Raw genomic sequence first — 49,337 nt, 5'->3', positions numbered from 1 at the left:
TAAGGAAAGGAGAGAAATAACACAATGACTGATACTGCAATGATGGAACCTGTACAAGAAGTATTAAATAAATTACGCCCATTCCTACTACGTGATGGCGGAGACTGTGAACTGGTCGATATTGAGGACGGTATTGTTAAGCTTCGCCTTTTAGGTGCTTGCGGCACGTGCCCAAGCTCGACGATCACATTAAAAGCTGGTATTGAACGCGCATTACTTGAAGAAGTACCTGGCGTAGTGGAAGTAGAACAAGTATTTTAATTCAAATTAAAAACCGCATGTAGACCAATCTCGGGTCCATGCGGTTTTATCATTTAAAAAGCAGTTTGACGCTCCGTTTAGCCACTTTGTTTTTTGACCTCACGAATTTCATGCCATCTCTCTTTTGCCATCTCCACGATTTTCGGTTCAATTGATGTCCGTTGATTTTCAATGACACGGGAAAAATTCCGAGTGGCCGCGTCCCGATCCCCAATTGCATGGGAAAGCTCGGCCATTAAATACAAAACTCTTGTTTCAGACATTTGTGTCCCGACGTAATCCCCTTCAGTATAAGCTTCCGTATACAAATCACGTGCAATGGAACGAAAACGTTTTTCCATTGTCACATCTTGCCGCTCCTTATAGAGCCACGCGATTCGAAGGATAATCCCCGCCATCGTCAACGCCTTTTCTTTTTTAATGCTTGCACTCAAATAGGCAAGTTTGTAGGTTTCAATTGCTTCGTCAATCGTCCGTTCTTCGCCGAAAGACCTACCGCTCCATAACGAAGTAATGGTCTTCGTAATCTCATTTTTCACACCAGGAGCAAAGTACGTCGAAAAATCTTCGGTAAAAGAAAATCCACAATGTGGACAAACGGCAACATGATAAAATAATGGGTTATTTGAAGGATCCGCATAAATGGGTTTAAAATCTTGTTCGTGTTCGACAACTCGGACGAACCGAGACCGAATCTTTGTTGTAGTAAATTTATCCTTGCAATTTAAGCATTCCATTTTCTTTATATATACAGGACTTATTTCCATGCGTCATCATCCTTTCGCACTATAAATTCATTATACATCATTTCCGTCTAGATGGAGTAATTTTGATTGCGAAACTTACAGAATCATTGTTATGATAAAGAAAAGCGGGAAGGTGAATGGATATGAAACAATACGTTGAAGTTACAGAAGCTGCTGCTTATCACGTAAAACAGATGATGGTACACAACGAAGAAGAAGGATCGTTTCTACGTGTTGCTGTGAATGGTGGAGGATGCAGTGGGTTAACATACGGATTAGGCTTCGAACAAGAACAAACAGAGGATGATTTCCTTTTAGAACAACATGGGATTCAAATTGTCGTGTCAAAAGAGGATGCAGCCATTCTCGATGGTACAAAAGTCGATTATAAAGAATCTCTTATGGGTGGCGGTTTTACGATCGAAAACCCGAATGCCATCGCATCATGTGGTTGCGGAACTTCATTCAGAACAGCTACCGCTAAGGGTACGCCGAAGAATTGTTGACCGTAAACTCTGCGGTATGTCTATCGCTAGGATGACGTATTCAACTTCGCAGGGTTTTGTAGTCAACCACTCGCTTAATCGCATAACAGAACTGTAATTACGCTCTCTGACCGTATTCATACGCGGTTAGGGGGCGTTTTTTGTTATGTCGGAAGAACGAACGTTTAAAAGGCGAAGGGTTGCTTATTCACGTCCACGCGTAGAGACGCCGGCTTTTACGAAGGTAGGTATAGACGACGCATGGCGGTTGTTTCTTGCCGCTAAAAGAGGCGAGAACCTGCGTCCGCGCACAATAGAGGACTACTCGAATACATGGCGCTACTTTACGACATGGTTATACGAGGTCGGTTATAACGTTGAGTACATCAGCGATATTACGGGCGAGATGATCCGCGAATACATCGACTACATCACGAACGAAGCGCCGCGCTATAAGGGGCACTTCAATATGACCGCTAAAGCCGGTACGTACGGAAAGGGACTAGCTACTGCTACGGTAAATATGCGGATAAGGGCGCTCAAGGTCGCGTTCAACTATTGGCTAGGCGAGGGTTACATACCTATAACGCCAATGCGGACGATTAAGACGCAGCGAGACGATGAGGACGCGATAGAGGCGTTTAGTGACGAGCAGGTGGACGCCTTGCTAGCCGCTTGTAATCAACGCACTTACGTAGGTTTCCGCGATTATGTGTTCCAGCTACTGCTATTAGATACCGGTATGCGCATGAATGAGGCGCTTAGCGTAACGCCTGACGTTATCGACATAAAGGCGCGCGTAATTTCGCTAGAGGCGAAGTTTAACAAGAACCGACGCTATCGTATTATACCAATCTCACCCGAGACGCTAAAGCTATTGCTCGAACTCATAGACGAGAACCGGCAGCACTTTGGAGAGGGCAGACGCGTTTTCTTATCCGTCTACGGAGAGGATGTGCGCGATACACAGATGAACAAGCGTTTGAAGTATTACGGAGATGTAACGGGCGTAGGTAAGGTCATACGAAGCACGGCCCATACGTGGCGGCATACGTTCGCCAAGAACTACATTCTCGAAGGTGGCGACCCTTATACGCTTATGCGGATTCTCGGCCATAGCAATATCGCGATGGTGCGCCGTTATATTCAAATGACGGATGTAGACGTTCGCACAAAGCATACAGTGCACTCGCCGATCAATCGAATACGAAAGAAGTTACGTTAACAAAAAAAGAACGCCCAGCGACGGCAATCGCTAGACGTTCCCCACAACTTAATAAGAAGTTGCGCTATACCACTACGTATAGCCATTCTAACGGATTTCGCGAAAAATTACAAGTAGCGAGGTTTATTTGAGTATGCGCAATTTCCGACGTGGAATCGCCTAGTAATACGTCGTTAATCTAACCTTGACCGGTCACGCCGAGCCAACGCAATAAATTCGGCTATATCGCCTGCTAATACGTTCCTTGTTGCGTTGGGCGACGAATGGGCGAGGACGGCCCTTAACGGTCTGGTGGTTTACTGGCGAGTTACGGCTCGGGTAAATACATTCTGCTATCGACGTGGACGGTAAAACGGCGGGAATGTGTCGGTCGAAAGATCGCGATTCAACAAGGGCATACGAGCAACCTCGGACGTCATCCATGACGCTGAATAATGCAATCGTTACTTTACTCTATCTACGAAACTAGCTGCGCTTTCGTTTTTAGAAGTAAGGTAACAATTTTTGCGCCGATTTCCTGGAGCGTGCAAGCCATTCTGCTGATTTGAGGTCGCGGAAGTCAAGCAATATATAAGAGTTTTTCGGTAGGCGGACGCGATAACATCGACAGTATTGCGCGCGCGGTCATACGATCGACTACGCAGCTTAAATGGCGCAAAAAAAATTACGCAACAAAATTTTTCATTTTGGGGGGTTAACCTCACGCACGGTCATTTCGTCAACCGTCTTAGTCGCGCCTGTGGACGGTATTGTGTGCGGTTGCTCGCGTTGTTCTTGCGGTAGAGTTGCGATTTCGTAGAGTGCACGCAATCCTAAATGTCCGAACGTGCGGACATCCTTGCCGCTGTATTCCTCGAATACCTTTACAAACTCCGCCGCTCTCCGCCTGTCCATCCCGACAGTTTCGAGCCATTCGCAATACTCACCGTGCGCAAGATCGTTCTCCTTAACGTGTTTTAAGCGCTTGCCTATTTCGAATATTGCTTCAAATATAGGGATTGACTATTCAGTAAACTATGCTATGGTACTATTATACAATTACGTAAATTAAAGTTACAAAGAGAATGGGGGATATGTAAAGTTGAAGGAGAATAAGCAAAAGAAGCCGTTATACAAGCGCTGGTGGATTTATCCTATTGCCTTTTTTGTATTCATAACAATAATAGGCGCAATCAGTTCGATATTTATTTCAGATGAACAGCTGGCGGCATGGGACGAGGAAGTACGCGCAGAAGAAGCCGCTAAAGAGGCGGAGAAACAGAAAGTTGCCGCAGAAAAGTCCGCTAAGAAAGCCGCAGAAGAACAAAGCGCTAAGGAAGAAAAACGCAAGGAAGAGGAACGTAAGGACGCAATCATAGAGAAATTTAACGAAAAATCAGCTCAATGGATTGCGGAATCTAACGAAATTATTCTTGCGGCGGAAATAGAAGCGTTGTCTGCGCACTTTAAAGCTAAGATATACGTAGATGAACTGACCTGGGCGCAAAGTAGTGAGAGTGAAAAGTTAAGTTTTGCGACGTCCATCGGTAACATGATGCAAGACGTAGTAGGATCGTCGGAAAACGTATTGACCGACATAGTAAGCGCAGTTAATGGCGACGTGGTTGCGGATCAAAGTATACTCGGCAAGTGGAAGATTAAACGTTAATACTAGAATGACACGCCTTACGTTTGCAGCGTAAGGTTTTTTTGCGCCAAAAATAAAGACTCCGCGATTATTCCGCAGAGTCGTCTTTGTCCGGTACATATTCGATAATATCGCCAACTTTACAATTTAATGCCTTGCATAGCTTGTCGATCGTTTCGTATTCAATTCCACTATTCTTTTCGTTTAATATTTTTGAAATTCCGTTACGGTGCATGCCGGTAGCCTCCGCAAGTTTCCCGATGTTGAAATCCTTTTTCTTCATAGTTTCCCGCAATTTAATAATAATCATAATTATTTCCTCCTTTTAGTATCTACTCCTATTATAAACCAGTAAACACTATGGTGTGTAACTTATTTTAAAAATATGCTAGAAAGTTGTTGACAATGCACACTAAGGTGTTTATAGTTAGAATTAACAAATGCACACTAAGGTGTTCAAAAGTGAAAGGGGATTTATATTATGCTAAAAACTGTAAACGAAATCATTCCGGGGGTTGAGCTATTAATCTACAACGAGGTGGACGAAGCGGTACTCCGCATTAACGAGGAAGATGTAATCGAGTTCCACTATACGCCGGAAGCTGCGGCCATGTTCGCGCAAATAGACACGGCAGAACCGATCGAACTACTCGAATTACTGGCGCGCCTTAATAAGTCACTCGACGCGAAACTAGAGGCTGAACGTTTGGCACGAAAGGCGGTCGTTTAAGATGACGGCAGTTAAAGTCGGCGCATGGACGCTAGTACCAAGTAAGTCAACCGCAGACCCGGCGCAACTCGAGCAGGCTAAGGCGTATCTTGCGCAAGTAGTGGAGGCAATCGAAGCAAAGGAGGGCGCGCAACATGGCGAAACCGCATGAAAAGTATATCGACCAACTCAACGCGTTAAACGAACTTATTACGGCTGACTTTGATTTTTACCGCGAACTTAACTCGCAAATAGACCGGCGGCTGAACGAACTAGGCAAGCGCGGCGACATCGAAGCTACGGCGGACGAAATGCGCCAATTGCTCGCAGACCGTGCGCGCATTAAAGATACGGCGTTAAAGTTGTTGCCGCTGCGTGACTTCTTTCGCAATCATTACGGCGAAGTAGGCGAGCGGCTGGCGCGACTAGCTGCCTATGACCGCGACAAAGGGGCGGTATAATGGGGCGGCTAGAACGCGCGCTAGACTTCTTAAAGGCGGAGTTTTACGCGGCTGGCGAAGAATTTAAGGCTACGCAAGACAAGGCGTTGCTGCGCGACTTACACGCGTTGACTGGCGCAATAAACGAGATCGAGTTATTTCTTTTTGACCGTCGCATAACGGTTATAACCGATTGTCTAGGGTGAGGGGCGCTTGCGGGCGTCCTTTTTTGCATTTAGGGCATAGGTCTTTAAGTTCATTAATTAGCGAAAGTGTGCGAAACACCTCGCGCTTTGTATATAAGACGGTAAGAGCGTAAAAAGAATTTCGCGTATAACTCCGCACTTGGCGTTTAATTTCGATATAACTAGTAAGGGAGTAAAAAACTTGCTTGAAAATGTCCCAAAAGTGAGCATGCGCGTCCCCTTCCGTAGTATAAGCACAAAAAGAATTTTGCGAATAACTCCGCACTTGGCGATTTCAAACGGTATAGCTAGTAAGAGGTAATTCCGCAGGCGACTGCGTTGATATACAGTGGCAAACAATAAACCAACGAAAGGAGTCGTTCAAATGACCACGCAAAAGTGCATCCGTTCTTTACGCGTTGCCCGTGCGTTAATGCGTCGTGGTTTTCTTCCGCTCGACGTAGAGCAGGCGCGCAAGACACCAGGCTATCTAGTATTTGTTTTCCGCAATACACCAGCACTAAATACGGCATTAGACGAAATTATGGGAGGTAATGACAAATGACTGAACGCAACCAACGGCAACAAACGCAGCTAACGCCAGTAAATAAGACGAAGCCGGGCGAAAATGATCGTAAATTTATCCCGTTTCCGGCAAACGCACTGCATTATATCCACCATGATCGTATGAGCGCAAGTCGTCTGCACCTATATACAATCTTAATCGACCATTACAACGTCAAAGAGGGTGCCGCGTGGCCATCACATGAAACATTATCTGTGAAATCCGGCATTTCTTCGCGATCAATAGGAGGACATTTACGAGATTTAGTTGAGGCGGGACTGCTCGCAATACCCCAAAAAGGGCAATACGTGCCACTCGAACCTTTGGACGTTGATGCATTTTACGCAAAATATCCGAAAGCGTGGCGCAATTATCAGGATGCTCTAAAGAGTTCGGAGGAACGGAAGGAAGCGAGCCACGAAAGGTGGGCGGAATATAGAGATAAAAAACGCAGTACATGAAGTTAATGCAAGTACCGTACATGCAATTAGTGGTATATGGTACACGAAGCTACTTCATGTTAACTAGACTTACTTAACTAGACTTATTTAACGAGATTTAGAAACATAGCGTGCGGGAATAAATTCCCTTACGCAACGTAGCGCATATACACATAGATATTATTGCGCCAAAGAACTTTAAAGAGAATAAAGAGATAGATTCGGTACATGAAATTAGTTCCGTACCACCAAGCAGCAGCCAATTCCGAAAGGGGAGCAGCCGAATGTTGACAGAAGCAGAAATCGCAGTACAGCGCGCACTTTATAAATTGTGGTACGAATATTATACGCAACATATGCCGCAAGAGAAACGGAATCAACTCGCCGCAGACTTTGCGGAGAAGTGGCTCGATCCATCGCTTATAAAAGTGGACAAGCCGTTCATACGGCATCCAGCGACAAGGCGGAAAGTAATACAGCCAACGATCACCGTCGCGGAAGTGCTCGCTGATTTCATTTTGCGCGCCAAGCAGGAAGAAGAGAAGTTTGCCGACTATCCCATACTAAATCCCGATACGGAACTGCGAAGGGAATTTGGCCGTAAGGAAAAAGAGCGTTCAATCTTCTTTGAGTCCGAGCACGATACAGGCGCGGCAGACTCTGCGGAATCAATTACGCCCACCAAGCAGCCATATTCAGTGTCCGAACGCGAATTGCCGTTAGTCGAATCGGTGGAGGATGAACTATTCGCGGAAATTACGCCGACAGTCGACGCTTTCCGGCGACAACTCGAAAAAGTTAAGATGAATGCCCGCAAATACGCACGGAAATACGAGTCAAAGGGCTATCAATACGCCGATACATTACGCCGAATTAGGCGGCTAGACATCACGCGAGTACGAGAATGCCTAGAGTGTCAAGGTGCCTTTTATGCTCACGACTTTCGGCGGTATGTATGCGATTTACAGCATGGTAGGACGGAAAAAGGGGAGCAGTCTAAGCTATCTACGTGCGAATTAAGCGCAGATCGTCGGAGAAGTGAAAGAAATCGAAACAATTCTGATAAATCGGCGTAGTTAGCGGACGGAAACGCCATTTTACAGTAGTAGGGCTATTAAAGCCCGCATGATTTTTAACCATTAACGCATAAAAAGGAGGGTTAGGAGTGGAAAAAAACATATTTAAAGACATGCGTTTGCAGAAAAGAATGACGCAAAAGGAGTTTGCGGACGCGCTTGGCCTATCGCAGTCCACAGTTGCACACATTGAAGCAGGACGCAGAGAAATTTCATACAACACGCGCACTAGGCTTGCTCAAATTGTCGATGTTCAAGGAGAATTTGCTTCTTTTTTTGAACGTTTAAAAGAAATTGAACGTGTGTTTTCCCAATTAAAGCATAACACGTCAAACGTCGAAGGTCAAGAACAATACGAATCTAAAGGAGATATATACACATGACGAACGAAATAAGGCGATCAGTAGCTCGTAAAGTCACAGAACACACATTATTAGCGGCCACAATCACGCTGGATTGTTACGGCGGCCGTAAGTGCGCTATTCCGTTTTTGCAAGAGGATTTACACGAACTAAAACAATTAGAACCTTCGCCGTTAGTCGCAGCAGCAATCGAAATGACGGAAATAGGGCTAGTGCACGCACATGAGCCAACGGAGGCAACCTACGACAAGGCGCGCATAGCACGCGATAAATTAGGTGCCTTAATGATTCGTGTTAAGGAAATCGCAGGATAAAAAAGATGAAGGGGGACGGGATGAATGGGAAGAGTAGAAATCGAAATTAATATCGAAAGAATCGACAGTGACGACGCTTACGAGGTTACGGGATCGATCACTGTCGCGGGCGAAACAACCGAAATACACCGCTATTTTTCGGGAGGGAACAGTATCTTTCCGATATATTTAGTCTTGCGTGATGAAATATCCACAATAAAGGAAAGTGAAATATACGTACAAACGAATAGCCGAAACTTTCACCGCGAACTTAATACTCTTGATAAGCAATGCGGAACGCTTGCCGTGCGTTTAAAAGAAGTTTTGCAAGCGAACTGCAATACATTACACGTAAAATAAATCCGAAAAAGGGGACGGGACGAAGATGATAAAAACAAATAAAGAATTACGTATATGCCGTAATTGCCAAGAGGAAAAGCCGCTTGATTTATTCGAGGTTGACGCGAGAGCAAAAGGTGGCCGAACTAACCGCTGTCGTGTGTGTAAGTTTGAATCAAACAACAAGTCGCTCAAAGCATTTCGTAGATTGTATGAACGTCAAACTAAATATCCGGTGCCTATTGAAACGGACGAGCAAGAGTTCACGGCACTATTCGATATTATGGGGCGCGCGTGTACTTATTGCGGGTCTAAATACGAAAGCACGCCGACGATCGAGCATATAACGCCACTCGACATGGAAAACTCACGCCATCATATCAGTAATTTAACGCTAATTTGCAAGTCTTGTAATAGCGCAAAGAGAGATAAGCCGCTACTTGTGTATTACGAACAAAACTTTTTTGACTTCCCTGTCGGAAATCTTTCGAACGTAGTCCGACATATCGCGTATTTTTCTGAACGCACCTTTGACGAGGTTGTCGAAGAACTTGAAGAACAGAAACGGGAATATTGCGAGGCGAGAGGGTGGGATTACTATGCAACTTTTTTCATCGGAAGAAGAGACGTACCTAAACGCAGTCGAACCGGGCGACGTCACGACGTATCACTTGCCTAGCATGAGCTCGGAAAGTATCGCTAAATACGGGTTAATGCGATACATCCCAGTAGTAGGCGGTGAAAACCGATAAGTAACGATGTTTGGCGCTTTGGAACCGGCTTCCTCGCGGCTTATACCGAGGATAAGGAGCTAATGCGCCGTATTAAACGCTATAAAGAAAAAAACGATTGGACGATTATTGCCGAGTATCGCGACGCAAATGATCGCGGGCGACTTGTGGGCGTGCAGTATCGCATACCCATCGAGCAAAGACGGCAGGCAATGCGTATGTTTGGTGTGACCGATTTACAAAGCTAATAGGCGATTTAAACCGTTTTAACTTCCGGGTGAACATTTATACCCGAAAGAGATTAGAACGGCTATTTTGACGTGTTTTATAACGTAAATCAGTCATATGCACGTACTTTTTACGACTATGTGTACGGAATAATGAAGGGAGTCGAACAGGTAATGAGAGTAGGCAAAAAGGTAACTCCACGCAGAAAGCGTATGAACCAGCTAAACAAAAACGGCATCCGCATGATGAGCGATAGGCCGCAACGCACGAAGAAAAGTAAAAACGAAATGGAGGCGTGAAAATGGACTACACAGAAAAGATTGCGGAATTAGACGCAAGGTTAGAGGAAATGAGGACGGACAAGGTGACGCAGGCAAAGCGGCAGGCAATGGCGGCGCGAAATTATAACGACGATCAAATCGAACGTTACTTGTCGCACATCGAAGGCGCAACCGCTGACGAAATCAGCGCATCCATTACGCAACTGGCGGAGTCAATACCGCCGCAAGTTACGTACGTTGATCCGCCGTTAGGCAATACAGCGCGTCAGACAACGACATCTAGCACGCCCGAACGCAGGGCGCAGGCAGGCAAGCGGGCATTTGAGCGCATTAAAGACAAAATTGGACGGCCATTATTTTAACGGAGGTGTACGGATATGACAAAAGATGAATATTTAGCAAAATTAAAGACTGTCAAACTGGCGGAGGCAGGCATCGACATTGACCGCGCAGCTGATTATACAAAGTTTATTGCGGCAGAGGACGAGGACGAAATCGAGCGGGCAGCGTGGACTATTGCGGCGGACGTAACACGTAAAGCAAACTACGTAGACGCGCCAATCGACAAAAATACATGGACACCGTTCAAATAAAAAGGAGCAGATAAAATGACGAGAATCTTTACTTATCAAACTGACGGCGACATTGCAAAACATGCCGTAATTACCGTTGACGACCAAAAAGCAGAGTCGCTAATTGCGGACGGAAAGGCAGTAAAGCTCGATTTGCCGGAATTTGACCGGCTGGAAAGAGAGGCAAGCGACTTACACGATCAATACAAGGCGGACATTGCGGCAATCAAAAATACTGACAATCCGCTACTTAAATTGCCGGACGTACAAGCCTACGAACTCGACAAGGTTGAGCGTGAATATCGGGAAAAGTCGGCGCAATTACAAGCGGACTGGACAGCATATCGCGCCAAGCAACTGGATGAAGCAAAGCTAAAAGCAGCGCGCGCCGTCGTCAAAGTAACGCAAGGCGACCGGCTAGTCGCGGAGCAGTTTATTGACCGCGCGAGCCTACAACTGGCAACAGCACACGACAAAGGCGAAGTATTATTCGACGTGGCGCAGAAAATCCGCTTATTAAGTGACGAGCAAAAGACGGCATTACAAGGTAAGGTAGCCGGTTTATTGTCGGGCATTGAAGGAAGTACGCGCGAAAAGACTGCGGTAGTAAACGCCGTACAGGACGTGCGAAATTCCGACTTATTAGCGGTTAAGGTAGCGGAACAGTTACCTAAGTCGGTGCTAGAGAAACAGCGCATTAGCGACATTGTAAAAAAAGTAGTGGGAGGTAATTAACGGTGACAAAACGATTAAACGATAGACAACTGGCGGCTATTGCGTTACTTGCACAGCCTAAACGCGCCGGCCTAACATACGATCAAGTGGCAGAAAGGGTCGGTGTATCGCGACAAGCATTATACGACTGGCGCAAAGATGATGCATTTAACGCGGTACTTAAACGCGAAATTGTGGCGAACACAATCGACGATTTGCCGGACATTATGGCGTCATTTAAAGAGCATATTGTCCGCGACGGCAATGCGGCACTAGCTCGCGTACTGTTCCAAGCGCACGGCATGCTTACGGACAAGCTAGAAATTGACAATAAACCGCAACAGTCAGGCGACGATCATATCGCCGACATGAAAGCAAGAATTGAACAAATGCGCGGGCAGTAAAGAAGGCACTCTTAACGGGGTGCTTTTTTTATTTACTCATAAAGCTCAAAAGGAGGAAAAACATGAACACACACGCAGACATTTTAACGATCATTGAAGAATATTACACGCAAACGGGCTTACAAATACTCACAACTAAGCGCGATGATGACGTAAAACAAGCCGCGAAAGAAGCAGAAGCGCGCTTTATGGAAGGATTGGAGAAACTAGAGGGCTTAAAGTTGTCGGCGTACAATCGTCGCCATTTCAATTTATTGCGTGAAGCATTTTGCGACATTATCAAATCGATGCGAGAGATTAGACGGGATAATGGCGCGAAAGCCGAAATGTACTCACAGTCCGCCGGGCGTAAATTTATGCGTTATACGCGAGCTTGGGGCGGTGCGTGATGAATAACGACATTCTTGTAAAAGTAGGCGCAGACATTAGCGGGCTGGCGAGAGGAATGAAGGAAGCTACGTCCAAAATGTCGGAATTTGCGAATAAGAATCAACAGACATTTGATGCGTTTAAGCAGGTTGGTGCGGGCTTTACTGCGGTTGGTGCAGGTATCGCAGCAGGACTCGGCGGTACAGTCAAGGTTGCGGCACAATTTGACACGACCATGCGGAAGGCGGGCGCAATCGCCGGCGCAACGTCCGAGGAATTTAACGCCATGAAAGCCGCAGCCATTGAGTTAGGCGCAAGTACGAGTAAAAGTGCGGGCGAAGTCGCGGAAGCAATGACGGATATGGCGTCAAAAGGTTATAACGCAACGCAAATTATCGCAGCTATGCCAGGCGTAATCGCGGCATCGGAAGCGAGCGGAGAAGCGTTAGCACTTACGGCTGACACCGTGTCATCGGCACTTAACGTATGGGGCATTGAGGCAGGCGAAGCTGGACGAGTTGCTGATGTACTAGCGCAATCTGCTAACAACTCGGCGGCGGGGATTGATTCATTGTCATACGTCATTAAGTATGCAGGGGCGCCGGCAGCAGCGTTAGGCGTATCGTTGGAAGAGTTAGCGTCCGCAGCGGGCATCATGGCAGACGCGGGGCTAGACGGATCAAATGCGGGTACTTCCTTGCGTGCTTCGTTGCTTGCGCTAAACAATCCGGCAAAGGCGCAGGAAAAAATCATGGAAAGACTCGGATTCAGTATGCGCGATAGTGAAGGTAATGCTAAGACACTCGCGCTAATGGTCGATGATTTGGCAAAGGCGACCGAGCATATGACCGAAGCGGATAAAGTAGCAACGTTAGGCAAGCTAGTCGGAACAGAAGCGGTTTCCGGCTTTTTGGCGTTGATGAAAGCAGGGCCGGATGTAATTAACGCAAATACGACAGCATTAGAAAATAGTGCGGGCGCGTCAGCAGAAGCAGCAGAGAAGATGATGGGCGGTATCGGCGGTGCGCTTGAAGAAATGAGTGGTGCGTTTGAGTCTGCGGCAATACTCATTGGCGACCAATTAGTACCGTTTGTTATGTCATTCGCCCAAACAATCGCAGGCTTAACCGAGAAGTTTAACCAAGCGAGTCCGGCGTTTCAGAAGATTGTCGTACTCGGCACAGCGTTAGCAGGCGCGCTGGCGTTAGTTATCGGTCCAATAATGCTAATGATCGGATTCATACCGCAAATTATCGCAGGATTCGGCGCAGTAAGTACGGTATTTACAGCGTTAACAGGCCCGATAGGTTTAACTATTGCGGCGATAACTGGCGTTGTTGCAGCGTTGGTACTTGCCTATAACAAGGTCGAATGGTTCCGCAATATGATTGACGCGGCATGGGCGTCCATTAAGGACTTTACGGTCAAGGCGTTTAACGGCGTCAAAGAAACCGTAACAAAAGTATTAAAGGACGTACTATCCTTCGGTAAAGATATACTTGGAAAGTTTCGCGCGTTTTGGGACGAAAACGGCAAGGCGATTATGGCGCTAGTATCTACGCATTTTAATAACATCTTGGCGAAAATAAAGCTCGTCATGGGACTGATAAAAGGCGTATTTGAAATTGTTTGGCCGATTATATCTAACGTCGTAAAAATTGCGTGGGAACTAATTAAAACGATCGTATCGACCGCTATTGACATTGTTTTAGGCGTCATTCGTACGGTCATGAAAGTTTTACAAGGCGACTGGAAAGGCGCATGGAACTCGATTAAAGATACGGCAACGACGATTATGGATAACATCGTAGGCTTTTTCAAGGCGATTGACCTCGTACAAGTCGGTAAGGACATTATCGCCGGTCTTATTCGCGGTATTGGCTCGATGGCAAGCGCAGTTACGGACACGGTAAAGAATATTGCGAGTAACATAACGGGCGGTATTAAAGATTTCCTCGGCATACGATCACCTTCGCGCGTAATGATGCAAGTTGGGCGTTTCGTAGGCGAAGGATTGTCGGTAGGTATGCATACACAGTTGCGCGATATTAAAGCAGCGGCGTCATCTATGGCGGACGCAGCGGTAGTTGCGCCGCAAATAGCGGGCTATACTGCGCCTAATCACGTTCCTATGGCGCGTGTGAGCGGTGTGTCAGAGGTAATTACGGGCGGTGACACGGTTAATATCGACAATATTACGATTGACGCGAAAACGGTTGGAGAGTTTAATGGCGTGGTTGACTTCGTAAATAGATTGCGGCAAGAAACTCGTAAAAGATAATGCGCGAATAAATAGGGGCAGGCTACGGCTTGCCTCCGTTATACATAATGTTGCACTTGCGTTAATAGTGCGGTGTAAAGTGATAATACTTGACGCATATATAGAAGGAAGTCAAACGGCAGGTTTACGGTAGTTTACGTATGCGGACGTATTTATGCGTCATATGTGCAACGTAAAATCAAGCGCAAGGCGTTTGCGTGCGACCTCTCAAACGTTTTGAAAACGTCAAACTCGCCGCTCACCGCGCTTGACCTCCGAAAACTCACGGGGTCTGTAATGTAAGGTAATTAAAAAAGCATACATCACAAAAGTTGTTAAATAAACGTTTTATAGTTGCGCTCTTACTAGACGTATGGTAAGGTTAAAATAACGATAAAACCGTACATTGGAAAGGGCGTAGTTATAATGACTAACATTGCGGAAAACGTACAGCCGATTAGGACGGCGGAACAGCATAGGCAGTTTATCGAAGCATTGCGAATATCCTCGCCAAAGTCAGCGGATAGAAACGTATTGTTGTATCTTTTAGGTATATCGACTGGACTACGAATAGGCGACCTCGTTAGGCTACGCATAGAGGACGTTAAGGGGCGCAGTAGCTTCCGCATTTACGAAGGCAAGACCAAGAAGCCACGTACAGTCTACCTCGATAACATCATGGCGGAGATAGCGGACTACACCGCAGATAAGCCGTCCGAAGGCTACTTGTTCGCGTCAGCTAAAGGCGGACATATAACGACTACACAGGCGTATAGGGCGCTAACAAAGGCCGCAGACTTGCTAGGTTGGGATTGGATAGGAACGCATACACTGCGTAAGACTTACGGTTACCAGTATTATAAGACGTACAATAACATCGTCGATCTATGCGAGATATTCAACCACTCGTCACAAGCCGTCACGCGTCGCTATATAGGGTTGCGCGAGGAAGAACTAGGAGATACACAACGTAAGTTTAAACCGTTTGGATAAGTAGGAACGACGCAAGGCTGAACGACTGGCCGAGCGTCTTTTTTTATACCCCCGGGGGCGGTCGAAGCTGACGCGCCGCTCCAGGTGGGTCTTAATTGCGTACAAAAATTTTACATTCGGGGAGTCAAGCACCTTGTCAACCGCTAGAGGATTGCGTATACTTAACAGTAATAAATCGAGCGTATTTCGAATACGTCAGCACGCATACTTACATTCTTATACGATTAAGCGTCAACTCTGCGCTATGTCTACGTTTATGGCAGCGGGGCTACTACGGCGGTTTTACGATCGAAAACCCGAATGCCATCGCATCATGTGGTTGCGGAACTTCATTCAGAACAGCTAAAAAAGAAGGCACACCCCAATCGTGTGATTAATCAATAACGCCCTCTTTCGCAGAGATAAATCCATTGTAATGGCTCTCTAGCGAAAGGGGGTCTTTCATCGTAAGTTCAATTTCGCGAAATTTTAACTTTAAAGTGTTGAAAAAAACCACCAAAAGGGCTACTATTGTAAGGTAGAAGTTTGTCGAATATAGACAAATGCCAGGACTGAGCAAATCGTCGCATGAACCGATTGTCAACGGACCCGGCACATAATAAATTTAAAGGTGGTTTCGATTTTCGTGAAAAGACCGACAATCTTAGTATTAGGTGCGGGTTACGGCGGTTTATCCACAGTCGTCAACTTGCAGAAATCTATTGGTACTGACGAGGCGGACATAGTACTTATTAACAAGAATGACTATCACTATGAGTCAACTTGGTTGCACGAAGCTGCAGCAGGAACAATGACTCCTGAGCAAGTTCGTTATGATGTGAAAGATGTCATTAACGAAGGCAAAGTGAAATTCATTAAAGCAGAAGTACAAGGTATTGATATCCCAGGAAAAGTGGTAACAACAAATGTTGGAACACACACGTACGATTATTTAGTCATCGCTCTTGGATTCGAAGGGGAAACGTTTGGTATTAAAGGATTGGATAAATACGCTTTGTCCATCGCCAACGTGAAAGCTGCCCGTCAAATCCGTGAACATATTGAATACCAATTTGCAACATGGTCACTTGAAGAGGAAAAAGACGATAGCCGTTTAACGATCGTTGTCGGTGGTGCAGGTTTCACAGGAATTGAATTCCTAGGTGAGCTTGGTAACCGAGTTCCTGAACTTTGCAAGGAATTCGACGTTCCTGCAGAGAAGGTCCGTGTCATTTGTGTGGAAGCAGCTCCAATGGTATTGCCTGGATTTGATCCGGAGCTAGTGGATTACGCAGTAAGACAATTGAAAGCGAAAGGCATCGAATTCTCGATTGGTACGCCGGTTGTAGAAGCGACTCCTGAAGGCGTTAACATTAAAAAAGGTGAAGACGAGTTTGAATTCATCAAAGCTGGAACTGTCGTATGGGCAGCAGGTGTCCGAGGCAACCGTTTGATCGAAGAGACAGGCATTGAAAACATGCGTGCACGTGTCAAAGTCGAAAAAGACCTTCGTGCGCCAGGACATGACGATGTATTTATCGTTGGTGACTGTGCATTGATGATCAATGAAGAAACAAACCGTCCATACCCACCAACTGCCCAAATCGCGATGCAACAAGGCGATATGTGTGCGAACAACTTGATCGCATTGATCAAAGGCCAACCGACTGCAGAATTTGTTCCTGATCTAAAAGGTAGTATCGCATCTCTAGGCGATGACGATGCAATCGGTGTTGCATTCGGTAAGAAATTGTTCGGTAAGAAAGCATCATTCATGAAGAAGATGGTTGACAACCGTGCATTGTTCTTGATCGGTGGAGTTGGTTTGACTATCAAAAAAGGTAAGTTCAACGTACTGAAATAATTGTAAGCTAATTATCTATTTGCACCTGCCTATCCATTGGGCAGGTGTATTTTTTCATTCATAGATTGGCGTGTGAATTGCGTAGATTTGTATGTAGAGGAGGGGATGTAAGTGTCACGTACGAAAAGGGGGAGCGTTTGGCTTGGGGCAGCAGGCATTGTCATGAACGGAAATGGTGAGTGGCTTGTCGTTAAAAAGAAGTATGGCGGCTTAAAAGGGATCTGGTCCTTTCCGGCAGGCTTTGTCGATCATACTGAAACAGCTGATCAGGCAGCAATTCGTGAAGTGAAAGAAGAAACTGGGCTCGATTGTCAATTGGAAGGCATGGTCGGCTTCCGCACGGGTGTACTAACAGGGGGCATTAGCGATAACTTAGTGATGTTCTTATTACGGCCAATAGATGAAACCCAGCTATTGGTTCCACAAGAAAGAGAAATTGAAGAAGTCGCATGGAAAACTCCCTTTGCGTTAAAAGAAGAACCACATGCTTCTGCGATGATAAAAGAAATTGCAGAACGAGCCATTGAATCCGGTTTGTTGGAAATGGAAGAAATGGATCCAGGCACATGGTTCGGCTATACATCTTATAAACTATTTTTCAAAAAATAAGCGTCTTTTGCAAGACACTCTTGACAAATCTATGAACTGATCGTGTTTCATTGAAAGCCTTTGCTCATTGCTGTAAAATGGGGAGAGGAAAGCGGAGGTAGAAAAATTGGGAACTATTTCATTGACGCATGTCGTCTTGTCTATAATCATTTTCATGGTAATGTTTTTCGGAATCGGATTTTTATTAAATATGTTACTCCGTATGACGTGGTTAATGGCTATTATTTATCCAATTGTTGTCATTTTAATTATTGACGAAGTAAAAGTGTACGAGTATTTTACAAATCCTGGCGGATCGTTTGGCATGCTTGGCGATAAAATACTGTCGTTACATACTGCAGATATTATCATTTTGACAAGCGGATTAGTGGGCGCAATTATCTCTGGATTTGTGATGAAGCTCCTACGTAAGCAAGGCTACCAAATGTTCTAATGCTTATGATGAGGTGTCTCTTTTTTAGAGGCATCTTTTTTATTTTGTTAAAGCACGGCCAAAATCTCTAAAAGCGTAATGTCTTGCTCAAAGCAGTCTGTCCCGGTCATAGCGCGACGTGTGCTCCGCGCCACCCAAACGGCAGGCTTACCAAATAAAAAACAGGATTGTCCCAGAGGAGTCGGTAATCCCGTCTCCCCGTTCAATCCTGTTAGCGCTTGTAAAGCGAGCTGTCATCCTACAAAAAATGAGTATGTGAGTACGGAAATGAGGATACCTGTCATAGCTCCTGCAAATACCTCGCTAGGTTTGTGCCCCAGTAATGTTTTCAGCTCCATAATTTTCTGTTGGCCGTCTTTTTGTGGCCAGCCTTTTACTTCTTGGACGAATGTTTGAAAATCTAATCGCATTTGATTGATGATGAGCGCTTGTTGTCCTGCTTGGTAGCGGATACCGGTTGCGTCGAACATGACGATCACTGCAAAAATGGCCGATACAGCGAATAACGGAGAATCGAGCCCGACTTCATAAGCGATTGCGGTCGTTAATGCAGTGACAGCAGCGGAATGAGAACTTGGCATTCCACCTGTAGAAGTCATTAATTTCCAGTCTAACTTGCGTGTTAATAAAAAGTGAATCGGGATTTTGACGAACTGGGCGAAAAATATCGCGAATAATGCCGCAAGGAGCGGTGTGTTTTGCAAGAGGGCCATTAAAACCACTCCTTTTCTAAAAAATGAAAATTATATACTTAGTATACCATATTGTGCCGTTTGTTCATGATAGTCCGACTTCCGAATTAATCTTTTTTGTTCGGTCTTCCGATGGTATATAATAGAATATGTATGAAAACGGGGAGGTAGTCAAATGAAAGCATCATTTATTGGGAAAGAATTTAATGCGGTAAAAGCTGGAACACTGATCATCGGCGTGCCTGAACATCCAGAAAACACGGAAGGCTGGAATGTATTCGCTCAGACATTTAGTCCGCTTCTTATGGAATGGGTCAAATCCGGAGATGTGTCGACTGAATTTAAGAAGGTTGTAAAGATGCCGGCATTGTCAGCGGGACAATATGAGCGTGTTTTATTCGTTGGAGTAGGCCCGTCCAAAAAATTGACTGTGGACCGTTTGCGTCAATTGTTTGCGACAGTAGGAAAAGAGTTAAAGACTTCTAAAGCTTCTACTGTTGCCGTTTGGACAGCGCCATTCACAAATGACGAGCTGACATGTGAAGATGTCGTTTTCGCAGCAGCAGAAGGCATTGGAATGGGTAGTTACCAATTCAATGGCTACCGGACAGATTCCAATGAGAAGGACGTAACGCTTGAGGAGATTGCCTTTTTGACGGACGCAGAGGAAGAGGATTTAAAAGCTGCATTTGAAGTCGGTCAAGCCTATGCTACAGCTGTCAACGAAGCGCGAACGCTAGTTAATATGCCGCCAAACATGTTAACAGCAACAAAAATGGCGGACTATGCAAAAGAATTGGCATCCACGTATGATTTTGAAATCGACGTGTTAGGCAAGCAAGAGATGGAAGAGCTCGGCATGGGTGCGATTTTAGCAGTTAATAAAGGTTCTGTTGAGGAACCTCGACTCATTGTTATGAAATATGCCGGTACGGAGCAATGGGAAGACGTTGTCGGTCTTGTCGGAAAAGGGGTCACATATGATACAGGCGGTTATTCATTGAAACCTCGTGACGGTATGGTGGGCATGAAAGGCGACATGGGTGGTGCGGCAGCTGTTTTAGGAGCGATGCGCATTATTGGTGAATTGCGTCCTGCAAAAAATGTCATTGCAGTCATTGGTGCGACGGATAATATGATTTCAGGTGAAGCGTTGAAGCCGGACGATGTAATCACTTCGCTCAGTGGCAAAACGATTGAAGTGCTCAATACGGACGCTGAAGGAAGACTTGTGCTTGCAGATGCTGTGACGTACGCATTGCAATCAGGTGCTAATTACATCATTGACGTTGCAACACTTACAGGTGGCGTAATTGTTGCGCTTGGGAATGATAAAACAGGTGCATTGACAAATAATGAAGCGTTCTTTGAGGAATTCATGCAAGCATCTCTTGAGACAGGTGAATTCGTCTGGCGCTTACCGCTTACTGAAAATGATAAAAAGCGGATTCGTAAAAGTGATGTTGCAGACTTGAACAACTCTCCAGGAAGAGATGGACATATGATATTCGGTGGTGGATTTGTCGGTGAGTTTGCAGGAGATACCCCTTGGATCCATCTAGACATCGCAGGCACGTCGGATGCGTCAGCGGCACATGACCTTGGTCCAAAAGGTGGAACGGGCGTAATGGTACGTACCCTTGCGACAATTGTTGAACGGATGGCGGATGAAGAAGCGTAATTGTTAAGTTGGCACATGCCCATTCATATAGTTTTCTAGGAATGCACACAGATGATAGGCGTTCATCCCTCTACACTTCGCCCGCTTTGAATAGGATAAGTGAGAAAGGGGGATGGCGATGTCACGGAATTCTAGAAGACATGGTGGTTTTGGAGGATTTGGTGGAGGCTTTGGTAATCAAGGATTCGGCTTTGGTTTTGGCGGACCGTTTTTAGGTGGATTATTCGGGAGCTTTTTAGGAAGTGCATTATACCCTAATTATTATGGCGGACAAAATTATTACCCATATTACCCGTATTATCCATACCCATACTATCCATACGGATACCCACAGTATTACAATAGACCACCATATGGTTACTATTAAAAAAACACACCCGGCTAACAGTTTATGCCGGGTGTGTTTTTTAATCTTTCCGTTGCTGCGCGTATTTCTTCTTTCCTTCTGCTACTGCTTTTTCTAAATCATCACCAACCGTCATATCAGTCGGTTTAATGCCTGACATGTACGCAGCGCGTCCCATTAAATGGCCTCCGATTGGAGAAGTGATGAAGAGGAAGGCGATACCAAGTAGAAGCTGGATACTGAAATGCCCTTCATTCAACCAAAAATGAAAGAATACGCCTAACAGAATGCTTAACACACCAAGCGTGGCACTTTTGGACGCTGCGTGTGCACGTGTATAGACATCGGGCAATCGTAAAATCCCAACCATTGTGACAATCGTAAAAATGGTCCCAACGATGATCGGTACGACAATGAGAATGTTAACGATTACGTTCACGTTCGATAATCTCTCCTCTCTCGATGAACTTGGAGAATGATACCGTTCCGATAAACGACATGATTGCAATGAGCAAGATGACGTCTATGAAGAAGGGTGTGTCAAACAAGATAGAGAGAAGCGCTATCGTGGAAATGAGCATGACACCGATGCTATCCAAGGATATGAGTCGGTCAGGAACTGAAGGGCCACGAAAGACACGATACAGGACGCCGACCATCGATAGTACGATGAGGATCAAGCAAACCCAAATAAAGACCATCATCCGCGACTCACCTCCAAAATTGCTTTCTCAAACGAATTTTTAATCGAATCAATCGCTTCATCCACATCTTCAACGTCAATTGCATGGATGTACAGAGTCCGTTGATCATTTGACACGTGAAGGACAAGTGTACCAGGCGTCAGTGTGATCAAACTTGCAAGTAATGTAATTTCCCAATCATGTTCCAATTCCGTCGGTAACGCAAAAATGGATGGTTGGATATTTAATTTCGGCCGAATGACGAGCATAAGAACCGAAATATTTGATAGTGTTAGTTCTTTGAAAAACAGTAGAACGAGTTTGATTGCTGCCCATAGACGCCAAATATACAATCTAGACGTGAAGAAACGCCTTGTGACGAACAGTAGCCCTAACCCGATGAGAAAACCAATGATAAATGTTGTTGCTGTCAGTGAGGAGCTCATGAACATCCAAACGACAGCGATGAAAACGTTCAATAGTATTTGAAATGCCATCGACATTCACTCCTCACTTTAGCACCGCATCAATATAGATGGATGGTTGTAGTAATACGTCTGTAGCGTCTGTCATGAACGGCATGAGCCATTCTGTGCCGACACCATAGAAGATAGACAGCACAACTAAGATGACTGCTGGGAGCATAAGACGCTTGTATGTTTGATTGCTCGTCTTCGGATACGATGTAGCAGGGATCTCCCCCCAGAACGCATAGATGAAAATGCGGATGACCGATAACAGGACGACGAGACTGGATGCCAATATGATGATTGCACCCCACACATTTCCTGCTTCAAACGCACCTTGTACGATTAATAGCTTCCCTACAAATCCACTTAATGGTGGAATACCTGCTAAACCGAACGCTGCAACCAAGTACACCCATCCGAGTGGGGCATGCGTTTTCATAAGTCCACCCATCTTACGTAAATTGGAAGTACCTGTCACGTAAATGATGATGCCGATCAGGAGGAAAAGAGCCGCCTTGATCAACATATCGTGTATCAAATAAAACACAGCACCCGAAACACCTGGTTCGTTCATTTGCGCTGCGCCATATAAAATGACGCCGACTGCAATGACAATGTTGTAAATAATAATTTGTTTTAAGTCAAAATACGCTAATGCTCCGATACAGCCAATTAAAACAGTCAAGATCGCGAGCACCATTAAAATCTCGTGCGTAACGGCAGTGTCATGAACGAAAAACAATGTGTACGTTCGCATAATGGCATAGACACCGACTTTCGTCAGTAACGCACCAAAGAGGGCAAGCACGGGAATTGGCGGTGCTGCATAGGCGTTCGGAAGCCAGAAGTGCAACGGGAAAATAGATCCTTTTATCCCGAAAACAATGAGCATCAGTACAGCGATGACTGTTACAATGCCAGGCTGTTGGATGTCTGCGATCTTTACGGAAATGTCAGCCATATTCAATGTTCCAACGACGGAATACAAATAGGCAACTGTAATAACGAAAAATGCAGAAGACACGACATTTATCAATATGTACTTGATTGATTCACGTAATTGCTTCTTCTCTCCACCAAGGCCGATCAATACGTACGAAGCAATGAGTAACACTTCAAAGAAGACAAACAAGTTGAAAATATCGCCTGTTGTAAATGCGCCATTCACGCCTGTTACCATGAACAGCATTGCAGGGTAGTAAAAGAAACGTTCCCTTTCTTTGCCGATGGATGAAAAGCTGTAAATGACAACAAACAGTGTTAATACGAGTGTTGTCGTGACGAGTAAGGCAGAAAACATATCCGACACCATGGAAATACCAAATGGAGCCGGCCAACTACCGAGCGTCACGGATTGTACCCCTTCTGTATGAACTGTTTTTACAAGCCACAAGGAAGCGCCTAAGCTAACAATGACACCAATAAGGGTGAGTACCCGCTGTACTTTCACTTGCTCTTTAAAGAACAACAAGGCAATCGCGAAAAAGAAAGGGAGAATGATCGGGAATAATAATAGATTAATCATGTTCGTCATTTCCTTTCAATTGATTCATATTATCGGTCTTATGCACTGCATACGCCCGATACGCAACGACTAAAATGAACGCCGTCACACCGAAGCTAATAACAATTGCCGTTAAGATAAGCGCTTGCGGCAACGGATCTGCATAATCTGTAACGCCTTCAGCCAAAACCGGAGGAGAGACACCGCCAAGTCCGCCCATTGTCAAGATGAGAAGATGAGCGCCGTGGCTTAACAGACCCGTTCCGATAATGATTTTCAAAATACTTCTCGACAAGATTAAGTAGACAGCAGCCATAAACAATATCCCGATGAGAATCGCCATTAATAACTCCATTACGAATCCCCTCCAATTGACTGGATAATGGTAATTGCAGAGCCTACAACAACGAGAAAGACACCCGCATCAAACAACATGGCTGTATGCAATGAAGTTTTCCCAAATAGCGGCAACGTGTAGTAATCAAAAGCATGCGTAAAGAACGGCACGTTAAAAAAGATGGCACCAGCTGCAGTGCCGAGAGCTAATACTAATCCGACAGCTGTCATGATGATGAAGTTAAACGGCAACGCTTTTTGGACTGTTTCCAAGTCGAATGCCAGTAATAGCAATACGATTGCGCCTGTCGTCAGCAATCCACCGACAAATCCTCCACCTGGCGTATAGTGGCCTGCAAAGAAGATGTGGATCGAGAAAAGGAAAATGATGAAAGTGATTACTTTAGTTGTCGTTTGTAAGATGACATCATTTGTTTTCATCAGTATTCTCCTTTCTTGCAAGTCGAAGTTTTATCATGCTGAATATCCCAAACCCTGCGATCGCCAACACGGCAATTTCAAATAACGTATCAAATCCACGGTAATCCACTAAGATGACGTTAACAATGTTCCCGCCGCCTGCTTCCGTCTTCACGGTATCTTTGTAGTACTGTGAAATCGAATCGACAAGTTTCGTCGAATGTGCAGATAAAGCAACTAATGTGACAGTCACACCGACACCGAGCGCAATGATTGCATTCAACAGTTTGTTCGGCTTCGTTTCACCGTGATCGGAAAGCTTTGGCAAATGCTGAAATGCCAACAAGAACAGTGCAACAGAAATCGTCTCGATAACGAGCTGTGTAAGGGCTAAGTCAGGTGCTTTGAAGATGACAAAGAACAACGCCACTGAGTAACCGACAGCTCCAAGTGAAATAATCGCACTCAGTCTCGTCTTAGATAGCAACACAAATGCGACTGCCAACAAAAGGATAATGGCATTAATGACGCCATACGTACTAATGTCCGAGAAGCTGTCCATATCGACGACAAATGCATCTTTCATGAAAAGCACTACAATCGTCAGAATCGACAAGAACGCAAACGTGTAAATTAAATACGAACGAATGAGTCCCGTCATATACAAGCGGGAAATTCGATTCATTCCTTTTTCACTGAACAACATCGTCGAATCGTATAAAGCATTCAACGTTAAATAGTTCGGTTGGACAGCATAGAATTTCTGCCATTTCGCTAATGATAAGTAGAGCAGTGCTCCTATTAAAATTACAGCGACAGTCATCCAAAGCTCTGGGGCATCAAACCCATGCCATGCTGACACATGAATGGCCACTTCGGACGGGTGGCTATATTGGTAAGGCTGAATCGCTGTGACAGCTGGTTTTACAAGCCATTTACCAACTAGATTTGGAATGAAGAAAATCGTAACAACAAGCGACGCCAAAATCATTGGAGATACGAGCATACCAATAGGTGCCTCATGCGGTTGAACCGGTAATGGCTCGTCCTTGCGCTTACCTGCAAACGTTCTAAAGACAAAGTAGCAGCTATAAATGAACGTGAACACACTCGCAATCCATGCAACGATCGGGAATAAGATGCCCCACGTATCAAAATTGAACAATTCGAAGTTTCCGATCGCCAACATCGCCGTTAAAAACATTTCTTTACTGAGGAATCCATTGAATGGTGGGACACCGGCCATAGACATAGAGCCAATGAACGCGACCGTAAAGCTAATTGGCATAATGCTCATTAACCCACCTAGCTTGCGAATATCCCGCGTACCCGTTTCATGGTCAACGATTCCTGCAATCATAAACAAACTACCTTTAAATGTTGCATGGTTAATTAAATGGAAAATCGCTGCGAACATGGCGAAGGTAAACATCTTTTCATTCGAATGAAATGTAATTGCACCTGCTCCAAGTAACGACATAATTAAACCAAGCTGACTCACAGTAGAGAAAGCCAAAATTGCTTTCAAATCTGTCTGTTTTACAGCGAAGAAGGAGCCCCAGAATAATGTGAGCAATCCAATTCCGGTAACAAGCCAAATCCACACTTCGGAAGCAGCGAAAATAGGGGTAAATCTAGCAACTACATACAATCCTGCTTTTACCATCGTAGCAGAGTGCAAGTATGCACTTACAGGTGTAGGCGCTTCCATCGCATCGGGCAACCAAATGTAGAAAGGGAACTGTGCGGATTTTGTAAAAGCACCGAGCAAGATGAGTACTAACGCTAACGTAAAGAACTCATGTCCGACAAACGTCGAGGATTGAGCAATCAGCTCACGAATGGAAAAGCTTCCACCCATAATGCCAAGGAGGATAAAACCACCGAGCATCATCAATCCACCAAAAACTGTGATCATCATCGATTTTAATGCACCGAAACGTGAACGATCACGTGTGTACCAATAACCGATTAACAGGAATGAGGAAATTGACGTCAATTCCCAGAACAAATAAAGAGAAATGACATTGTCGGATTGAACGACACCGAGCATTGCGCTCATAAAAATAAGAAGGTAGACGTAAAAATTGCCTAACTTCTCACGTGTCTTATCCAGGTAAAAGATGGAGTACAAAACGACTAACGCACCAATTCCAGTAATAAGGAGAGAGAACAAAAGACTAAGCCCATCTAAATAGGACACAATTGAAATTCCTAGAGATGGAATCCATTGCATTTCAGATACGGCATGTCCACCATCCATAGTTGTTCCGATAAACATTGTATAATAAAGGAATAACAGAACAGGGATGAATAGTACAAACCAACCAGTATGTATGCCTTTTACACTCCGATACAAAGAAGGAATGAACAAGGCGGCCGCAATCGGCAGGAATATCAGCAATACAAATTCCAAGAAAATCCTCCTTCCAATGAATGCATCATTATTCGTACATTGTTTAAAAGTATAACGTAAAATGAACGCTTTTGCATCGGTAACACGCCGACTTTATTGCACGATTCGCTTCTCTTCCTATATTATAGGGAGGGTAAAATATTTGTTTTTTTGAGGTGCTTCATGAAAAATCCCTATCTTTTCGGCTATTTGCCCTTTTTGACAATTACGCTATTCAGTTTAACATTCGGTGTGTATATGGTTGGCATTTCCATGGAGTTCTTTAGCCAAGTGGGCTTATACACCGGAATGCGTGAATTCATGACAGACACACAGCTACGGCTATTCCTCCTGCTCATCTATTCACTCATTTTTTTCATGATTTTGTCCGCTATGAAACTCATTGATGAAACGATTCATGAAACCGCGATGCTTTTCTTTTCAAAGGATGCCGCAGGGGAGTCCTATTACGAAGCAAAAAGCGGGAATGTCATCTATTTTTTTGGTGCGCTCGCTTCTGTAGCAGGAATCCAATCTTTGAAAATCTTACTGGCAATCTTCCTTCTTACAACATTCATCTACTTTGTATACCGTGTGTTTATACTAAGCAAATTTTTAACCGTTATACATACGATCAGCTTATTGATCTTCGAAATCCTCGTTTGGGCAGTCTTCCTGTCCGTAATCGTCTATGTCATTCTAAAGCTATACAACGGTATGCTAGCAAGCCTTCCAGCTTCATAGAAGAAAAGAACATGATGAAAAACCGCAAGAATCCTCCTGCGGTTTTTCTAGGCGTTACGGATGACTTTCTGAACTCAATGCATTAAAAGCTTGTAAATGAATTTTTACTTTGCTGTATTTCTCAATTGATGCGGGTTTGTCAAATCCGATCCAAACCGCGGTCGTGTACGCATCATTCAACCCGGCAACCCATAAATCCTTATACCGATCCGTAGTTCCCGTTTTTGCACCTGTATACGTCGTTCGATACGTAATGCCTTTTCCAGTCCCGTTTACAACTACATCTTCAAGCAATGTGCGGATAGTTGCCGTAGTGGACGGAGACCAGACTTCTAAAGGTTGCTCTTCCCACCGATAGAGAATGTCACCAGATCGGCTTTTCACCGTCCGTATTGCGTGAGGCTCCACGTACGTTCCGTCAACGAAACTGGAATAAGCGGATGCCAGTTCCAAGGGCGTAACACCCACTTGAAAACCACCGAGTGCTGCAGGGTATGTGTAATCGGCTTTCGTAATATGCTCGAACTGAAACGGTTGTAAGTAGCCAAATGCCTTTTCGATGCCAACTTTTCGAAGCAATCGGACAGCTGCTGTATTATGGCTATGCCGGAACGCTTCCTTCAACGTCGTCGTTCCATATGTGTATCCACCAATGTTTTGAGGACAGTAAGCACCGATACAAATAGCGCTACTATCGATGGGCGTTCGCTCGTTATACGGTCCGCTTTCAAGATAAGGAGCATAGACGAGCAAAGGCTTCATTGCGGACCCAGGTTGCCGTATAGCTCGATAAGCTCGATTAAAATCACCTTTTTGAAAGTCCTTTCCACCATACAGACTAACAATTTCCTTCGTCACATTGTCAATAACGACGGCTCCTGCTTGTAAATCCTTAGGCGTTACCAAAGCAGACATTCGTGCTTCATCGCTTCGTTGCTTTTTTGAATGAAGTGCCGTCTCAATTTGAATGCCACTCGTCATCACTTCTGCGGTTCTGCGTTTTAACGCATCTTTATGTAGCTGCTTTTCATCGTCCGTTTTTGCTTGCCGGATTTTATGCTCAAACCCTTCCACTCTACCAATCAATTTCTCTAATTCAGCTAATACATAAGAGCTGTACATCGTATGTTCATTAGCTTTTCGTTTCACATGAAGTTGAATCGGCTCTTGTTGTAAGGCTGTCGCTTCTTCCGCTGAAATGATATCATTGTTCGCGAGTACCGATAAAAGCAGTTCCTGCCTCTTTTTTGTCTTGTCAAAATGCTTCAATGGATCATAGCGGGAAGGATTATTTGGAATCGCAGCAAGAAAAGCTATTTCCGCATGCGTCAACTCGCTAATCGGTCGACTGAAATAAAACGTTGCAGCTGCACCAATTCCATAAACTTGATTGCCAAAAAACATTTCGTTCATATACATTTCAAGGATTTCCTCTTTTGAAGCGTGTTTCTCCAATTCGGCTGCATAAAGGAGCTCCTTGAATTTCCGTTCATACGTCTTTTCATTCGTTAAAAATCGCATGCGCACAACTTGTTGCGTAATTGTCGAACCCCCTTGTTGCAGATCATCATTCGCAGCATTCACCGCAAAAGCTCTGAAGATCGCTGCAATGTCATATCCACGGTGTTCAAAAAATCCTTTATCTTCACTCGTTAGGAATAAATCTCTCGCGAAGAGGGGGATTTCATCGAGCGTAAGCGGTTGTCTCCATTCCACATATTCTTCCGCGAAGACCCGGCCATCCCGATCGGTCATCGATATAGGAATGGGTACAAAAGGCTCTGTTAACGTAATCGTATCATGCATGCTGTCCTGTAATTGCTTGCTATCGTTCCATTCTTTCACAATCCCCTGTTGGATCACATATAAGAGAGGGAACAGGAGTAGGATGAGGAGTAAACCTGTTACTTGTCTCACGTAGAACCCCCTTTCTATAAAAAATATAGCACATTTCCAAGTAGGAAATGTGCTGAAATTTACGTATGTGCTTTCTGATCTTCATCTGCCAAAAAGTCTTCGAAATCCTGTACGGGTTTTCTTTTCGCGTAATAAAGAAATGCAAATCCCACCATAAACAAGAGTCCGGTTAAGATGAACACTGACGAGATACCGACAAATCCACTGATAATCCCACCAAACATTGGACCGATAATGTTGCCGAGGAATCGGAAACTCGTATTGTAACCCATTACTTCACCTTGAATGTCAACAGGTGCTTCACGTCTGACAAGCGCTGTTGTAATCGGGATCATCCCGCCAATCGCAATTCCGAATAACAGACGCCAAATCATGAGTTGCCAAATCGAAGATACAAACGCTTGCGGGACGATAAAGATGAATGACAGAACGAGTAGCGCCCCCAACACCTTTTCATACCCAATGTCATCGCCAAGTTTGCCCCATTTACGTGCGAACAAAAGGTTTCCGACTCCAGCAGCACTGAACGTCAACCCTGCAAGGAAAGCGACATCATTTGAATCTGTTAACTCAGCGACATAGAGCGATAAGAGCGGCTGGATGCTAAAGTTCCCAATTTGAATTAACGCTGTTACAATCATGACATTGAGCATAAGCCGATGATGCAACAATCCTGAAAGAATCGTTTTCCGCGAATAATGAACGGCTTTTTCGCTTTTCACTTTCCGTTGCTCGTTAATGCCGAAAAGCACGATCAGTGCAGCGATGACAACAGAAATCGACGTAATGATAAACGTGTATTTGAATCCGAACGCATCTGCCATCAATCCACCCAAAACAGGTCCAAATAATGTCCCAGTCACGCTGCCCATTTGTAGCGTCCCAAGCTTTTTCCCTGCCTCTTCACGAGACGTCTGCGATGAAACGAACGCCAATGAGGTAGGAATGAATCCGGTCACAACACCATTGAAGAGTCGGAGAACAAAAAACGCTTCCACCGAGTGAACGAACCCCATTAAAAAGACGGACGTCGCAATCCCAAAGCCATTTATTAATAAAATTGGTTTAAATCCATATTTGTCGGCAATCCTTCCCCAAATCGGTGACATGATTAACGCGGTGATAAATGTCGCCCCGAAAATTAGCCCGGACCATTTTTGGACATATGCATCCGAATGATTGCCGAATGTCTCAATATACAAAGATAAAAAAGGCATAATCATCGTCATTGTGCCAGCAACTAAAAAGTTCGCAACCCATATGATGATAAAATTCCGTTTTTGAATCGTCATGTTAACCCTGCTTTCATGTACAATGCCGTCATGTTCGTCGACAAAAGTCATCCCAAAACAGAATTCCCTCTGCCGCAATACGTTAAACGCTCTATTGTACTGGATACAGTATAAATCAATTCGGGAGTCGAAGGAAGTTTCTTGCTTATCCATCGAAAAACGAAAAGGGATATGGTAAACTAAATCAGGGTGAATGAAAATGAAAAAATCGACACTAGCATTGGTTATGGCAATGGTCATGATTTTTGTTGCTGCTTGTGGTCAAAGTAAAGACGAGCAAGTCGATAAACAACCAACAAATAATAATGACTCGACGAACGCATCAGGCGATTCGACAAATGAGGAGGCCGAAAGTATGTATCCACAATTATCAACTGAAGTAGCAGCAAATGAAGCATTGGTCGTTATGAACACAACGATGGGGCCAATCAAAATTAAACTATTCCCGGAGCAAGCGCCAAAGACTGTAGAAAACTTTCTGACGCATGCTGAAAACGGCTATTACGACGGCATCATCTTCCACCGTGTAATTAATAATTTCATGATCCAAGGTGGAGACCCAACAGGTACAGGTATGGGTGGAGAAAGTATATACGGTTCTTCTTTTGAAGACGAATTCACGATGAACCTTTTTAACCTTAGAGGTGCGCTATCAATGGCGAACGCTGGTCCAAACACAAACGGTAGCCAGTTCTTCATCGTTCAAGCATCCAGTGCACCAGGTAGTTCAAACCAATTGAAACAAGGTGGCTGGCCGGAAGAAATCGCTGATGCATACGCTGAAATGGGTGGAACACCACACCTTGACCAAAAACATACGGTATTTGGACAAGTGATTGAAGGCATGGACGTCGTTGACAAAATCGCTGCGGCAGACACAGATCGTTCTGATAAGCCGACAGAAGAAATCTCAATCGAATCGATTGAAATCTTGCAGAAATAATCCAACCAGTAAGGAAGTGTCCGTAAATGAACGTTATCCTTATGCCGTTCCTTTACTTTCCAGAGGATAAATCCGAATACATCCCGGCATTTTTCTCCTTCGTTTTTTTCATGATTCTTCTCGTCCTCACATTCATGTGGATTAAGAAAAACTCAAAAAAACAAGAAGAAGAAACGCGCGAACTTGAAGAACGCATTCTTCGCGAACGCCGTGAAGCCCGTGAAAAACACCAACAATCCCACGAATAAACAAAAGGACATCCGCCACTAACAAATGGGGCAGATGTCCTTTTTGCATGTCTTATATTATCTACATTCACATCTTTGTTAAATCGCGAACAAAAAATATGTGCCGATAGCAAAAAAATTAAGCCCGCGCTCAAGAACTGGTCCCGTGCGCTCAAGGAAGAGCAATCCGCGCTCAAGAACCAGCCCCGCGTGCTAAAAAACCGCTTCTCCTTCGCAAAAAGAAAGCAATTTCCATTCCAACGACAAATTGACTTAAAGCATGTGGCAAAAATCAATCCATCAGGCTACCTTTGACACACGCCGCATACACAATAAAAAAGAAGAATCCAAGAACGGATTCTTCTGAAAAACGTTAAGCTTGCATTGCAGTTATGAAGCGCTTCACGCCGTCTTCCACTACAGAACGAGGCGTTGCGATGTTCATTCGTAGGAAACCTCTGCCTGCTTCACCATACTTCGTGCCTGGCTCAAGTGCAAGTTTTCCGTTGTTTAATAATTTGTCCATCATATCTTCTTCCGATAAACCTGTTCCTCGGTAATCGATCCATAACAAATAGGTTGCCTCAGGTTTTTGAATGGCGATACCCGGTACAGCTTTCGGCAATTCATTGATGACATAATCCATGTTTGTTGAAAGTGTTTCAAGTAGTTCATCTAACCAAGCTTCACACTCCGTGTAAGCTGACTTGAGCGCGGAAGCAGCGAAAGCGTTCAACTCCATTTGTCCGTGTGCCATTGCATTTTTCTGTAAGGCAGTTTTTAACTCTTCGTCGCTTGTAATCATGATGGCAGCTTGTACACCAGCCAAGTTGAAAGTTTTTGTCGGAGCGACACACGTGACAATTTTTCCACCTTCTTCTTCAGCGAGTTTGGCAAGTGGAATATGTGTTGCACCTGGTAACACGAGGTCGGCGTGGATTTCATCTGAAAGCACGAGCACGTCATATTGGTTACAGAGACGTAAAATTTGTCGTAAATCCGCTTCTGACCATACGATACCTGCCGGGTTATGTGGATTACATAATATGAAGATTTTAATATCTTGTTGCAAACATTTTTCGAATGCTTCAAAGTCGATTGAGTACGTCCCATTGTCTTCAAGGAGAGCACATTCTACAATGTTTCGCTCTTGATGACCCGGTACGTTGAAAAACGGAGGATAGACAGGCGTCGTAATGAGAATGTTGTCGCCTTTCTTCGAAAATGTTTCTACTACCGTTGCAATAGCAGGCACAACACCATGATGGAAGAGCATCCAATCATTTTGTGTTTCCCATCGGTGACGAGAAGACAACCAAGAACGTACAGCATCCTTGCACGTTTCGCATATGTATGAATAACCGAAAATGCCATGATCTAAGCGCTCTCTCATCGCTTCTATAATTGGCGGTGGAGCAGGGAAATCCATATCCGCAATCCACATCGGTAAAATTTCTTCCGCGTTTTCCACCCCGTAAACGGCTTCCATATTACCCCATTTCACGGAACGCGTATTTTTACGGCTAATGACTTGTTCGAACGCATTCATCTTAAAAACCCCTCATTTCCTTTTTTCTTTTACATTACTATGTTATCATAAATGAAAGAAAAGAAAAAAATAAGGTGACTTGACGTGCAAACTATGGACATGAACAAAAAAGCTGTCTTACTACTAGAAGATTGGGATCCTTTCAATATGGGGCGGAAGGCGTATGAGCACGAAATTGCTGATGTCGTCTCAGAACTCCAGTTGCTCGATCATCCGACAGATTTAGCAAAACGGATTAGAGAAATCTATGAACATTCCTATGAACTATGGATTCCGTTAGAAAAGTGCATGCAAATAGCATATAAGTTGTTCGCAATAAAGTACGAAGCGAAATGCATCGTATAACGAAAGAAAGATTGTTAGGATAAAGAAAAATTATTACCGCCCGAAGCGTTAGGATACCTGCTTCAGGCGGTTTTTTATGTTCTTCATTAAAAGGATGAAACAATCAATTGAAATCCCTCGTATCATGAGCAGAGGGGAAAGAGAGTGAGGGTGACACATGGAAGAAACGGACTTGATCCAGAAAGCGCAGAACGGAGATCGGTCAGCTTTCACAGAATTAATGAATCGTTATTACCGGACTGTTGAAAAATTTGCTTATCAATGTGGTGTCCGTGTTGATGATATTCCGGATGTTACACAGGAGGTCTTCATAAAGCTCTATCGATTCTTACCGCAGTTCAATCAACAGCGATTTACGACATGGTTATACAAAATTACACTGAATGCTGCTCGGGATTATTACCGAAAAGCAGGTCGGGAGACGGACAAAGAAGAACGGGTTAAAAAGGAAATGAGTACGGTCGCACATCAGTCAGCAGAGAAACACGTGCTCCTTTTTGAAGAAGATCAGGAATTGCATAACGCGATATTGCGTTTAGATGAAAAATACCGAATTCCACTCATTTTGTTTTATTTCCAAGACTTATCGTACCAACAAATTTCGGAAGTGTTAAACGTAACGATGGCTGCTGTGAAAACGAGGATTTTCAGAGCAAAGGATGCATTGAAAAAGGAAATTGAAACGACGGGAGGTGTATCACATGAGCAATGATCATTTTGAGAAACGAATGGAATTCTTGAAAAAGTCCTATGAACGTATTCCTTCGACTTTCGATCCGGAAGAAGTATTCAAGAAAATCGATGCGGAACATCCTCCTGCACCTGTTGAACAGAAACCTGTTAAAAAAGGTGGATTCAGACAGCGTATAACGGTTTTAGCTGTAAGCGTTGCGAGTGTATTCATCATCGGTTTCATTGCCAATGACGTCCTTGATGGAAATAACCAAAATCCGAACGAAGAAAATTTGGAAAGTGGAGAAATTGATGCCTACATCGAAGAACTGAAACAACAATTTGAAGTGGAAAAAGAAAAGCGTAGAGAGATGTTGCAGTTGGATGAAGAGCATTTTAGAATGTATGCCCAATCTAATTCAATCTCAATTTTGGATCATAAGACTTTCATACAGTCTGTTAAACAGGATGGAAATGCAAATGAGCGATTGCAAGAAGTCTACAACCGAGCAATCGAAGAACTAAAAACGCCTGCCGAAATGATTCAAGACGTAAAACGCAATCCGCTTCGGGAGGATGAAGAAGCGAGTATTGCATTCTTGAATAGTTACCGGGAAAAAGTCAAAAGATTGCAAGCCATTTACGATCAAATCGTAGAAGAAAACAAAACAGCAATTGATGCCTATGAAGTGGATCCATCTGCTGATAAAGCCGATGTCATGATGACGAGTAAAAACAGTTTTCCAGAGCCGTTACAAAATATCATCAACACAATGAAAGAACAATCAATCCGGTTAACTACAGAGAAATATACAGGTGATATTAAATCAAGTTTTTATTTATCTAGATCGGTCGATGAGCTTCCATCGAACTTGCATCACTTCACGAATGCTTATATGAACATGCTAGCAGATGAACCGTATTTATATGCAGGGGTGTTAAATGATACTGTTCCTAAAACGGTCGGAACGTTGCAGACGATGGAGGAGACGTTAATGCATGTACAGGAAGATCCGTCCTTGTACCCTGTCATGAAATCGTATTTCATAACGCTTTTTAATCACATTGTAAAAGGAAATGAAAAGACAAAGTTATTTGATGCAGATGGTAGGTTATTACCTGAATACCAAGAAGCTTGGACCAATCTATCGTATAGTGGAAACGCAACACCATTGACCTATCTTATGAGGCCAATTGTTAAAGAGATGAAGGCTTCAGATTGGCAGCAATCAGAGCATTGGGATTCACTCAACTATAATGATCTAGAAGAAGCGCTCGTCCTTTATCGTGAAGGGGTGTTAGAAGAATACATGTATGGTGAAATGCCTGTATTCGAAGAGAAGACGGTTGTCCTGCCAAATGAGGCATTTGATCAGGAAGTTAAAGAACTCTACAGCGCATTCAAAAAGTCGTATGACAAGTCCGTGTTAAAAGGGATTTCACCTGTGCATATTGTAGGGATTTTTAACTATGCAAATGAAGTCGAAGACCCCAAAACGATGTATCGACTATTCAATGAAAATTATGGAGATATGTCGGAAACAGGTTTCTCAGAGGAGCAATATATCGACTTTTACCGAAAAGGTCTCTCCTTATTTAGAAACGCAACGGATATTAAATTTACAAATGAAAACATAAACCGTTACGAACATGCAATTTATGGTTTTGTTACGATTAACAATGGCGCGGAAGTTAAAAATTCAGTACATCTCACATATGGTGAAGATGATATATGGAAAATTAGAGACATGTATCTTGAGAAACTTCCATCGTACGAACAATCACCCGAAATACCAATTGACGAGATGACACTTAAGCATATGAAAGAGCTCTATGAAACCTTTAAAGAGTCGAAAAATCCAGCTAACTTATACGGAGAAGTAGCGTTGACAATAATGAGCCTCTATTTATACGCAGGATCTTTACAAGATTATGAAACACAATATGCATTGATTTATCAAGAATTCGGTGCGGATTTAATTGAGAAGTCGACATTTGTCGAAAATGGTGATCGATACAAATTTCCGTATGCTGAAGATATGTATACATCCATGTCCTTCAAAGGGCTTGAAGAAGACCAAGATGGCAATTGGCCTGGTGTCGCCACGTTTACAGTAAATCAAGAAAAGTATCCAAAACTGCCAGCTGCACAACAATTTCATATGCTTTGGACAGATGACGGATGGCGCGTCAATGTTAATCATTTAAAATAAACAAAAAAGACTGCGAATTCTGCGGTCTTTTTCTATATTCTTTGTTATAGTAAAGAAAGGGATGTTTTGGAAAGCAGGGGGAGAGTACATGAACGAAGAGAAACAACCAACCTTAGCGGAAGATAAAGAGTCTTCTTTGGAATGGATACGCCTGGTGTTGCCGCATATGGAACGTCTCGCAATCCAATATGGGCTAAGTCCGCAACAAGCTGCAAACTTTGTAGAAACTGTGTTTCAAAAATTGTATGAAAACAGAAGTGAAGCATTGCATGAGGATGATACGATTAGAATCTTGCTCGGTCGATTAGAGGACGTTACCATTCATCCGTCCGATGAAAAACTCTTTGCATTTAAAGAAGACGAGGTTTTGCATAACCGCATTATTGATTTACCAAAAGAAGTTAGGCTGCCTTTAATCCTGAATCAGTTTCACAACAAATCTACAGCACAAATTGCGGAGATTCTGAACGTGCCAACAGGATTAGTGGAAACAAAGCTTGCTGAAGCTTTTCAGCAACTGGATGAACCGAACCTAGAAAAAAAGTTGGAGTTTTTACATACGTCTTATGGAAGATTGCAAACTCTTTATGATGAAGACCGGATATTCACACACACTACTCATCATTCAATTGAGCCGACAAAATTAAAGGGGAAAAAACCGAAACGAAAGACGTTAGCGATGTGGAGTTTAGGCGTCGCCATGTTATTCACGTTACTTTTTGTATCTGTAACAAATAGTGAAGCCTATCAAAAATCCGCCAGTGAGAAATTCATCGAAACATACAAAGAGGAATTTGAGAAAGAAATCGCCAAACGTCTCGAACTCGCTGGATTGACGAAACGAACAGCGATTACCATGAATCATTATAATATGTATGGTGAAGACACAAGGTTAAGTTTTAAAGATTGGTTACGAGCATTAACAAGAGAGTTAGAAGAAAATGGTAAAATAGATAGAAGAAAGGCGAAAGAAGACTACGCAGCTCTCATTAATGAGTTGAAGTTGCCATCAGAGTGGATTGCAGAATTAAAGAATAAACCTTTAGTCAACGATCGGACAGCGAGTATAGCGTTTATCGGGAATTTGTTTGGTAGTTCCACCATGCTCATTCAATCTTATTCAGCTATCCTTCAGGAACACGAAGATATCATACCTACTTATGAATGGAATGACAATGGCGAGGTGATCGTCCAAACGTTAGCTGAAAACGAAGTAGGTTACCCCAAACAGCTCCAAGATGCATTAAAAGGAATGAAGACACAAAATATTACTGTAGTCGCACATGACAGTATGTTCCACTTTCCACAGTTTGGGGATGAACAGCTCATTGAAGACATTCAAAACAAATTACATCCGAGCGTACATGTGTATGTGAACCTGTTAATGGGCGGTATTGAAGAGATCGTTAAAAAACCGCTCGACGAACAAGTTGATCTGCTTTTTTTCGTTGAAGACGATTTAATGGGCGATGAATTAACGGGGATATTCCCTAACGAATACGTTGAACAAGTGATTGTAGGGTCATATATGTGGCTCTTTCATTCCATACTTGGCCTTGAAAGTGAAGCGGTGGATTCTAGTTATGACCTTACTGGTGCCATTAAACCGGAATATCAAAAAGTGTGGAAGCAAATTGCGGACCGTGAACAACCATCGCCAGCTGCTACAGTCATGACAACCGTCATTGAAAATATGGAGGAGGAAGGTTGGTCGCGGTATACTCTGGATAATCAAAATAGCTATATGGAAATTTATAATCTTATTTGGCCAATTATCCACGAAAAGAAAGAAAAAAATAAGTGAAATTTTCCGACTGCTTTGCCAAATTTTTGTTGTGAAAGGGCTTTCTATGGTATAATTATTGATGGCCGCATAGGCAAATTCGATAGATGTAGATTGGGAGCTGTTTCGCATGGGCAGAACATACGAAGTGGGGGAAGAGCTGACTGGTAAGGTAACGGGCATCCAGCCATATGGCGCATTCGTGGCATTGGATGAAGAGACACAAGGACTCGTCCATATTTCGGAAATCACGTACGGTTTCGTCAGAGATATTAATGAGTATCTTGCTGTAGGCGACGTTGTAAAAGTGAAAGTACTGGAAGTGGATGAAGACGCAGGTAAAATCAGTTTGTCCATTCGGGCATTGCAAGAAGCGCCACCCGCCACACAAAAACCGAGCCGTCCCCGAAAATCATTGCAAGACAAAGTAAAAGAGCATGATGCAGAAGGATTTAACTCGCTAAAAGACAAACTAAAAGACTGGATTACACGGTCTGGTTATTAAAAAATGGGAGTAGGCTTAATCGCCTCTCCCATTTTTTAGCTTTCGTAAACGATATTGAAGATTTTGCCTACTCATTCCAAGTGCTTGCGCCGTTTTGGTAATATTATCTTCATGCAACTTCATCGCTTTTTGTAAGTAATACGCTTCCGCATCTTTTAAAAATTGCTCGAGCGGCAATAAATCTTTCTGGTGTTGGACAACAAAATCCGTGTCTTGTAAAGGTGTGTCGTTCAACCCATTGCTTTTCATCCGAAAATGCAAAGGCAACATATCGTATGTAATGACCGACTCTGTACTTGCAAGCGACGTAATTTCGTCTAAAAGAAACTCAAGTTCTCGCATATTGCCTGGCCATTCATATCGTAAAAACAATTCCTCGACTTCCGTAGTTATTCCTTCTAGGGAAGAACCAAACCGCTCTCTTCTCTTCGCTAAATACGAAGTAATGAAAGCAAGTATGTCCTCTTTTCGTTTCCGCAAAGGGGAAATGCGAATTGCAAAAGAAGCAAAAAAGTAATACAGATCTTTCAATAAAGCTCCTTTAGCGATCAGTTCAACAGGGTCATCGCCGATACTTGCGATGAATTGATTGCCAGGTTGTACCGCCTTTTTTAGAAAAGAAAACAGTTTCTGTTGAAGTGGTATGGATAATAAATCAATCCGATCACAAAATAACGTGAATGCATCATGTTCAGTTAAGTCTTCATCCAATCGATCGATGAGCGACTCGTCTGAACGATGACAAAAAAGTGTATAGAAAGGACCGTTTACAGGAGAAAATTCATTATGAATACTCTCCGCCAGTAAATCTTTTCCTGTACCAGATTCACCAATTAGCAACACGGGTAGTTTTGCTTGAGAGGCTTTTAGTGCAGTAGAAACAACCGCTTGCATTTCTTCCGATGCTGCAATAATTTGATTGAACGTTACAGGGTCACTATTTTTTCGGAGGGGATGAAGAATAAATTTCTCAAGAGCTGTTACATCTCGTGCAATTTCCACAGCACCGATTAGTTCCCCATTGCTAAAGACGGGATACGTATCGTTAATGGTCGTAATTTCGTTTCCTTTGCGGTTCCAATATGTCTGTTTCACATTCAACTGCTCTATACCGCTTTGCAACACTTTTAACAATGTACTTTCTTCTTGATTAAAATTAAATAGCTCAATTATTGATCGATCTGCAACTTCTTCCAGCTCTAATCCTTCAATGGCTTTCATTTTATGATTGTATATGACCGTACGGCCGTTTTTATCAATTGCATGGATTCCTACACCGGCACGATTCACTGCAAATTCATATAAAGGAAAGAGGGCTTTTTCGATTTTATCCATCATCAAAAACACCTTCCGTGTACTTTTTTTCGTGATTTAAATAAAAACACTTGAAATGTGCAACAATCTCTTGCATTATTATAAATGTAATCAAAGATTAAATGCAAATTTTTTTTGCGTATCATAACGGAGGAGGAGTAACATGATTCCATACAAACACGAACCATTTACAGATTTTACACAAGAAGAAAACAAAAAAGCCTTTTTAGACGCTCTACAAACAGTTGAAGGCTATCTTGGGCAAGATTACCCTCTAATCATCGGCGGCGAACGCATTATGACCGAAGACAAACTTGTATCTACAAACCCTGCGAACAAAGAAGAAATCGTCGGCCGTGTTTCAAAAGCGAGCAGAGACCTTGCTGAAAAAGCGATGCAAACTGCTGATGCAACATTCAACACTTGGAAAAAAGTAAAACCTGAATTCCGTGCAGACGTTCTTTTCAAAGCTGCTGCAATCGTACGTCGTCGCAAACATGAATTCTCTGCGCTTTTAACAAAAGAAGCAGGTAAGCCATGGAACGAAGCGGATGCAGATACTGCAGAAGCAATCGACTTCTTAGAGTACTATGGCCGTCAAATGTTGAAACTAAAAGACGGTATGCCAGTTGAAAGCCGTCCAGGTGAGTTCAACCGTTTCGACTACATTCCTTTAGGTGTAGGTGTTGTCATCTCTCCATGGAACTTCGCATTCGCGATTATGGCAGGTACAACAGTAGCTGCACTCGTAACGGGTAACACAGTTCTATTGAAACCAGCATCTACAACACCAGTTGTTGCATATAAATTTATCGAAGTATTAGAAGAAGCAGGTATGCCTGCAGGCGTAGTGAACTACATTCCAGGTTCAGGCGCTGAAGTTGGGGACTACCTTGTAGATCACCCAAGAACTCGTTTCATTTCTTTCACAGGATCACGCGAAGTCGGTTCCCGTATTTACGAACGTGCTGGAAAAGTGAACGAAGGCCAAATTTGGTTGAAGCGTGTTATCGCTGAAATGGGTGGTAAAGACACAATCGTTGTTGACAACGAAGCGGATCTTGAATTAGCTGCACAATCCATCGTGAAATCAGCATTTGGATTCAGCGGACAAAAATGTTCTGCTTGTTCACGTGCAGTCATTCACGAAGATGTATATGACCAAGTCGTTTCTAGAGTGGAAGAGTTAACAAAAGCATTGACTTACGGTGATCCAACAGACCAATCCAACTTCGCAGGTCCGGTTATCGACCAAGCTTCATTCGACAAAATCATGAGCTATATCGAAATCGGAAAAGAAGAAGGCCGTCTAATCGCTGGTGGAGAAGGCGACAGCTCAAAAGGATACTTCATTGCTCCTACAGTATTTGCTGACCTTGCTCCAGATGCACGCATCATGCAAGAAGAAATCTTCGGACCAGTTGTTGGTTTGACAAAAGCGAAAAGCTTTGACGAAGCAATTGAAATTGCAAACAACACAGACTACGGCTTAACAGGTGCTGTTATTACAAACAATCGCGCACATATCGAACAAGCGCGCGAAGATTTCCACGTAGGAAACTTATACTTCAACCGTGGATGCACAGGTGCAATCGTTGGTTACCAACCATTCGGTGGTTTCAACATGTCAGGTACAGACTCTAAAGCGGGCGGTCCTGATTACTTGCAACTTCACATGCAAGGTAAAACGACTTCAGAAACACTTTAATAACTAAGTGGAGGCAGTTCTCGGACTGCTTCCATATTTACATATCTTAAGGAGGGAATTAGATGTCAATTTCAGAAAAGTTGATTAACCAAACTAATAAATTTGGTGCAAATAACTACAATCCACTTCCGATTGTCATTTCAGAAGCGGAAGGTGTTTGGGTAAAGGATCCAGAAGGTAATAATTATATGGATATGCTTTCAGCGTATTCTGCGGTTAACCAAGGTCATCGTCACCCTAAAATCATTCAAGCGCTAAAAGATCAAGCGGACAAAGTAACCTTGACGTCACGCGCGTTCCACAACGATCAACTCGGCCCATGGTACGAAATGATCTGCAAACTATCTGGTAAAGATATGACATTGCCAATGAACACAGGTGCTGAAGCGGTAGAAACAGCTATTAAAGCAGCTCGTCGTTGGTCTTATGATGTGAAAGGTATCGCTGAAGACAAAGCTGAAATCATCGGTTGCACAGGAAACTTCCACGGTCGTACGATGACAGCAGTTTCACTCTCTTCTGAAGCAGAATACAAGCGAGGATTCGGTCCGATGCTTCCGGGTATTAAACTTGTTCCATTTGGTGATTTAAAAGCGTTGGAAGAAACGATTACACCAAATACAGCAGCATTCATCATCGAACCAATCCAAGGTGAAGCGGGAATTCTTATTCCACCAGCTGGCTACATGAAAGCGGCATTCGAGCTTTGTAAAAAGCACAATGTACTTTTCATTGCGGATGAAATCCAAGCGGGTCTTTGCCGTACAGGTAAAATGTTCGCAAGTGAGTGGGAAGACATCGAGCCAGATATGTACATCCTCGGAAAAGCACTAGGTGGCGGCGTATTCCCGATCTCTTGTGTCGTAGCGAATAAAGACATCTTAGGTGTATTCAACCCTGGTTCACACGGCTCAACATTCGGTGGTAATCCGATGGCATGTGCAGTTTCAATCGCTTCTTTAGAAGTTCTTCTAGACGAGAAACTTGCTGAGAAATCATTGGAACTAGGAAATTACTTCGTAGAACAATTAAAGAAAATCAACCACCCTTCTATTAAAGAAGTACGTGGACGTGGCTTGTTCATTGGTGTTGAATTGACGGAAGCGGCTCGTCCGTATTGCGAACAATTGAAAGAGCTTGGATTGTTGTGCAAAGAAACACACGATACTGTAATCCGTTTTGCACCACCATTGATCATTACAAAAGAAGAATTAGATTGGGCTTTAGAACGCATCAACAAAGTTTTTGCAAGTTAATGAAATAGTACACAAAAACAGTGTGGACTATGGTACAATATGGGCGAAGTAGTAAGACATTATGAAATCAAAGAGGCGAACTTTTACATGACTGAAAACCTGAATCTGTTTACGTCTACGCAAGTTGTCATCAAGGAAGCACTTGACAAATTAGGCTACGATGAAGGAATGTATGATCTTCTGAAAGAACCTATACGTATGGTGGAAGTAAGAATTCCTGTCCGTATGGACGATGGGAAAGTTAAGGTGTTCACAGGATTCCGTGGACAACATAATGATGCAGTAGGACCGACAAAAGGTGGCGTTCGTTTCCATCCGCAAGTAAGTGCGGATGAAGTGCGCGCACTCTCAATGTGGATGACATTGAAAGCGGGTATCGTTGACTTGCCATATGGTGGCGGTAAAGGCGGTATTATCTGTGACCCACGTGAGATGTCTATGGGTGAATTGGAACGCTTGAGCCGTGGTTATGTACGAGCATTAAGTCAGGTTATGGGACCGACAAAAGATATCCCTGCACCAGACGTGTTCACGAATGCACAAATTATGGCTTGGATGATGGATGAATATAGCAGAATTGATGAATTCAACTCACCTGGTTTTATTACAGGTAAACCGATTGTTCTCGGTGGTTCTCAAGGTCGTGATCGTGCGACTGCTGAAGGTGTAACGATCATTATTAACGAAGCGGCTAAAAAGCGTGGAATTGATATGAAAGGTGCACGTATTGTCATCCAAGGTTTCGGAAACGCTGGAAGTTTCTTATCAAAATTCCTGCATGACGCTGGAGCGAAAGTAATCGGTATTTCCGATGCTTACGGTGCATTGCATGATCCAAACGGATTGGACATTGATTACCTATTAGATCGTCGCGATAGTTTCGGTACAGTTACGACATTATTTGACAATACAATTTCTAACGAGGAATTATTAGAATTGGATTGTGATATTCTCGTTCCTGCTGCGATCGAAAATCAGATCACTGAAAAGAACGCTAACGATATTAAAGCGAAAATTGTTGTTGAAGCTGCGAATGGCCCAACAACATCTGAAGCGACTAAAATCCTTACAGAACGTGGCATTCTTCTCGTACCGGATGTTCTTGCGAGTGCAGGTGGCGTAACGGTATCTTACTTCGAATGGGTTCAAAATAACATGGGTTATTACTGGACTGAAGAAGAAGTTCGCGAAAGAATGACAACAAAAATGGTCGAGGCATTTGAAAATGTGTACAATGTAGCGTCTACACGTAACATTGACATGCGCCTTGCTGCATATATGATTGGTATCCGCAAAACTGCTGAAGCTTCCCGTTTCCGTGGATGGGCGTAAGTGAATGAATAGAAAAAGCATCTCCTGAACAGTGGGAGATGCTTTTTCATGCTTCTTCAGTTCCTGCTAGGGTGTTAGTTTCACGCTCTTCATAGCGCCAATGTTCAAATAGCAAGCCTAACGACAGTAGACCGGAAATCCCAATCAGTACAAAAAAGAAACGGGCTAACGGTTTCGCGTACCCACCAGCGAATTGTGCGACAACATCGTAACTGAATAAGCCGACAACACCCCAGTTCAAAGCGCCAATAATTGTGATGGCAAGGGCCACTCGCTTGATTTTCTCCATGACACACCTCCTTATCTCCAAAATACCCCAATAGGACAGCTTCCATACTTGCAATGGATTATTCATTCTTGGATAATGAGTACTACAAAAGAGGAGGCGAAAGAGATGCATGAATTTACATTTCAAAACCCGGTAAAATTAGTCTTTGGTAAAAATTCCATTTCAAAATTAACGAATGAATTAGCTGCATACGGTAATAAAATTCTTCTCGTTTATGGCGGAGGAAGCATTAAGCGCAATGGTTTATATAATGAAGTGGTCGAACTTCTGAGTAAAGCAGGAAAGGAACTATATGAACTACCAGGAGTCGAGCCGAATCCACGTCTTTCCACAGCGAAGAAAGGGGCGGCGATTTGTAAAGAGGAAGGTATCGATTTCATATTGGCTGTCGGGGGCGGTTCTGTCCTGGATTGTACAAAATTGATAGCAACAGCGGCAAAGTATGAAGGTGATGCATGGGATTTTGTTAGTAAAAAAGCGACGCCGACCGATGCAATTCCATTTGGTACCATATTGACGATGGCGGCAACAGGTTCTGAAATGAATGCAGGTTCTGTTATTACAAACGAAGAAACGGTGGAGAAATACGGATGGGGAAGTCCTTTCAATTTCCCGAAATTCTCAATTCTCGATCCAACGTATACGCTTTCCTTACCGCGTGATCAAACCGTTTATGGAATTGTCGATATGATGTCCCACATAATGGAACAGTATTTTCATAAAGCTACCAATACACCGTTGCAAGATGAGCTTTGTGAAAGTGCATTACGGGTAATTATGCGCGCTGGTGAAAAACTAGTAGGTGACCTGCAAAATTACGAGTTACGTGAAACGATTTTATTAAGCGGAACGTGGGGATTGAATGGATTCTTAGGGATGGGGAATGCTGGTGGCGACTGGGGGACACATGAGATTGAACATGCCGTCTCAGCAGTCTATGATATTCCGCATGCTGGAGGATTGGCGATTCTGTTCCCGCATTGGATGAAACATGCTATGCAGTTGAATCCTGAACGCTTTGCGAAGTTTGCAACAAATGTTTTTCAAGTTGATCCAACAGGAAAGACTACTGAAGAAACTGCAATGGAAGGAATAGAACAGCTCCGTAAGTATTGGTCATCAATTGGTGCACCTGAAAGGCTGAAAGACTACCATATTGACGAATCTAAAATTGAGCTTATGGCTGAAAAAGCTTCTGTAAACGGACCAGTAGGCAGGTTTGCTCAATTGACAAAAGAAGACGTAAAATCAATTTTAGTCGCTTCATTATAAAAAGAAGTACGCAGGAACTCGTCGGTGAGTTCAACTGCGTACTTTTTCATTCGGGTAACTTTTTGCGTGCTTCTTCTGAAATCGCCAATTCGTTAACGCCTTTCCATGTTTTGATGCCATCATCTTCATCAAATGAAATAAGGGCTTCGCGGACGCCTTTTTGTTTTAATATTAATGCTAGCAACCGATCCCTTATATCATCAATATACTCAAGTGTTTTTGAGGAATCGACTTCTGCCACTACTTCTACATGGAGAAATTCCCCTTCTTTAATCACCTCAACTCTTTGTAGATCTTTAACATCCGGGTCCTCAGCTACGATGTACGCAATGTGATTTAACATTTCTTCATCAGTTTCTCCTATAGCACCTCTTGCGTTTTCAAGAAATATTTTGCCAACGACATAAAACATCATGAGACCTATTAACACCGATGCAATTCCTTCTGCCGCAAGAAATCCAGTGAAATGTGCTACAAGGACGGCAGTAAAAGCTAATACTCCACCAATTGTTGCAACCAAATCTTCCATAAAAACAAGCTTTGTGGCAGGCTTAGCACGATTCAAATGCGTGAAACTGTATAGAAGTGCTTTAAACCCTTTCGCATCGTTTCCAGTTTCATGTGCAATTTCTTTTGCTGCTTTTAATAAGACGTACAGTTCCAACACAATTGCAAGCCCAAGTACGCTTAAATTAATGGCGAGTCCTGACGTTTCAGTAGGATGAAGAATATGATGCCAACCTTCTTTAACTGCTTCATAAGACATAATCGCAACTACAATGACAGCTCCTAAGCAGACGAGGTTGACGACTCTGCCAAATCCGTTTGGAAATTTTGGAGTCGGCGCTTTTTTAGAGAGCGCGGAACCAATGTAAACGAAGAATTGATTGGCCGCATCGCCTAATGAGTGTAATGTTTCTGCGAACATTGCAACGTTACCAGTTAACATATAGGCAATACCTTTTAAGATAGCAATGATTGTATTAATTACACCAGCAAGCAATGAAGGTTTGTTTCCATCTTTTAAGAGTTTGATAAAATCCTGCATAAAGGTTCCTCCATTTAAGGGAATATTTCTAGTTCAACTGATTCGATATAAGGTAGTTCAGTCAATTCAACATATAGTTGGGATGTTTTTTTCTTAGGTAATGCATTTAATCTAAAATCGAGTTCATGCATGTGAGGTTTGCCATCTTCAGGGATTAGTTGTCTAATTCGAAGATTTTCCACAGACATACTTTCATCACTTAGCTTTCCAATCAATTCATCAATCTTACTTCTATCTGAAATGATAATAATACATGAAGCTTCTTTTGAGCGTATTCTACGCGGACCAAACCGATCCAATATAGGTGCAATGACTTCGATTACAAACAATACACTTATAACAGCGAATGCAGCTTCAATATAAAAACCAGCTCCAACGGCAATGCCAATACTCGCCGAACCCCAAATCATTGCAGCAGTTGTTAAGCCGGTAATACTATCATTGTCCCTTCGTAAGATTGCTCCCGCACCAAGAAAGCCAATACCACTAACAATTTGTGCTGCTAGACGTAATGGATCCATCGTTACATTGATATCATCTCGGGCGGGTACTAAATAAGCAGCTTCCATAGAAACAATCGTCAATAGACAACTAAATGTTGAGATGACTGCACTTGTTTTTAACCCAATCGGTTTCTTCTTTATTTCCCTCTCTACACCGATGACTAAACTTAGTCCTAATGCTAACGCGATTTTAATTAAGACATCCGGATACATCGAATTGTCGGCAATCCAGTCCATTCTAATTCTCCCCCTACTAGCATCTTCAAACCACTCCTGTGCTATACTCTTTATATTGTCTTTATCCATAAACGATGACAAACTAACATGAAACTTACAACGAAAGAGATGTGTACCATATGGAAAAGCCTTCTATCCACCCGTATATTCCGATTATCATAGGAGTTATCTCGGTCGCCTTATCAGCGATCTTTGTTAAATTAGCTACAGCTGATGCGGGAGTTATCGCTTTTTATAGAATGTTGTTCTCTGTTTTATTGATGCTCCCATTATTTTTAATGAAGTACCGTAAAGAATTATTGGTCTTTACGAAGAGAGATTGGATCTTTTCTTCGATAGCAGGAATTTTTCTTGCCTTTCACTTTATCTTATGGTTCGAATCACTTAATTACACTTCTGTTGCGAGTTCAACTGTTTTGGTGACCCTACAACCGATTTTTGCGTTTGTCGGAACGTATTTCTTCTTTAAAGAAAAACTCTCCTTGAAGACGATATTATCTGCAGTTATTGCAATTAGTGGAAGTATCATTATCAGTTGGAGCGATTTTCAGTTAAGCGGTACTGCTTTCTACGGAGATATGCTCGCTTTGGCAGGTTGTGCGTTTATTACAGCATATCTTCTTTTTGGTCAAGAAGTGCGTAAACGTTTATCTCTTATTACATATACGTTCGTTCTGTATGCAATCAGTACAATTACATTATTCTTTTATGTGTTGGTAAAGGGAGAATCATTTGGTCCGTATTCGTCAACTGACTGGTTCTGGTTTTTTATGCTTGCGCTTATTCCGAATTTGCTCGGCCACTCGCTATTCAATTGGGCAGTAAAGTGGGTAAGTACAAACGTCATTTCAATTGCCATTCTTTTTGAACCAGTAGGAGCTTCAATATTGGCGTATTACATCTTTCATGAGACGCTTACTTCAGCGCAAATTATTGGCGGAATCGTTGTCATAGCAGGCATTCTACTCTTCATAATTGATCCAAGAAAAATTCATCGTAAATTATTTTTAAAAAAGGCTTGATTTCTCTTTAGGGCATGTAGTATATTAGTACATGTCCTTAAGAGGCAACAACATTACGAAACAACTTCTGAAAAAAAGATTTTAAAAAAGTTGTTGACACCGAATAAGGAAAAATGTTAAGATGAAATGGTCGCTGAAAAACGCGACTGAAACATGAACCTTGAAAACTGAACAGCAAAACGTCAACAAATAAAGTTCTGAAGCCGACTTGTCGGCGGACGAACAACTTGGATCTTCGGATTCAAAAATGACATCTTAAATGATGCCAGCAAAGAAACTAGAGCTTATTCAAGTTTCTCTAAACTTCTTCCATTATAGAAGAAGTTCTGGCGGCCGAGGTGCGGTGGAGTGCTAGGAGATGAGTGAGAGAGGGAAGGCGCGTACTTTAGTACGTAACTGACCGAACGAACGAAATCGACAACGCAATCCGCTGCGCATCGGACGCCAGA

The 49,337-nt window shown here is 43.3% G+C and carries 58 protein-coding genes and 1 pseudogene; 41 read left to right on the top strand and 18 right to left on the bottom strand.

Annotated elements, in window-relative coordinates; all coding sequences use genetic code 11:
• Positions 1–24 precede the first annotated feature (24 nt).
• On the top strand, positions 25–261 hold the full coding sequence (locus tag NRI27_RS16950) for a NifU family protein (RefSeq protein WP_371391750.1): 237 nt from the start codon (positions 25–27) through the stop codon (positions 259–261).
• 77 nt (positions 262–338) lie between these two features.
• On the opposite strand, the gene NRI27_RS16945 is transcribed toward NRI27_RS16950, so the two are convergent.
• Positions 339–1,028, bottom strand: a complete 690-nt coding sequence (locus NRI27_RS16945; protein WP_317943970.1) for a DUF2225 domain-containing protein — start codon at positions 1,026–1,028, stop codon at positions 339–341.
• A 122-nt stretch (positions 1,029–1,150) separates the two neighbouring features.
• Between NRI27_RS16945 and NRI27_RS16940 the strand changes: the two genes are divergently transcribed.
• A complete protein-coding gene (locus NRI27_RS16940) occupies positions 1,151–1,513 on the top strand; it encodes a HesB/IscA family protein (protein WP_371391753.1) in 363 nt (120 codons plus the stop codon).
• Between the two features lie 145 nt (positions 1,514–1,658).
• Positions 1,659–2,717 carry a tyrosine-type recombinase/integrase gene (locus tag NRI27_RS16935; RefSeq protein WP_371391749.1) on the top strand — a complete coding sequence of 353 codons (1,059 nt, stop codon included), beginning with the start codon at positions 1,659–1,661 and terminating at the stop codon, positions 2,715–2,717.
• A 681-nt stretch (positions 2,718–3,398) separates the two neighbouring features.
• On the opposite strand, the gene NRI27_RS16930 is transcribed toward NRI27_RS16935, so the two are convergent.
• Positions 3,399–3,689, bottom strand: coding sequence for a DUF3102 domain-containing protein (locus NRI27_RS16930; RefSeq protein ID WP_371391752.1), 291 nt, complete (start codon positions 3,687–3,689; stop codon positions 3,399–3,401).
• 109 nt (positions 3,690–3,798) lie between these two features.
• On the opposite strand from NRI27_RS16930, the gene NRI27_RS16925 reads away from it, so the two are divergent.
• Positions 3,799–4,365 (top strand): hypothetical protein, encoded by a 567-nt coding sequence (locus tag NRI27_RS16925; protein ID WP_371391748.1) that lies wholly within the window; start codon positions 3,799–3,801, stop codon positions 4,363–4,365.
• Between the two features lie 67 nt (positions 4,366–4,432).
• On the opposite strand, the gene NRI27_RS16920 is transcribed toward NRI27_RS16925, so the two are convergent.
• Complete coding sequence (locus NRI27_RS16920) at positions 4,433–4,654, bottom strand: helix-turn-helix domain-containing protein (protein ID WP_371391747.1); 222 nt, start codon at positions 4,652–4,654, stop codon at positions 4,433–4,435.
• Positions 4,655–4,825: 171 nt separating this feature from the next.
• Between NRI27_RS16920 and NRI27_RS16915 the strand changes: the two genes are divergently transcribed.
• From NRI27_RS16915 to NRI27_RS16810, 22 genes and pseudogenes are all read left to right on the top strand, one after another.
• The gene (locus NRI27_RS16915) at positions 4,826–5,074 is read left to right on the top strand and encodes a hypothetical protein (RefSeq protein ID WP_371391746.1); all 249 of its coding nucleotides are present in this window, start codon (positions 4,826–4,828) and stop codon (positions 5,072–5,074) included.
• Positions 5,075–5,208: 134 nt separating this feature from the next.
• Entirely contained in the window at positions 5,209–5,514 is a 306-nt protein-coding gene (locus NRI27_RS16910) for a hypothetical protein (protein ID WP_371391745.1), read from the top strand.
• Positions 5,514–5,699, top strand: coding sequence for a hypothetical protein (locus NRI27_RS16905; RefSeq protein WP_371391744.1), 186 nt, complete (start codon positions 5,514–5,516; stop codon positions 5,697–5,699). The genes NRI27_RS16910 and NRI27_RS16905 overlap by 1 nt, the downstream gene beginning before the upstream one ends.
• A 364-nt stretch (positions 5,700–6,063) precedes the next feature.
• Positions 6,064–6,243: a hypothetical protein gene (locus NRI27_RS16900; protein ID WP_371391743.1), complete on the top strand. Its 180-nt coding sequence runs from the start codon at positions 6,064–6,066 to the stop codon at positions 6,241–6,243.
• Entirely contained in the window at positions 6,240–6,704 is a 465-nt protein-coding gene (locus NRI27_RS16895) for a helix-turn-helix domain-containing protein (protein WP_371391742.1), read from the top strand. The genes NRI27_RS16900 and NRI27_RS16895 overlap by 4 nt, the downstream gene beginning before the upstream one ends.
• A gap of 263 nt (positions 6,705–6,967) precedes the next feature.
• Positions 6,968–7,759, top strand: a complete 792-nt coding sequence (locus tag NRI27_RS16890) for a hypothetical protein (protein WP_371391741.1) — start codon at positions 6,968–6,970, stop codon at positions 7,757–7,759.
• An 89-nt stretch (positions 7,760–7,848) separates the two neighbouring features.
• Complete coding sequence (locus NRI27_RS16885) at positions 7,849–8,142, top strand: helix-turn-helix transcriptional regulator (protein WP_371391740.1); 294 nt, start codon at positions 7,849–7,851, stop codon at positions 8,140–8,142.
• The gene (locus tag NRI27_RS16880) at positions 8,139–8,435 is read left to right on the top strand and encodes a hypothetical protein (protein WP_371391739.1); all 297 of its coding nucleotides are present in this window, start codon (positions 8,139–8,141) and stop codon (positions 8,433–8,435) included. Before NRI27_RS16885 ends, NRI27_RS16880 begins: the two co-directional genes overlap by 4 nt.
• Before the next feature lie 24 nt (positions 8,436–8,459).
• Positions 8,460–8,774 carry a hypothetical protein gene (locus NRI27_RS16875; protein ID WP_371391738.1) on the top strand — a complete coding sequence of 105 codons (315 nt, stop codon included), beginning with the start codon at positions 8,460–8,462 and terminating at the stop codon, positions 8,772–8,774.
• Positions 8,775–8,799: 25 nt separating this feature from the next.
• Positions 8,800–9,432, top strand: coding sequence for an HNH endonuclease signature motif containing protein (locus NRI27_RS16870; RefSeq protein ID WP_371391737.1), 633 nt, complete (start codon positions 8,800–8,802; stop codon positions 9,430–9,432).
• A gap of 135 nt (positions 9,433–9,567) precedes the next feature.
• Positions 9,568–9,732: a hypothetical protein gene (locus tag NRI27_RS16865; protein WP_371391736.1), complete on the top strand. Its 165-nt coding sequence runs from the start codon at positions 9,568–9,570 to the stop codon at positions 9,730–9,732.
• A gap of 281 nt (positions 9,733–10,013) precedes the next feature.
• A complete protein-coding gene (locus NRI27_RS16860; RefSeq protein ID WP_371391735.1) occupies positions 10,014–10,355 on the top strand; it encodes a hypothetical protein in 342 nt (113 codons plus the stop codon).
• 15 nt (positions 10,356–10,370) lie between these two features.
• Positions 10,371–10,586, top strand: coding sequence for a hypothetical protein (locus NRI27_RS16855; protein ID WP_371391734.1), 216 nt, complete (start codon positions 10,371–10,373; stop codon positions 10,584–10,586).
• 15 nt (positions 10,587–10,601) lie between these two features.
• On the top strand, positions 10,602–11,300 hold the full coding sequence (locus NRI27_RS16850) for a hypothetical protein (RefSeq protein ID WP_371391733.1): 699 nt from the start codon (positions 10,602–10,604) through the stop codon (positions 11,298–11,300).
• Between the two features lie 2 nt (positions 11,301–11,302).
• Positions 11,303–11,683 carry a phBC6A51 family helix-turn-helix protein gene (locus NRI27_RS16845; protein ID WP_371391732.1) on the top strand — a complete coding sequence of 127 codons (381 nt, stop codon included), beginning with the start codon at positions 11,303–11,305 and terminating at the stop codon, positions 11,681–11,683.
• Positions 11,684–11,745: 62 nt separating this feature from the next.
• Entirely contained in the window at positions 11,746–12,072 is a 327-nt protein-coding gene (locus tag NRI27_RS16840; protein ID WP_371391731.1) for a hypothetical protein, read from the top strand.
• Complete coding sequence (locus NRI27_RS16835) at positions 12,072–14,333, top strand: phage tail tape measure protein (RefSeq protein ID WP_371391730.1); 2,262 nt, start codon at positions 12,072–12,074, stop codon at positions 14,331–14,333. Before NRI27_RS16840 ends, NRI27_RS16835 begins: the two co-directional genes overlap by 1 nt.
• Before the next feature lie 405 nt (positions 14,334–14,738).
• Complete coding sequence (locus tag NRI27_RS16830; RefSeq protein WP_371391729.1) at positions 14,739–15,305, top strand: tyrosine-type recombinase/integrase; 567 nt, start codon at positions 14,739–14,741, stop codon at positions 15,303–15,305.
• Between the two features lie 275 nt (positions 15,306–15,580).
• A pseudogene (locus NRI27_RS16825) lies at positions 15,581–15,682 on the top strand (iron-sulfur cluster assembly accessory protein); the annotation flags it as partial.
• 248 nt (positions 15,683–15,930) lie between these two features.
• Positions 15,931–17,148, top strand: coding sequence for an NAD(P)/FAD-dependent oxidoreductase (locus NRI27_RS16820; RefSeq protein WP_371391728.1), 1,218 nt, complete (start codon positions 15,931–15,933; stop codon positions 17,146–17,148).
• Positions 17,149–17,259: 111 nt separating this feature from the next.
• Entirely contained in the window at positions 17,260–17,757 is a 498-nt protein-coding gene (locus NRI27_RS16815; protein ID WP_317943974.1) for an NUDIX domain-containing protein, read from the top strand.
• Between the two features lie 106 nt (positions 17,758–17,863).
• Positions 17,864–18,190, top strand: a complete 327-nt coding sequence (locus NRI27_RS16810; RefSeq protein WP_371391726.1) for a YuiB family protein — start codon at positions 17,864–17,866, stop codon at positions 18,188–18,190.
• A gap of 233 nt (positions 18,191–18,423) precedes the next feature.
• Here NRI27_RS16810 and NRI27_RS16805 read toward each other — a convergent pair whose 3' ends face one another.
• Positions 18,424–18,903: a divergent PAP2 family protein gene (locus tag NRI27_RS16805; RefSeq protein WP_317943978.1), complete on the bottom strand. Its 480-nt coding sequence runs from the start codon at positions 18,901–18,903 to the stop codon at positions 18,424–18,426.
• A 154-nt stretch (positions 18,904–19,057) separates the two neighbouring features.
• Here NRI27_RS16805 and NRI27_RS16800 point away from each other — a divergent pair, with 154 nt between their 5' ends.
• Together NRI27_RS16800 and NRI27_RS16795 are read left to right on the top strand one after the other, a co-directional pair.
• Positions 19,058–20,563 carry a leucyl aminopeptidase gene (locus tag NRI27_RS16800; RefSeq protein ID WP_371391725.1) on the top strand — a complete coding sequence of 502 codons (1,506 nt, stop codon included), beginning with the start codon at positions 19,058–19,060 and terminating at the stop codon, positions 20,561–20,563.
• A gap of 118 nt (positions 20,564–20,681) precedes the next feature.
• Positions 20,682–20,930, top strand: a complete 249-nt coding sequence (locus NRI27_RS16795) for a hypothetical protein (protein ID WP_317943982.1) — start codon at positions 20,682–20,684, stop codon at positions 20,928–20,930.
• A gap of 40 nt (positions 20,931–20,970) precedes the next feature.
• Here NRI27_RS16795 and mnhG read toward each other — a convergent pair whose 3' ends face one another.
• The 7 genes from mnhG to NRI27_RS16760 are packed head-to-tail and all read right to left on the bottom strand — an operon-like array spanning position 20,971 to position 26,738.
• On the bottom strand, positions 20,971–21,348 hold the full coding sequence (mnhG, locus tag NRI27_RS16790) for a monovalent cation/H(+) antiporter subunit G (RefSeq protein ID WP_317943984.1): 378 nt from the start codon (positions 21,346–21,348) through the stop codon (positions 20,971–20,973).
• A complete protein-coding gene (locus NRI27_RS16785) occupies positions 21,332–21,613 on the bottom strand; it encodes a Na(+)/H(+) antiporter subunit F1 (protein WP_317943986.1) in 282 nt (93 codons plus the stop codon). Before NRI27_RS16785 ends, mnhG begins: the two co-directional genes overlap by 17 nt.
• Complete coding sequence (locus tag NRI27_RS16780) at positions 21,610–22,089, bottom strand: Na+/H+ antiporter subunit E (protein WP_317943988.1); 480 nt, start codon at positions 22,087–22,089, stop codon at positions 21,610–21,612. The genes NRI27_RS16785 and NRI27_RS16780 overlap by 4 nt, the downstream gene beginning before the upstream one ends.
• 13 nt (positions 22,090–22,102) lie before the next feature.
• Positions 22,103–23,587: a Na+/H+ antiporter subunit D gene (locus NRI27_RS16775; protein ID WP_317943990.1), complete on the bottom strand. Its 1,485-nt coding sequence runs from the start codon at positions 23,585–23,587 to the stop codon at positions 22,103–22,105.
• Positions 23,580–23,921 (bottom strand): Na(+)/H(+) antiporter subunit C, encoded by a 342-nt coding sequence (locus NRI27_RS16770; protein WP_317943992.1) that lies wholly within the window; start codon positions 23,919–23,921, stop codon positions 23,580–23,582. The genes NRI27_RS16775 and NRI27_RS16770 overlap by 8 nt, the downstream gene beginning before the upstream one ends.
• The gene (locus NRI27_RS16765; RefSeq protein WP_317943993.1) at positions 23,921–24,343 is read right to left on the bottom strand and encodes a Na(+)/H(+) antiporter subunit B; all 423 of its coding nucleotides are present in this window, start codon (positions 24,341–24,343) and stop codon (positions 23,921–23,923) included. The genes NRI27_RS16770 and NRI27_RS16765 overlap by 1 nt, the downstream gene beginning before the upstream one ends.
• The gene (locus NRI27_RS16760) at positions 24,330–26,738 is read right to left on the bottom strand and encodes a Na+/H+ antiporter subunit A (RefSeq protein WP_371391724.1); all 2,409 of its coding nucleotides are present in this window, start codon (positions 26,736–26,738) and stop codon (positions 24,330–24,332) included. The genes NRI27_RS16765 and NRI27_RS16760 overlap by 14 nt, the downstream gene beginning before the upstream one ends.
• 162 nt (positions 26,739–26,900) lie before the next feature.
• Between NRI27_RS16760 and NRI27_RS16755 the strand changes: the two genes are divergently transcribed.
• Entirely contained in the window at positions 26,901–27,461 is a 561-nt protein-coding gene (locus NRI27_RS16755) for a DUF5366 family protein (protein ID WP_371391723.1), read from the top strand.
• 54 nt (positions 27,462–27,515) lie between these two features.
• Here the strand turns inward: NRI27_RS16755 and NRI27_RS16750 are convergent, their stop codons facing one another.
• Complete coding sequence (locus tag NRI27_RS16750; RefSeq protein WP_371391722.1) at positions 27,516–29,378, bottom strand: transglycosylase domain-containing protein; 1,863 nt, start codon at positions 29,376–29,378, stop codon at positions 27,516–27,518.
• Between the two features lie 59 nt (positions 29,379–29,437).
• On the bottom strand, positions 29,438–30,670 hold the full coding sequence (locus NRI27_RS16745; protein ID WP_371391721.1) for an MFS transporter: 1,233 nt from the start codon (positions 30,668–30,670) through the stop codon (positions 29,438–29,440).
• 199 nt (positions 30,671–30,869) lie between these two features.
• Here NRI27_RS16745 and NRI27_RS16740 point away from each other — a divergent pair, with 199 nt between their 5' ends.
• Positions 30,870–31,613 carry a peptidylprolyl isomerase gene (locus tag NRI27_RS16740; protein WP_371391720.1) on the top strand — a complete coding sequence of 248 codons (744 nt, stop codon included), beginning with the start codon at positions 30,870–30,872 and terminating at the stop codon, positions 31,611–31,613.
• 26 nt (positions 31,614–31,639) lie between these two features.
• The gene (locus NRI27_RS16735; protein WP_371391719.1) at positions 31,640–31,861 is read left to right on the top strand and encodes a hypothetical protein; all 222 of its coding nucleotides are present in this window, start codon (positions 31,640–31,642) and stop codon (positions 31,859–31,861) included.
• A gap of 352 nt (positions 31,862–32,213) precedes the next feature.
• Here NRI27_RS16735 and NRI27_RS16730 read toward each other — a convergent pair whose 3' ends face one another.
• Entirely contained in the window at positions 32,214–33,389 is a 1,176-nt protein-coding gene (locus tag NRI27_RS16730; protein ID WP_371391718.1) for a MalY/PatB family protein, read from the bottom strand.
• A gap of 93 nt (positions 33,390–33,482) precedes the next feature.
• Between NRI27_RS16730 and NRI27_RS16725 the strand changes: the two genes are divergently transcribed.
• The 5 genes from NRI27_RS16725 to yugI all read left to right on the top strand — a co-directional run bounded on the left by NRI27_RS16725 (position 33,483) and on the right by yugI (position 38,907).
• Positions 33,483–33,734, top strand: coding sequence for a DUF1871 family protein (locus tag NRI27_RS16725; RefSeq protein WP_371391751.1), 252 nt, complete (start codon positions 33,483–33,485; stop codon positions 33,732–33,734).
• Between the two features lie 157 nt (positions 33,735–33,891).
• A complete protein-coding gene (locus tag NRI27_RS16720) occupies positions 33,892–34,446 on the top strand; it encodes an RNA polymerase sigma factor (protein ID WP_371391717.1) in 555 nt (184 codons plus the stop codon).
• Complete coding sequence (locus NRI27_RS16715) at positions 34,436–36,619, top strand: hypothetical protein (RefSeq protein ID WP_371391716.1); 2,184 nt, start codon at positions 34,436–34,438, stop codon at positions 36,617–36,619. The genes NRI27_RS16720 and NRI27_RS16715 overlap by 11 nt, the downstream gene beginning before the upstream one ends.
• Before the next feature lie 88 nt (positions 36,620–36,707).
• Positions 36,708–38,423, top strand: a complete 1,716-nt coding sequence (locus tag NRI27_RS16710) for an RNA polymerase sigma factor (protein ID WP_371391715.1) — start codon at positions 36,708–36,710, stop codon at positions 38,421–38,423.
• Between the two features lie 109 nt (positions 38,424–38,532).
• On the top strand, positions 38,533–38,907 hold the full coding sequence (gene yugI, locus NRI27_RS16705; protein WP_317944014.1) for a S1 domain-containing post-transcriptional regulator GSP13: 375 nt from the start codon (positions 38,533–38,535) through the stop codon (positions 38,905–38,907).
• A 15-nt stretch (positions 38,908–38,922) separates the two neighbouring features.
• Here yugI and NRI27_RS16700 read toward each other — a convergent pair whose 3' ends face one another.
• Entirely contained in the window at positions 38,923–40,242 is a 1,320-nt protein-coding gene (locus NRI27_RS16700) for an AAA-type ATPase lid domain-containing protein (protein WP_371391714.1), read from the bottom strand.
• 142 nt (positions 40,243–40,384) lie between these two features.
• Here NRI27_RS16700 and pruA point away from each other — a divergent pair, with 142 nt between their 5' ends.
• From pruA to NRI27_RS16685, 3 genes are all read left to right on the top strand, one after another.
• Positions 40,385–41,929, top strand: a complete 1,545-nt coding sequence (gene pruA, locus NRI27_RS16695) for an L-glutamate gamma-semialdehyde dehydrogenase (protein ID WP_317944016.1) — start codon at positions 40,385–40,387, stop codon at positions 41,927–41,929.
• A 62-nt stretch (positions 41,930–41,991) separates the two neighbouring features.
• Positions 41,992–43,185 (top strand): ornithine--oxo-acid transaminase, encoded by a 1,194-nt coding sequence (locus tag NRI27_RS16690; RefSeq protein WP_371391713.1) that lies wholly within the window; start codon positions 41,992–41,994, stop codon positions 43,183–43,185.
• Between the two features lie 87 nt (positions 43,186–43,272).
• Entirely contained in the window at positions 43,273–44,517 is a 1,245-nt protein-coding gene (locus NRI27_RS16685) for a Glu/Leu/Phe/Val family dehydrogenase (RefSeq protein ID WP_317944019.1), read from the top strand.
• Positions 44,518–44,563: 46 nt separating this feature from the next.
• Here the strand turns inward: NRI27_RS16685 and NRI27_RS16680 are convergent, their stop codons facing one another.
• Positions 44,564–44,806, bottom strand: coding sequence for a DUF378 domain-containing protein (locus tag NRI27_RS16680; RefSeq protein ID WP_317944021.1), 243 nt, complete (start codon positions 44,804–44,806; stop codon positions 44,564–44,566).
• Positions 44,807–44,911: 105 nt separating this feature from the next.
• Between NRI27_RS16680 and NRI27_RS16675 the strand changes: the two genes are divergently transcribed.
• Positions 44,912–46,078, top strand: a complete 1,167-nt coding sequence (locus NRI27_RS16675) for an iron-containing alcohol dehydrogenase (RefSeq protein ID WP_371391712.1) — start codon at positions 44,912–44,914, stop codon at positions 46,076–46,078.
• A gap of 46 nt (positions 46,079–46,124) precedes the next feature.
• On the opposite strand, the gene NRI27_RS16670 is transcribed toward NRI27_RS16675, so the two are convergent.
• Positions 46,125–47,126, bottom strand: coding sequence for a cation diffusion facilitator family transporter (locus NRI27_RS16670; protein WP_371391711.1), 1,002 nt, complete (start codon positions 47,124–47,126; stop codon positions 46,125–46,127).
• A 14-nt stretch (positions 47,127–47,140) separates the two neighbouring features.
• Entirely contained in the window at positions 47,141–47,866 is a 726-nt protein-coding gene (locus NRI27_RS16665) for an MgtC/SapB family protein (protein ID WP_317944027.1), read from the bottom strand.
• A 119-nt stretch (positions 47,867–47,985) separates the two neighbouring features.
• Between NRI27_RS16665 and NRI27_RS16660 the strand changes: the two genes are divergently transcribed.
• Positions 47,986–48,888, top strand: a complete 903-nt coding sequence (locus NRI27_RS16660; protein WP_371391710.1) for a DMT family transporter — start codon at positions 47,986–47,988, stop codon at positions 48,886–48,888.
• The last annotated feature ends 449 nt before the right edge of the window (positions 48,889–49,337 follow it).

The organism is Sporosarcina sp. OR05, from assembly GCF_041414805.1.
Taxonomy (GTDB): domain Bacteria; phylum Bacillota; class Bacilli; order Bacillales_A; family Planococcaceae; genus Sporosarcina; species Sporosarcina saromensis.
Note: the sequence above shows the minus strand (reverse complement) of the source record. Positions and strands in the feature narration are given on the sequence as shown.

What these genes read in the sequence shown, in the direction of transcription:
- NRI27_RS16950 (WP_371391750.1), top strand. Translation starts at nt 25, where the DNA reads ATGACTGATACTGCAATGATGGAACCTGTACAAGAAGTATTAAATAAA.
- NRI27_RS16945 (WP_317943970.1), bottom strand. Translation starts at nt 1,028, where the DNA reads ATGGAAATAAGTCCTGTATATATAAAGAAAATGGAATGCTTAAATTGC.
- NRI27_RS16940 (WP_371391753.1), top strand. Translation starts at nt 1,151, where the DNA reads ATGAAACAATACGTTGAAGTTACAGAAGCTGCTGCTTATCACGTAAAA.
- NRI27_RS16935 (WP_371391749.1), top strand. Translation starts at nt 1,659, where the DNA reads ATGTCGGAAGAACGAACGTTTAAAAGGCGAAGGGTTGCTTATTCACGT.
- NRI27_RS16920 (WP_371391747.1), bottom strand. Translation starts at nt 4,654, where the DNA reads ATGATTATTATTAAATTGCGGGAAACTATGAAGAAAAAGGATTTCAAC.
- NRI27_RS16915 (WP_371391746.1), top strand. Translation starts at nt 4,826, where the DNA reads ATGCTAAAAACTGTAAACGAAATCATTCCGGGGGTTGAGCTATTAATC.
- NRI27_RS16910 (WP_371391745.1), top strand. Translation starts at nt 5,209, where the DNA reads ATGGCGAAACCGCATGAAAAGTATATCGACCAACTCAACGCGTTAAAC.
- NRI27_RS16905 (WP_371391744.1), top strand. Translation starts at nt 5,514, where the DNA reads ATGGGGCGGCTAGAACGCGCGCTAGACTTCTTAAAGGCGGAGTTTTAC.
- NRI27_RS16900 (WP_371391743.1), top strand. Translation starts at nt 6,064, where the DNA reads ATGACCACGCAAAAGTGCATCCGTTCTTTACGCGTTGCCCGTGCGTTA.
- NRI27_RS16895 (WP_371391742.1), top strand. Translation starts at nt 6,240, where the DNA reads ATGACTGAACGCAACCAACGGCAACAAACGCAGCTAACGCCAGTAAAT.
- NRI27_RS16890 (WP_371391741.1), top strand. Translation starts at nt 6,968, where the DNA reads ATGTTGACAGAAGCAGAAATCGCAGTACAGCGCGCACTTTATAAATTG.
- NRI27_RS16880 (WP_371391739.1), top strand. Translation starts at nt 8,139, where the DNA reads ATGACGAACGAAATAAGGCGATCAGTAGCTCGTAAAGTCACAGAACAC.
- NRI27_RS16875 (WP_371391738.1), top strand. Translation starts at nt 8,460, where the DNA reads ATGGGAAGAGTAGAAATCGAAATTAATATCGAAAGAATCGACAGTGAC.
- NRI27_RS16870 (WP_371391737.1), top strand. Translation starts at nt 8,800, where the DNA reads ATGATAAAAACAAATAAAGAATTACGTATATGCCGTAATTGCCAAGAG.
- NRI27_RS16865 (WP_371391736.1), top strand. Translation starts at nt 9,568, where the DNA reads ATGCGCCGTATTAAACGCTATAAAGAAAAAAACGATTGGACGATTATT.
- NRI27_RS16860 (WP_371391735.1), top strand. Translation starts at nt 10,014, where the DNA reads ATGGACTACACAGAAAAGATTGCGGAATTAGACGCAAGGTTAGAGGAA.
- NRI27_RS16855 (WP_371391734.1), top strand. Translation starts at nt 10,371, where the DNA reads ATGACAAAAGATGAATATTTAGCAAAATTAAAGACTGTCAAACTGGCG.
- NRI27_RS16850 (WP_371391733.1), top strand. Translation starts at nt 10,602, where the DNA reads ATGACGAGAATCTTTACTTATCAAACTGACGGCGACATTGCAAAACAT.
- NRI27_RS16840 (WP_371391731.1), top strand. Translation starts at nt 11,746, where the DNA reads ATGAACACACACGCAGACATTTTAACGATCATTGAAGAATATTACACG.
- NRI27_RS16835 (WP_371391730.1), top strand. Translation starts at nt 12,072, where the DNA reads ATGAATAACGACATTCTTGTAAAAGTAGGCGCAGACATTAGCGGGCTG.
- NRI27_RS16830 (WP_371391729.1), top strand. Translation starts at nt 14,739, where the DNA reads ATGACTAACATTGCGGAAAACGTACAGCCGATTAGGACGGCGGAACAG.
- NRI27_RS16805 (WP_317943978.1), bottom strand. Translation starts at nt 18,903, where the DNA reads ATGGCCCTCTTGCAAAACACACCGCTCCTTGCGGCATTATTCGCGATA.
- NRI27_RS16800 (WP_371391725.1), top strand. Translation starts at nt 19,058, where the DNA reads ATGAAAGCATCATTTATTGGGAAAGAATTTAATGCGGTAAAAGCTGGA.
- NRI27_RS16795 (WP_317943982.1), top strand. Translation starts at nt 20,682, where the DNA reads ATGTCACGGAATTCTAGAAGACATGGTGGTTTTGGAGGATTTGGTGGA.
- NRI27_RS16785 (WP_317943986.1), bottom strand. Translation starts at nt 21,613, where the DNA reads ATGATGGTCTTTATTTGGGTTTGCTTGATCCTCATCGTACTATCGATG.
- NRI27_RS16780 (WP_317943988.1), bottom strand. Translation starts at nt 22,089, where the DNA reads ATGGCATTTCAAATACTATTGAACGTTTTCATCGCTGTCGTTTGGATG.
- NRI27_RS16775 (WP_317943990.1), bottom strand. Translation starts at nt 23,587, where the DNA reads ATGATTAATCTATTATTATTCCCGATCATTCTCCCTTTCTTTTTCGCG.
- NRI27_RS16770 (WP_317943992.1), bottom strand. Translation starts at nt 23,921, where the DNA reads ATGGAGTTATTAATGGCGATTCTCATCGGGATATTGTTTATGGCTGCT.
- NRI27_RS16765 (WP_317943993.1), bottom strand. Translation starts at nt 24,343, where the DNA reads ATGAAAACAAATGATGTCATCTTACAAACGACAACTAAAGTAATCACT.
- NRI27_RS16755 (WP_371391723.1), top strand. Translation starts at nt 26,901, where the DNA reads ATGAAAAATCCCTATCTTTTCGGCTATTTGCCCTTTTTGACAATTACG.
- NRI27_RS16745 (WP_371391721.1), bottom strand. Translation starts at nt 30,670, where the DNA reads ATGACGATTCAAAAACGGAATTTTATCATCATATGGGTTGCGAACTTT.
- NRI27_RS16740 (WP_371391720.1), top strand. Translation starts at nt 30,870, where the DNA reads ATGAAAAAATCGACACTAGCATTGGTTATGGCAATGGTCATGATTTTT.
- NRI27_RS16735 (WP_371391719.1), top strand. Translation starts at nt 31,640, where the DNA reads ATGAACGTTATCCTTATGCCGTTCCTTTACTTTCCAGAGGATAAATCC.
- NRI27_RS16730 (WP_371391718.1), bottom strand. Translation starts at nt 33,389, where the DNA reads ATGAATGCGTTCGAACAAGTCATTAGCCGTAAAAATACGCGTTCCGTG.
- NRI27_RS16725 (WP_371391751.1), top strand. Translation starts at nt 33,483, where the DNA reads ATGGACATGAACAAAAAAGCTGTCTTACTACTAGAAGATTGGGATCCT.
- NRI27_RS16720 (WP_371391717.1), top strand. Translation starts at nt 33,892, where the DNA reads ATGGAAGAAACGGACTTGATCCAGAAAGCGCAGAACGGAGATCGGTCA.
- NRI27_RS16715 (WP_371391716.1), top strand. Translation starts at nt 34,436, where the DNA reads ATGAGCAATGATCATTTTGAGAAACGAATGGAATTCTTGAAAAAGTCC.
- NRI27_RS16710 (WP_371391715.1), top strand. Translation starts at nt 36,708, where the DNA reads ATGAACGAAGAGAAACAACCAACCTTAGCGGAAGATAAAGAGTCTTCT.
- yugI (WP_317944014.1), top strand. Translation starts at nt 38,533, where the DNA reads ATGGGCAGAACATACGAAGTGGGGGAAGAGCTGACTGGTAAGGTAACG.
- NRI27_RS16700 (WP_371391714.1), bottom strand. Translation starts at nt 40,242, where the DNA reads ATGGATAAAATCGAAAAAGCCCTCTTTCCTTTATATGAATTTGCAGTG.
- pruA (WP_317944016.1), top strand. Translation starts at nt 40,385, where the DNA reads ATGATTCCATACAAACACGAACCATTTACAGATTTTACACAAGAAGAA.
- NRI27_RS16690 (WP_371391713.1), top strand. Translation starts at nt 41,992, where the DNA reads ATGTCAATTTCAGAAAAGTTGATTAACCAAACTAATAAATTTGGTGCA.
- NRI27_RS16685 (WP_317944019.1), top strand. Translation starts at nt 43,273, where the DNA reads ATGACTGAAAACCTGAATCTGTTTACGTCTACGCAAGTTGTCATCAAG.
- NRI27_RS16680 (WP_317944021.1), bottom strand. Translation starts at nt 44,806, where the DNA reads ATGGAGAAAATCAAGCGAGTGGCCCTTGCCATCACAATTATTGGCGCT.
- NRI27_RS16675 (WP_371391712.1), top strand. Translation starts at nt 44,912, where the DNA reads ATGCATGAATTTACATTTCAAAACCCGGTAAAATTAGTCTTTGGTAAA.
- NRI27_RS16670 (WP_371391711.1), bottom strand. Translation starts at nt 47,126, where the DNA reads ATGCAGGATTTTATCAAACTCTTAAAAGATGGAAACAAACCTTCATTG.
- NRI27_RS16665 (WP_317944027.1), bottom strand. Translation starts at nt 47,866, where the DNA reads ATGGACTGGATTGCCGACAATTCGATGTATCCGGATGTCTTAATTAAA.
- NRI27_RS16660 (WP_371391710.1), top strand. Translation starts at nt 47,986, where the DNA reads ATGGAAAAGCCTTCTATCCACCCGTATATTCCGATTATCATAGGAGTT.